The organism is Mycobacterium intracellulare ATCC 13950 (genome assembly GCF_000277125.1).
Lineage (GTDB): Bacteria > Actinomycetota > Actinomycetes > Mycobacteriales > Mycobacteriaceae > Mycobacterium > Mycobacterium intracellulare.
In genome coordinates this window covers 4850113-4906089 of record NC_016946.1, presented here as the reverse complement: position 1 = coordinate 4906089, position 55977 = coordinate 4850113, and the positions used below count along the sequence as shown (strand labels likewise).

55 protein-coding genes, 1 riboswitch and 1 other annotated feature (2 of these 57 cut by a window edge) are annotated in these 55977 nt (G+C 68.7%); of the genes, 35 read left to right on the top strand and 20 right to left on the bottom strand.

From position 1 onward, the window contains the following. The 9 genes from clpB to OCU_RS51850 form a co-directional block, all read left to right on the top strand. A protein-coding gene (gene clpB / locus OCU_RS47710) for an ATP-dependent chaperone ClpB (RefSeq protein ID WP_008261516.1) crosses the window boundary here: on the top strand, positions 1-2152 show its 3' portion. It extends 395 nt beyond the left edge of the window; 2152 of the gene's 2547 nt are visible here — the last part of the coding sequence; its start codon lies off the left edge, out of view; it ends in the stop codon at positions 2150-2152. 117 nt (positions 2153-2269) lie between these two features. After that, positions 2270-3553, top strand: a complete 1284-nt coding sequence (locus OCU_RS47705; RefSeq protein WP_009954035.1) for an acyl-CoA dehydrogenase family protein — start codon at positions 2270-2272, stop codon at positions 3551-3553. An 89-nt stretch (positions 3554-3642) separates the two neighbouring features. After that, positions 3643-4521, top strand: a complete 879-nt coding sequence (gene ttfA / locus OCU_RS47700) for a trehalose monomycolate transport factor TtfA (RefSeq protein WP_014385929.1) — start codon at positions 3643-3645, stop codon at positions 4519-4521. A 50-nt stretch (positions 4522-4571) separates the two neighbouring features. Beyond that, positions 4572-5345 carry an SDR family NAD(P)-dependent oxidoreductase gene (locus tag OCU_RS47695; RefSeq protein WP_026071156.1) on the top strand — a complete coding sequence of 258 codons (774 nt, stop codon included), beginning with the start codon at positions 4572-4574 and terminating at the stop codon, positions 5343-5345. Next, positions 5332-5871 carry an orotate phosphoribosyltransferase gene (gene pyrE, locus OCU_RS47690; protein ID WP_008261506.1) on the top strand — a complete coding sequence of 180 codons (540 nt, stop codon included), beginning with the start codon at positions 5332-5334 and terminating at the stop codon, positions 5869-5871. The genes OCU_RS47695 and pyrE overlap by 14 nt, the downstream gene beginning before the upstream one ends. Before the next feature lie 226 nt (positions 5872-6097). Further along, positions 6098-7000: a hypothetical protein gene (locus OCU_RS47685; RefSeq protein WP_009957189.1), complete on the top strand. Its 903-nt coding sequence runs from the start codon at positions 6098-6100 to the stop codon at positions 6998-7000. Then, positions 6997-7644 (top strand): TrmH family RNA methyltransferase, encoded by a 648-nt coding sequence (locus tag OCU_RS47680; RefSeq protein ID WP_014381302.1) that lies wholly within the window; start codon positions 6997-6999, stop codon positions 7642-7644. The genes OCU_RS47685 and OCU_RS47680 overlap by 4 nt, the downstream gene beginning before the upstream one ends. Before the next feature lie 152 nt (positions 7645-7796). After that, entirely contained in the window at positions 7797-8936 is a 1140-nt protein-coding gene (locus tag OCU_RS47675; RefSeq protein WP_009957191.1) for a glycoside hydrolase family 76 protein, read from the top strand. After that, complete coding sequence (locus OCU_RS51850; protein WP_009957192.1) at positions 8933-10282, top strand: 3-oxoacid CoA-transferase; 1350 nt, start codon at positions 8933-8935, stop codon at positions 10280-10282. The genes OCU_RS47675 and OCU_RS51850 overlap by 4 nt, the downstream gene beginning before the upstream one ends. A 15-nt stretch (positions 10283-10297) precedes the next feature. On the opposite strand, the gene OCU_RS47665 is transcribed toward OCU_RS51850, so the two are convergent. Then, a complete protein-coding gene (locus OCU_RS47665) occupies positions 10298-10990 on the bottom strand; it encodes a DedA family protein (RefSeq protein WP_009957193.1) in 693 nt (230 codons plus the stop codon). Between the two features lie 92 nt (positions 10991-11082). Between OCU_RS47665 and fbaA the strand changes: the two genes are divergently transcribed. Further along, complete coding sequence (fbaA, locus tag OCU_RS47660; RefSeq protein ID WP_009957194.1) at positions 11083-12114, top strand: class II fructose-bisphosphate aldolase; 1032 nt, start codon at positions 11083-11085, stop codon at positions 12112-12114. An 86-nt stretch (positions 12115-12200) separates the two neighbouring features. Here fbaA and OCU_RS47655 read toward each other — a convergent pair whose 3' ends face one another. Then, positions 12201-13082, bottom strand: a complete 882-nt coding sequence (locus tag OCU_RS47655) for an Rv0361 family membrane protein (RefSeq protein ID WP_009957195.1) — start codon at positions 13080-13082, stop codon at positions 12201-12203. Between the two features lie 123 nt (positions 13083-13205). Here OCU_RS47655 and OCU_RS47650 point away from each other — a divergent pair, with 123 nt between their 5' ends. Beyond that, positions 13206-13619: a DUF3151 domain-containing protein gene (locus OCU_RS47650; RefSeq protein WP_014381301.1), complete on the top strand. Its 414-nt coding sequence runs from the start codon at positions 13206-13208 to the stop codon at positions 13617-13619. 4 nt (positions 13620-13623) lie between these two features. Here the strand turns inward: OCU_RS47650 and OCU_RS47645 are convergent, their stop codons facing one another. From OCU_RS47645 to OCU_RS47635, 3 genes are read right to left on the bottom strand one after another with little or no spacing between them, the layout of a single operon-like run. Next, positions 13624-14520: a cation diffusion facilitator family transporter gene (locus OCU_RS47645; RefSeq protein ID WP_014381300.1), complete on the bottom strand. Its 897-nt coding sequence runs from the start codon at positions 14518-14520 to the stop codon at positions 13624-13626. Between the two features lie 40 nt (positions 14521-14560). Further along, entirely contained in the window at positions 14561-15343 is a 783-nt protein-coding gene (locus OCU_RS47640; protein ID WP_009957199.1) for a site-2 protease family protein, read from the bottom strand. 9 nt (positions 15344-15352) lie between these two features. Further along, the gene (locus OCU_RS47635; RefSeq protein WP_014381299.1) at positions 15353-16000 is read right to left on the bottom strand and encodes a hypothetical protein; all 648 of its coding nucleotides are present in this window, start codon (positions 15998-16000) and stop codon (positions 15353-15355) included. Between the two features lie 285 nt (positions 16001-16285). Between OCU_RS47635 and OCU_RS47630 the strand changes: the two genes are divergently transcribed. The 6 genes from OCU_RS47630 (at position 16286) to OCU_RS47605 (ending at position 22368) form a co-directional block, all read left to right on the top strand. After that, positions 16286-17200 carry a histidine phosphatase family protein gene (locus tag OCU_RS47630; RefSeq protein WP_026071157.1) on the top strand — a complete coding sequence of 305 codons (915 nt, stop codon included), beginning with the start codon at positions 16286-16288 and terminating at the stop codon, positions 17198-17200. A gap of 208 nt (positions 17201-17408) precedes the next feature. Next, on the top strand, positions 17409-18707 hold the full coding sequence (locus OCU_RS47625) for an adenylosuccinate synthase (protein ID WP_009956036.1): 1299 nt from the start codon (positions 17409-17411) through the stop codon (positions 18705-18707). Continuing rightward, entirely contained in the window at positions 18704-19351 is a 648-nt protein-coding gene (locus OCU_RS47620; protein WP_009956038.1) for a PaaI family thioesterase, read from the top strand. Before OCU_RS47625 ends, OCU_RS47620 begins: the two co-directional genes overlap by 4 nt. Positions 19352-19380: 29 nt before the next feature. After that, a complete protein-coding gene (purT, locus tag OCU_RS47615; protein ID WP_014381298.1) occupies positions 19381-20577 on the top strand; it encodes a formate-dependent phosphoribosylglycinamide formyltransferase in 1197 nt (398 codons plus the stop codon). A 116-nt stretch (positions 20578-20693) separates the two neighbouring features. Beyond that, a complete protein-coding gene (locus OCU_RS47610; RefSeq protein WP_008261475.1) occupies positions 20694-21134 on the top strand; it encodes a rhodanese-like domain-containing protein in 441 nt (146 codons plus the stop codon). A gap of 7 nt (positions 21135-21141) precedes the next feature. After that, positions 21142-22368 (top strand): O-succinylhomoserine sulfhydrylase, encoded by a 1227-nt coding sequence (locus OCU_RS47605; protein WP_009952489.1) that lies wholly within the window; start codon positions 21142-21144, stop codon positions 22366-22368. On the opposite strand, the gene OCU_RS47600 is transcribed toward OCU_RS47605, so the two are convergent. The 6 genes from OCU_RS47600 to OCU_RS47575 form a co-directional block, all read right to left on the bottom strand. Continuing rightward, entirely contained in the window at positions 22365-23759 is a 1395-nt protein-coding gene (locus OCU_RS47600; RefSeq protein WP_009952488.1) for an NAD(P)/FAD-dependent oxidoreductase, read from the bottom strand. The two genes, OCU_RS47605 and OCU_RS47600, sit on opposite strands and share 4 nt — an antisense overlap. An 809-nt stretch (positions 23760-24568) precedes the next feature. Further along, positions 24569-25195 carry a hypothetical protein gene (locus tag OCU_RS47595; protein ID WP_014381294.1) on the bottom strand — a complete coding sequence of 209 codons (627 nt, stop codon included), beginning with the start codon at positions 25193-25195 and terminating at the stop codon, positions 24569-24571. A 5-nt stretch (positions 25196-25200) separates the two neighbouring features. Beyond that, positions 25201-25872: a TetR/AcrR family transcriptional regulator gene (locus tag OCU_RS47590; RefSeq protein ID WP_009952485.1), complete on the bottom strand. Its 672-nt coding sequence runs from the start codon at positions 25870-25872 to the stop codon at positions 25201-25203. 9 nt (positions 25873-25881) lie between these two features. Next, positions 25882-27027 carry an acyl-CoA dehydrogenase family protein gene (locus OCU_RS47585; RefSeq protein ID WP_009952484.1) on the bottom strand — a complete coding sequence of 382 codons (1146 nt, stop codon included), beginning with the start codon at positions 27025-27027 and terminating at the stop codon, positions 25882-25884. After that, a complete protein-coding gene (locus OCU_RS47580) occupies positions 27027-28211 on the bottom strand; it encodes an acyl-CoA dehydrogenase (RefSeq protein ID WP_009952483.1) in 1185 nt (394 codons plus the stop codon). Before OCU_RS47580 ends, OCU_RS47585 begins: the two co-directional genes overlap by 1 nt. Before the next feature lie 16 nt (positions 28212-28227). Continuing rightward, positions 28228-28974, bottom strand: coding sequence for an SDR family NAD(P)-dependent oxidoreductase (locus OCU_RS47575; protein WP_014381293.1), 747 nt, complete (start codon positions 28972-28974; stop codon positions 28228-28230). A 70-nt stretch (positions 28975-29044) separates the two neighbouring features. On the opposite strand from OCU_RS47575, the gene OCU_RS47570 reads away from it, so the two are divergent. From OCU_RS47570 to OCU_RS47560, 3 genes are read left to right on the top strand one after another with little or no spacing between them, the layout of a single operon-like run. Continuing rightward, positions 29045-29416 (top strand): DUF3054 domain-containing protein, encoded by a 372-nt coding sequence (locus OCU_RS47570; RefSeq protein WP_008261460.1) that lies wholly within the window; start codon positions 29045-29047, stop codon positions 29414-29416. Between the two features lie 7 nt (positions 29417-29423). After that, positions 29424-30305, top strand: coding sequence for an SAM-dependent methyltransferase (locus OCU_RS47565; RefSeq protein WP_009952479.1), 882 nt, complete (start codon positions 29424-29426; stop codon positions 30303-30305). Between the two features lie 7 nt (positions 30306-30312). Further along, positions 30313-30816 (top strand): GNAT family N-acetyltransferase, encoded by a 504-nt coding sequence (locus OCU_RS47560; protein ID WP_029384028.1) that lies wholly within the window; start codon positions 30313-30315, stop codon positions 30814-30816. A gap of 119 nt (positions 30817-30935) precedes the next feature. On the opposite strand, the gene OCU_RS47555 is transcribed toward OCU_RS47560, so the two are convergent. Further along, the gene (locus tag OCU_RS47555) at positions 30936-31685 is read right to left on the bottom strand and encodes an MBL fold metallo-hydrolase (RefSeq protein ID WP_014381291.1); all 750 of its coding nucleotides are present in this window, start codon (positions 31683-31685) and stop codon (positions 30936-30938) included. 191 nt (positions 31686-31876) lie between these two features. Here OCU_RS47555 and fgd point away from each other — a divergent pair, with 191 nt between their 5' ends. The 3 genes from fgd to OCU_RS47540 are packed head-to-tail and all read left to right on the top strand — an operon-like array spanning position 31877 to position 36211. After that, a complete protein-coding gene (fgd, locus tag OCU_RS47550; RefSeq protein WP_008261452.1) occupies positions 31877-32887 on the top strand; it encodes a glucose-6-phosphate dehydrogenase (coenzyme-F420) in 1011 nt (336 codons plus the stop codon). 11 nt (positions 32888-32898) lie between these two features. Further along, on the top strand, positions 32899-35058 hold the full coding sequence (gene pta / locus OCU_RS47545) for a phosphate acetyltransferase (RefSeq protein WP_014381289.1): 2160 nt from the start codon (positions 32899-32901) through the stop codon (positions 35056-35058). Beyond that, on the top strand, positions 35048-36211 hold the full coding sequence (locus OCU_RS47540; RefSeq protein ID WP_014381288.1) for an acetate kinase: 1164 nt from the start codon (positions 35048-35050) through the stop codon (positions 36209-36211). Before pta ends, OCU_RS47540 begins: the two co-directional genes overlap by 11 nt. Positions 36212-36275: 64 nt before the next feature. Here OCU_RS47540 and OCU_RS47535 read toward each other — a convergent pair whose 3' ends face one another. After that, entirely contained in the window at positions 36276-37487 is a 1212-nt protein-coding gene (locus tag OCU_RS47535; protein ID WP_014381287.1) for an IS30 family transposase, read from the bottom strand. 64 nt (positions 37488-37551) lie between these two features. Here OCU_RS47535 and OCU_RS47525 point away from each other — a divergent pair. Continuing rightward, positions 37552-38792, top strand: a protein-coding gene (locus OCU_RS47525) for an IS3 family transposase (RefSeq protein ID WP_371286260.1) whose coding sequence is annotated in 2 segments (ribosomal slippage) — positions 37552-37836 and positions 37839-38792 — 1239 coding nt in all. Because the reading frame shifts where the segments join, the coding sequence is not laid out codon by codon here. Beyond that, positions 37827-37944 (top strand) — a sequence feature (AL1L pseudoknot). It overlaps the preceding gene by 118 nt. Positions 38793-38917: 125 nt before the next feature. On the opposite strand, the gene OCU_RS47520 is transcribed toward OCU_RS47525, so the two are convergent. The 4 genes from OCU_RS47520 to glnX all read right to left on the bottom strand — a co-directional run bounded on the left by OCU_RS47520 (position 38918) and on the right by glnX (position 44721). Beyond that, the gene (locus tag OCU_RS47520; RefSeq protein WP_036396584.1) at positions 38918-39781 is read right to left on the bottom strand and encodes an endonuclease domain-containing protein; all 864 of its coding nucleotides are present in this window, start codon (positions 39779-39781) and stop codon (positions 38918-38920) included. A 355-nt stretch (positions 39782-40136) separates the two neighbouring features. Continuing rightward, a complete protein-coding gene (locus tag OCU_RS47515; RefSeq protein WP_014381286.1) occupies positions 40137-42425 on the bottom strand; it encodes a serine/threonine-protein kinase PknG in 2289 nt (762 codons plus the stop codon). Beyond that, positions 42425-43402: a glutamate ABC transporter substrate-binding protein gene (locus OCU_RS47510; protein ID WP_009952605.1), complete on the bottom strand. Its 978-nt coding sequence runs from the start codon at positions 43400-43402 to the stop codon at positions 42425-42427. The genes OCU_RS47515 and OCU_RS47510 overlap by 1 nt, the downstream gene beginning before the upstream one ends. Next, positions 43402-44721 carry a protein kinase G-activating protein GlnX gene (gene glnX, locus OCU_RS47505; RefSeq protein ID WP_008261439.1) on the bottom strand — a complete coding sequence of 440 codons (1320 nt, stop codon included), beginning with the start codon at positions 44719-44721 and terminating at the stop codon, positions 43402-43404. Before glnX ends, OCU_RS47510 begins: the two co-directional genes overlap by 1 nt. A 153-nt stretch (positions 44722-44874) precedes the next feature. Between glnX and OCU_RS47500 the strand changes: the two genes are divergently transcribed. Continuing rightward, the gene (locus tag OCU_RS47500; protein ID WP_009952604.1) at positions 44875-45507 is read left to right on the top strand and encodes an NUDIX hydrolase; all 633 of its coding nucleotides are present in this window, start codon (positions 44875-44877) and stop codon (positions 45505-45507) included. Here OCU_RS47500 and thiE read toward each other — a convergent pair. Continuing rightward, complete coding sequence (gene thiE, locus OCU_RS47495; RefSeq protein WP_009952603.1) at positions 45479-46150, bottom strand: thiamine phosphate synthase; 672 nt, start codon at positions 46148-46150, stop codon at positions 45479-45481. The two genes, OCU_RS47500 and thiE, sit on opposite strands and share 29 nt — an antisense overlap. Positions 46151-46198: 48 nt before the next feature. Further along, positions 46199-46317, top strand: a riboswitch (TPP riboswitch). A gap of 1 nt (position 46318) precedes the next feature. Between thiE and thiO the strand changes: the two genes are divergently transcribed. The 4 genes from thiO to OCU_RS47475 are packed head-to-tail and all read left to right on the top strand — an operon-like array spanning position 46319 to position 49062. Further along, positions 46319-47338, top strand: a complete 1020-nt coding sequence (gene thiO / locus OCU_RS47490) for a glycine oxidase ThiO (RefSeq protein ID WP_026071161.1) — start codon at positions 46319-46321, stop codon at positions 47336-47338. After that, the gene (thiS, locus tag OCU_RS47485) at positions 47338-47547 is read left to right on the top strand and encodes a sulfur carrier protein ThiS (RefSeq protein ID WP_008261432.1); all 210 of its coding nucleotides are present in this window, start codon (positions 47338-47340) and stop codon (positions 47545-47547) included. The genes thiO and thiS overlap by 1 nt, the downstream gene beginning before the upstream one ends. Beyond that, a complete protein-coding gene (thiG, locus tag OCU_RS47480; RefSeq protein WP_014381284.1) occupies positions 47540-48298 on the top strand; it encodes a thiazole synthase in 759 nt (252 codons plus the stop codon). The genes thiS and thiG overlap by 8 nt, the downstream gene beginning before the upstream one ends. Continuing rightward, positions 48295-49062, top strand: coding sequence for an SGNH/GDSL hydrolase family protein (locus OCU_RS47475; protein ID WP_014381283.1), 768 nt, complete (start codon positions 48295-48297; stop codon positions 49060-49062). The genes thiG and OCU_RS47475 overlap by 4 nt, the downstream gene beginning before the upstream one ends. 3 nt (positions 49063-49065) lie before the next feature. Here the strand turns inward: OCU_RS47475 and OCU_RS47470 are convergent, their stop codons facing one another. Continuing rightward, entirely contained in the window at positions 49066-49587 is a 522-nt protein-coding gene (locus OCU_RS47470) for a hypothetical protein (RefSeq protein WP_014381282.1), read from the bottom strand. A 60-nt stretch (positions 49588-49647) separates the two neighbouring features. Further along, positions 49648-50178, bottom strand: a complete 531-nt coding sequence (locus OCU_RS47465; protein WP_008261424.1) for a hypothetical protein — start codon at positions 50176-50178, stop codon at positions 49648-49650. Between the two features lie 336 nt (positions 50179-50514). On the opposite strand from OCU_RS47465, the gene OCU_RS47460 reads away from it, so the two are divergent. The 6 genes from OCU_RS47460 to OCU_RS47435 form a co-directional block, all read left to right on the top strand. Then, positions 50515-50847, top strand: a complete 333-nt coding sequence (locus OCU_RS47460) for a CD225/dispanin family protein (RefSeq protein ID WP_008261422.1) — start codon at positions 50515-50517, stop codon at positions 50845-50847. A gap of 15 nt (positions 50848-50862) precedes the next feature. Further along, positions 50863-51288 (top strand): DUF2752 domain-containing protein, encoded by a 426-nt coding sequence (locus OCU_RS47455; RefSeq protein ID WP_026071162.1) that lies wholly within the window; start codon positions 50863-50865, stop codon positions 51286-51288. Positions 51289-51340: 52 nt separating this feature from the next. Further along, on the top strand, positions 51341-52825 hold the full coding sequence (locus tag OCU_RS47450) for a M28 family metallopeptidase (protein WP_014381279.1): 1485 nt from the start codon (positions 51341-51343) through the stop codon (positions 52823-52825). Beyond that, positions 52822-54294 carry a M28 family peptidase gene (locus OCU_RS47445; protein WP_009952593.1) on the top strand — a complete coding sequence of 491 codons (1473 nt, stop codon included), beginning with the start codon at positions 52822-52824 and terminating at the stop codon, positions 54292-54294. Before OCU_RS47450 ends, OCU_RS47445 begins: the two co-directional genes overlap by 4 nt. Before the next feature lie 211 nt (positions 54295-54505). Next, positions 54506-55489, top strand: coding sequence for an NAD-dependent epimerase/dehydratase family protein (locus OCU_RS47440; protein ID WP_014381278.1), 984 nt, complete (start codon positions 54506-54508; stop codon positions 55487-55489). Positions 55490-55634: 145 nt separating this feature from the next. Continuing rightward, positions 55635-55977, top strand: partial view of a hypothetical protein gene (locus tag OCU_RS47435; RefSeq protein WP_225331949.1) — the 5' portion only. The gene runs 692 nt beyond the window's last position; 343 of the gene's 1035 nt are visible here — the first part of the coding sequence; it begins with the start codon at positions 55635-55637; its stop codon lies beyond the right edge, outside the window.

The window sequence follows — 55977 nt, the reverse complement described above, 5'->3', positions numbered from 1 at the left end:
GCCGCAGGCGTTGCGGGAGGCGTTCGTCAAGGTCCGCGGCAGCGCCCGGGTCACCAGCGCCGACCCCGAGGCCACCTATCAGGCGCTGGAGAAGTACTCGACCGACCTGACCGCGCGCGCCCGCGAAGGCAAGCTCGACCCGGTTATCGGGCGTGACAACGAGATTCGCCGCGTCGTACAGGTGTTGAGCCGGCGCACCAAGAACAACCCGGTGCTGATCGGCGAGCCCGGCGTCGGCAAGACCGCGATCGTGGAGGGCCTGGCCCAGCGCATCGTCGCCGGCGACGTGCCGGAGAGCCTGCGCGACAAGACCGTCATCAGCCTGGACCTCGGCTCGATGGTCGCCGGCGCGAAGTATCGCGGCGAGTTCGAGGAACGCCTCAAGGCCGTCCTGGACGACATCAAGAACTCCGCCGGGCAGATCATCACCTTCATCGACGAGCTGCACACCATCGTCGGCGCCGGCGCGACCGGCGAGGGTGCGATGGACGCCGGCAACATGATCAAGCCGATGCTGGCCCGCGGCGAGCTGCGCCTGGTCGGCGCCACCACGCTCGACGAGTACCGCAAGTACATCGAGAAGGACGCCGCGCTGGAGCGCCGCTTCCAGCAGGTGCTGGTCGGGGAGCCGTCGGTGGAGGACACCGTCGGCATCCTGCGCGGACTCAAGGACCGCTACGAGGTGCACCACGGCGTGCGCATCACCGACTCGGCCCTGGTGGCCGCGGCGACGCTGTCCGACCGCTACATCACCGCGCGCTTCCTGCCGGACAAGGCCATCGACCTGGTCGACGAGGCCGCCAGCCGGCTGAAGATGGAGATCGACTCGCGGCCCGTCGAGATCGACGAGGTCGAGCGCCTGGTGCGCCGCCTCGAGATCGAGGAGATGGCGCTGGCCAAAGAAGAGGACGAGGCGTCCAAGGAGCGGCTGGAGAAGCTGCGCTCCGAGCTGGCCGACCAGAAGGAGAAGCTCGCCGAGCTCACCACGCGCTGGCAGAACGAGAAGAACGCGATCGACGTGGTGCGCGAGCTCAAGGAACAGCTCGAGGCGCTGCGCGGGGAGTCCGAGCGCGCCGAGCGCGACGGCGACCTGGCCAAGGCCGCCGAGCTGCGCTACGGCCGCATCCCCGAGGTCGAGAAGAAACTCGACGCCGCGCTTCCGCAGGCCGAGGCCCGCGAGAACGTGATGCTCAAGGAGGAGGTCGGCCCCGACGACATCGCCGACGTGGTGTCGGCGTGGACCGGCATCCCGGCCGGACGGATGCTCGAGGGCGAGACCGCCAAACTGCTGCGCATGGAAGACGAGCTGGGCAAGCGCGTCATCGGGCAGCGCAAGGCGGTGACGGCGGTGTCCGACGCAGTGCGGCGCGCCCGCGCAGGCGTCGCCGACCCCAACCGGCCGACCGGTTCGTTCATGTTCCTGGGCCCGACCGGTGTCGGTAAGACCGAGCTGGCCAAGGCGCTGGCGGAGTTCCTGTTCGACGACGAGCGCGCGATGGTCCGCATCGACATGAGCGAGTACGGCGAGAAGCACTCGGTGGCCCGGCTGGTCGGCGCCCCTCCCGGCTACATCGGCTACGACCAGGGCGGTCAGCTGACCGAGGCGGTGCGGCGGCGTCCGTACACGGTGATCCTGTTCGACGAGATCGAGAAGGCGCACCCGGACGTGTTCGACGTGCTGTTGCAGGTGCTCGACGAGGGCCGGCTCACCGACGGGCAGGGCCGCACGGTCGACTTCCGCAACACCATCCTGATCCTGACGTCCAACCTGGGCTCGGGTGGCACCGAGGAGCAGGTGATGGCCGCGGTGCGCTCGGCGTTCAAGCCGGAGTTCATCAACCGGCTCGATGACGTCATCGTCTTCGCCGGCCTGGAGCCCGGTGAGCTGGTGGCCATCGTCGACATCCAGCTGGCACAGCTGCAGAAGCGGCTGGCGCAGCGCCGCCTCACCCTCGAGGTGTCGCTGCCGGCCAAGCAGTGGCTGGCGCATCGGGGATTCGACCCGGTCTACGGCGCGCGGCCGCTGCGCCGGCTGGTGCAACAGGCCATCGGCGACCAGCTGGCCAAGCTGTTGCTGGCCGGCGACGTGCACGACGGCGACACCGTGCCGGTGAACGTCAGCCCCGACGGCGACTCCCTGATCCTGGGCTGAGCCGCGTTCGAACGTCGACTTGTTGTGGTTCTTTCCCCGGAAACCGCCCAACAAGTCGGCGTTCGGCGTTTGGACGCGCATTGGTAGCGTCCCACCGACGGCAGATCGGAGGCCAACATGGCGTGGGACTTCAGCACCGAGCCGGATTTCCAGGCGAAGCTCGACTGGGTCGAGGATTTTTGCCGCGAGGAGATCGAGCCGCTGGACTTCGTGTTCCCCTACGCGGTGCGCTCGCCCGATCCCCGGGTGAAGGCCTACGTGCGCGGTCTGCAGCAGCAGATCAAGGACCAGGGGCTGTGGGCGATCTTCCTCGACGAGGAGTTGGGTGGCCCCGGTTTCGGTCAGCTCAAGCTGGCGCTACTGAACGAGGTCATCGGCCGCTACTCGCAGGCCCCGCAGATGTTCGGCGCCGCCGCACCCGACACCGGCAACATGGAGATGCTCGCCGCGTTCGGCACCGAGGAGCAGAAGAAGCGGTGGCTTGAGCCGCTGCTCAACCAGGACATGTTCTCGGCGTATTCGATGACCGAGCCACAGGGCGGATCCGACCCCAGCCTGTTCAAGACCCACGCCGTGCGCGACGGCGACGAGTGGGTCATCAACGGCGAGAAGTGGTTCACCTCGGCGGGACGGGTGGCCGACATCCTCTTCGTGATGTGCACCAACGGCATGTTCGTCGTGCCGCGCCGCACCCCGGGCGTCGAGATCCAGCCGGAGCCGCGCAACCACAACCACATCATCTACAACGACGTCCGGGTTCCGCTCGACCACCTGCTCGGCCCCGAGGACGGCGCCAAGACGCTGGCCCAGCGTCGGCTCGGCGGCGGCCGCATCCACCACGCGATGCGCACCATCGCCCAGTGCCGGCTCGCGTTCGACATGATGTGCGAGCGGGCGCTGTCGCGGGAGTCGCACGGCAAGGTCATCGCGGAGCATCAGATGGTGCAGGAGAAGATCGCCGACTCCTACGCCGCGATCCGCATGCTGCGGCTGCTGGTGCTCGAAACGGCGTGGAAGATCGACAATTCCAGCACCAAGGAGGCCCGCACCGACATCGCGACGGTCAAGTTCACGATGGCCAAGGTGCTGCGCGACGTGTCGTACAACGCCCTGCACATCCTCGGGTCGCTCGGCACCACCGACCTGACGCCGCTGCAGGCGATGTATGCGAGCGCGCCGACGATGGGGCTGGCCGACGGCGCCGACGAGGTCCACAAGGCCACCGTCGCCCGGCGCCTGCTGCGCGACTACAGCCCGCAGCAGCATCCGTACTGGCCGACGGAGTACTTCCCGGCCAAGCGGGAGGCGGCGTGGGCGAAATTCGAGCCGAAGTTCCAGGCAGAACCCGAACTGCGGGCCGCGGCCGAGGACTCCAAGAAGTACTTCGCCCGCCGGCGCTGACGCCAGCCCGGGCCGCACTGCATCCTGTGATTGGGTTGTGACCTGGTCGCCTTCTGTGTTCCGGGCCAATAGCAGATACGCTGTTTTGGATGGTCCCCCTCTGGTTCACGCTCTCCGCGCTGTGCTTTGTCGGCGCGGGGGTGCTGCTGTACGTCGATGTCGACCGTCGGCGCGGACGCAGCAGGCGCCGTAAGTCGTGGGCGCGGTCGCACGGATTCGACTACGAGCGGGAATCGGCCGACATCCTCAAGCGCTGGAAGCGCGGCGTGATGTCGACGGTGGGTGACGTGACCGCGCAGAACGTGGTGCTGGGCCAGATCCGAGGCGAGGCGGTCTACATCTTCGACCTCGAAGAGGTCGCCACGGTGATCGCGCTGCACCGCAAGGTTGGCACCAACGTCGTGGTGGACCTGCGGCTCAAGGGGCTCAAAGAGCCACGGGAGAGCGACATTTGGCTGCTGGGCGCGATCGGGCCGCGGATGGTGTACTCCACCAACTTGGACGCCGCCCGCCGGGCCTGCGACCGCCGCATGGTCACCTTCGCCCACACCGCGCCGGATTCCGCCGAGATCATGTGGAACGAGCAGAACTGGACGCTGGTCGCCATGCCGATCACCAGCACCCGCACCGAGTGGGACGAGGGTCTGCGCACCGTGCGGCAGTTCAACGACCTGTTGCGAGTGCTGCCGCCGCTGCCGGAGGAGACCCCGCAGGAGTCCGGGGCACCGGCGGGACCGCGCAACGCGTCGCCGAGCCGCCCGTTGGCGCCGGCGGGCCGCGCCGAGTTGCCGCCCCGGCGCGCGCAGCAGGATGTGGCCGGCCTGCTCGGGCCCGACGCCGCGCCGGGCCGCCGCGCGGCCGAGCCGGTGCGCCGCGACCAGCCGCGACCGGAGCCGCGCCCCGATACGCTGCGCCGCCCGCCCCCGACCGGGCGCAACGGCCACCAGGCCACCAACTATCAGCGCTGACGGCGGGTAGCCGCGAGGCCGGTGGGGCCGCCGTCACTAGGATGGCGCTCATGCCCCGCCCCGTTGCCCTGATCACCGGGCCCACCTCCGGGATCGGCGCCGGGTACGCGCGACGCTTCGCCCGCGACGGCTACGACCTGGTGCTGGTCGCCCGCGACGCCGATCGGTTGAACCGGCTGGCGGACGAATTGAAGAGCACCGCAGGCGACGTCGAGGTTCTCCCCGCCGACTTGGGCGATGCGGCCGACCGGCAACGGGTGTCCGATCGCCTCGCCGCCGGAGTGCGCGTCCTGGTGAACAACGCCGGCTTCGCGACGTCCGGCGACTTCTGGTCCACCGACCCCGCCGTGCTGCAATCCCAGCTCGACGTCAACGTCACCGCGGTCATGCACCTGACCCGGGCGGCGCTGCCGGGCATGCTCGACGCGGGCGCCGGCACGGTCATCAACATCGCCAGCGTCGCCGGGCTGGTGCCCGGGCGGGGCTCGACGTATTCGGCGTCCAAGGCGTGGGTGATCTCGTTCAGCGAGGGGTTGTCCGTCGGGCTGCAGGGCACCGGGGTTTCGGTGCACGCCGTGTGTCCGGGCTACGTGCGCACCGAATTTCACGCCCGCGCCGGCATCGACATGTCCAAGTCGCCGTCGTTCATGTGGCTCGAGGTCGACGATGTGGTCAGCCAGAGCCTCGCCGACATCGCCCGCGGCAAGGTGATCAGCATCCCGGGTCTGCAGTACAAGGCGATCATCGCCGCCGAGCGGATGATCCCGCGGACCCTGATGCGGGCGGTCACCAAACGAGTCGGTGGTGGCCGTGGCCGAACCTGAGCGCGAGGAGCTGGCCGAACTGGTGCGCCGCCTGGCGGTGGTGCACGGCCGGGTCACGCTGTCGTCCGGCAAGGAGGCCGACTACTACGTCGACCTGCGCCGGGCGACCCTGCACCATCGTGCGTCGGCGCTGATCGGCAAGCTGATGCGCGAGCTGACCAGCGACTGGGACTACGCGGTGGTGGGCGGGCTGACCCTGGGCGCCGACCCGGTGGCCACCGCCATCATGCACGCGCCGGGCCGGCCCATCGACGCTTTCGTTGTGCGCAAGTCCGCCAAAGCCCATGGGCTGCAACGACTTATCGAAGGCTCCGAGGTCTCCGGGCAGCGGGTGCTGGTGGTCGAGGACACCAGCACCACCGGCAACTCGGCGCTCACCGCGGTGCGCGCCGTGCAGGACGCGGGCGGCGAGGTGCTGGGGGTGGCCACCGTGGTGGACCGCGCCACCGGCGCCGCCGAGGCCATCGAGGCCGAGGGGCTGCCGTACCGCAGCGTGCTGGGACTGGCCGAGCTGGGGCTGGGCTAGGTGCCGGCTTTTTCGATGCACCGATTGCCCCACCCGCCGCAGCGGTCCCTGGCCGGGGCGATGTGCGTGGTGCCCGCCTCCCAGCGACAACGGCGTCGAGGCGCGCAGGCGCCCGACTTGTCGCTCGGAGGTGGGCAATTCGCCACTCCCTTCCGGCGGGGACTGCTGTGCCGCATGTGGCCCGCGTGGCCGATGCGTTCTGGTCCGACCCCGGGGCGCTAATTCAATGCGGACCATCCTTGCGATCGCCGCGTGCCTGGCGCTCTGCCTGGCCGGCTGCTCATCGACCAACCCCGCCGCCGCGCCCTACGGGGCCCAGGGCGCGCGGCTCGGCGAATCGCTGGCGCTGCTGGGCTGGAACATGTCCGTGTCGAACCTGCGCTGGGATGGCGACTATGTGCTGGTGGACGTCGACGCGAGTCCCGCCTCGACCAAGGACCCGCACGCCAAACCCGAGGACATCCGCTTCGGCCTGTACGGCGCGCTGGCCCACCCCATGGAGGCCGACGGCCTGGGCAGCTGCGAGAACGCGAAGACCGGCGTGCACGACATTCGCGCGCCGCTGTCCGCGCCGCCCGACCGGCTCACCGGCACGGTTTGCCTTGGGCCGCTGAAGGATCGGAGTCAGGTCCGCGGCATCTACGGCTACTCGCCGCGCGACCGCATCCCGAACAGCTCGTCGGCCTATCCGGTCGCCTTCCCGGTCGGCCTCCTGCCGACCAACCCCAACGACAGCGGCGGGCTGGCGGTCAAGACCGCCAGCCTGACGGCGTGGCGGGCCGACGGCAAACCGGTGACCAAGGTGCAGCTGGGTGATCCGGGGGCGTTCACCGGCAACGGCTACATGCTGCTCGGGTTGGAGGCCACCGCCATCGCGGCCCGCTACCGCGACGAGTCCGCCAAGCGCGGCGGCCCGATGATGTTGCTGGCCTCGCCGACGCTGCCCGCCCCGGGACTCAACCCCGCCTGCGCGACCTACGGCTCGTCGGTGCTGATCCTGCCCGACGCGTCGCTGGACGCGGTGCACGTCAACGCCTCGCTATGCACCCAAGGAGAGATCAACGACGCGCTGCTCTACGCGACCCTGGCCATCGACGGCACGCACGCCGGGGTGTGGACCCAGCGATGAGCGGACCCGGGCCCACCGAATGGTCCGCGACCCCGCCCGCCGGTGTCGGGCCGTGGCCGGGCGAACCACCCGACGACCCGCGGTATGACCCGATCCTGTTGCGCGAGGGCGACACTCGCAACGTCGTCGACGCCTACCGGTACTGGACCCGGGAAGCCATCGTCGCCGACATCGACCGGCGACGGCATCCGCTGCACGTGGCGATCGAGAACTTCGGTCACGACGCCAACATCGGTTCGGTGGTGCGCACCGCCAACGCCTTCGCCGTGCACACCGTGCACATCGTGGGGCGGCGGCGGTGGAATCGCCGTGGCGCCATGGTGACCGACCGCTATCAGCGGCTGTGCCACCACGACAGCACCGCCGAGCTGTTCGACTTCGCGGCGGACGCCGGCCTGACCGTCGTCGCCGTCGACAACGTCCCGGGCGCGGCGCGGCTCGAGGAGACCGCGCTGCCGCGCGAGTGCCTGCTGGTGTTCGGTCAGGAGGGGCCCGGCATTACCGACGACACCCGCAGCGGCGCGACCCTGACGGTGTCGATCGCCCAGTTCGGCTCGACGCGCAGCATCAACGCCGGCGTCGCCGCGGGGATCGCCATGCACACCTGGGTGGAGCAGCACGCCGACCTGTCCCGCGCCTGGTGACACCCGCCGGGCGCGTTGAGTGTGAACCGGCGGCGTTGATTGTGCGCTGACGGCGGGCCAGCTCGGCGTGTCGCCGCCGCACATGCACACCGAAAGCCCTGCGTTCACACTCGACGCCGCGCGCTCACACGCATGGGGCAGGATCGGCAGGTATGGATCAGCTATGGGCCAACCGGGCGGCCAGCTGCGAAGCCGCTGTCACACAACGGCACCTGAAGCGGCTGTGGGGTCTACCCGCCACGCAGCTCGGGGTGGTGGCCTGGCCGGCGCAGCGCAAAGACCGGCTGTTCGGGACCTGGCACTACTGGTGGCAGGCGCATCTGCTGGACTGCCTCATCGACGCCCAGCAGCGTGATCCCCAGCCCCACCGGCACACCGAGATCAACCGGCAGGTCCGTTCGCACCGGCTGCGCAACAACTTCTCGTGGATCAACAACTACTACGACGACATGGCCTGGCTGGCGCTGGCGCTCGAACGTGCCGCGCGCATCGCCGGCGTCGAGCGCCGAAAAGCGTTGCCCAAGCTGGCGAACCAATTCCTGACGGCGTGGTCGCCCGAGGACGGCGGCGGCATCCCCTGGCGCAAGCAGGACAAGTTCTTCAACGCCCCCGCCAACGGCCCCGCGGGGATCTTCCTCGCCCGGTACGGCGATCACCTGAAACGTGCCGAGCAGATGGCGAATTGGATCGAGGCGACGCTCATCGACCCCGAGACGCACCTGGTGTTCGACGGCATCAAGGCGGGTTCGCTGGTGCGCGCGCAGTACACGTACTGCCAGGGCGTGGTGCTGGGGCTCGAGACCGAGCTGGCCGCCCGCGCCGGGGTGGAGGTGAGGGCCCGGCACGCCGCGCGGGTGCATCGGCTGGTCGCGGCGGTGCGCGAGCACATGGCCCCGGCGGGCGTGCTGGTCGGCACCGGCGGCGGCGACGGCGGCCTGTTCGCCGGTGTGACCGCCCGCTACCTGGCGCTGGTGGCGACCACGCTGCCGGGGGATTCGCCGGAGGACGCGATGGCCCGCGACACCGCCCGCCAGATCGTGCTGGCCAGCGGGAAGTCGGCGTGGGACTACCGCCAGACGGTGGACGGGCTGCCGGTGTTCGGCCCGTTCTGGGATCGCGACGCCCAGGTGCCCACCGCGGACGGCAAAGAGGCGGAGTTCGTCGAGGGCGCGGTGATGGCCTCCGAGGTCGCCGAGCGGGACCTGTCGGTGCAGCTGTCGGGGTGGATGCTCATGGAGGCCGCCTGTAACGTCTCCGCCGAATCGTCGCACGAGGACAGGAGCGCCCTGTGAAGAAAGTCCACCCCGACGCGGAGTCGGCGCTGCACGGCCTGCTGAAGGACGGCATCACCATCGCCGCCGGCGGCTTCGGCCTGTGCGGCATCCCGGAGAAGCTGATCCGGGCCCTGGTGGACAGCGGCATCAAGGATCTCACCATCGTCGGAAACAACGCCGGCGTAGACGATTTCGGCATGGGCCTGCTGCTCAAGGGCAGGCAGGTGAAGAAGGTGATCGCCTCCTATGTGGGGGAGAACAAGGAGTTCGAGCGGCAGGTGCTGGCCGGCGAGCTCGACCTCGCGCTCACGCCCCAGGGCACGCTGGCGGAGAAGCTGCGGGCCGGCGGCGCCGGCATACCCGGGTTCTACACGCGCACGGCCTACGGCACCAATCTCGCCGAGGGCAAGGACACCCGGGTCTTCGACGGTACGGAATACGTTCTGGAAGAAGGCATCCGGGCGGACGTGGCGCTCGTCAAGGCGTGGAAGGGCGACACGGCGGGCAACCTCGTCTACCGCAAGACGGCGCGCAACTTCAACCCCATGATCGCCACCTGCGCGGCGGTCACGGTGGCCGAGGTCGAGGAGCTGGTCGAGGTCGGCGAGCTGGATCCGGACCTGATCCACACCCCCGGCATCTACGTGGACCGCATCATCGAGGGCACCGGCTACGAGAAGCGCATCGAGTTCCGCACCACCAGCGGCGGCGCAGCGCTGAAGAACGACAGCCCTATTCGCGAGCTCATGGCCCAGCGCGCGGCCCGCGAATTGCGCGACGGCTACTACGTGAACCTGGGCATCGGCATCCCGACGTTGGTGGCCAACTTCATTCCCGACGACATCAACGTCACGCTGCAGTCGGAGAACGGCTTGCTCGGCATCGGGGCCTACCCGAGCGAGGACAGCGTGGACCCCGATCTCATCAACGCCGGCAAGCAGACCATCACGAGCCTGCCCGGCTCCAGCTTTTTCAGCAGCGCCGACTCCTTCGCGATGATCCGCGGCGGCCACATCGACCTGTCGATCCTGGGCGCGCTCGAGGTGGCCGAGAACGGCGACCTGGCCAACTGGATGGTGCCCGGCAAGATGGTCAAAGGGCCCGGCGGCGCAATGGATCTCGTGTCGGGTGTCAAGCGGGTGATCGTCGTCATGGACCACACCGCGAAAGACGGCAGCCCGAAAATCCTCAAGCAATGCACGTTGCCGCTGACCGGCAAGGGCGTCGTCGACATGATCATCACCAACCTGTGCGTCTTCGACGTCGAGCCGGGGCAGGGGCTGGTGCTCACGGAACTGCATCCCGGGGTGACGGTCGAGGACGTCCGCGCCAAGACCGGCTGCGATTTCACCGTCGCGGTCTGAGCCGCGCGCGGGCCGCTACTCGGAGGCCGGCAGCTTCTCGGGTTCCCTGTCGGCGGTCTCCGTCACGCGGCGGCGGCCCCGATAGCCGCGCCAGGCAGCGATGAACGCCGGGATCATCGACACGAACAGGATGGCGAGGATGATCTTTTCCAGGTTGTGGTGCACGAACGGCACGTTGCCCAAGAAGTAGCCCGCGAGGGTCGCGCCGCCGCCCCAGGCGATGCCGCCGACGATGTCGAACCCCAAGAACAGCGGATAGCGCATGTAGGACACCCCGGCGATCACCGGGACGAACGTCCGCACGAACGGCGCGAACCGGGCCAGGATGATCGCCCAGGGCCCGTACTTCTCGAAGAACGCGTGTGACTCGGTCACGTAGTGCTTCTTGAAGAACCGCGAGTCTTCCTTCTTGAACAGCGCGGGCCCGATCCGCCGCCCGATGAAATATCCGGTCTGATCGCCCAGGACCGCGACCGTGGCGACGCACGGCGCCAGCACCCAGATGCTGACCGGTGGGTGCGGATGCGCGGCCAGCAGACCGCCGGTGAACAGCAGCGACTCGCCGGGCAGCAACGGAAACAGCAGCCCGGTCTCGATGAAGACGATGACCAGGATCCCGGGCAGCACCGCCGACCCGAAGACGCCGTCGGCGCCCAACCAATACATCGGGTCGAGGATGGCGGGCAGGGCCGTCACGGCGGTACTCATGATCCATCAACATACCGGCCCGCGGTGAGCCGCCCGCCGACCTGGACGATACTGGGTGGACCCGGCCGCAGAAGGGGCAGAAGGGAGTTGCCATGCCCATCGCCACGCCCGAGGTCTACGCCGAGATGCTGCGCCGCGCCAAGGAGCACTCGTACGCCTTCCCCGCGATCAACTGCACCTCGTCGGAGACGGTGAACGCCGCCCTCAAGGGCTTCGCCGATGCCGGCAGCGACGGAATCATCCAATTCTCCACCGGCGGAGCCGAATTCGCGTCCGGCCTCGGAATCAAGGACATGGTCGCCGGGGCGGTGGCGCTGGCCGAGTTCACCCGATCCATCGCGGCCAGGTACCCGATCAACGTCGCGCTCCACACCGACCATTGCCCCCAGGACAAGCTCGACACCTACGTCCGCCCGCTGCTGTCGATCTCGGCCGAGCGGGTCAGCAGGGGCGGCGAGCCGTTGTTCGGATCACACATGTGGGACGGGTCGGCGGTGCCGATCGACGAGAACCTGGCGATCGCCCGGGAACTGCTCACCGAGGCGTCGGCCGCCAAGATCATCCTCGAGATCGAGATCGGCGTGGTGGGCGGGGAAGAGGACGGCGTCGCCAACGAGATCAACGACAAGCTCTACACCACGCCGGAGGACTTCGAGAAGACCATCGACGCGCTGGGCCACGGCGAGCACGGCAAGTATCTGCTGGCCGCCACGTTCGGCAACGTGCACGGCGTGTACAAGCCCGGCAACGTCAAGCTGCGCCCCGACATCCTGGCCCATGGCCAGAAGGTGGCGGCGGCCAAGCTCGGGTTGCCCGACGACACGAAACCGTTCGACTTCGTCTTTCACGGCGGCTCCGGATCCGAGAAGTCGGAGATCGAGGAGGCCCTGCGTTACGGCGTGGTGAAGATGAACGTCGACACCGACACGCAGTACGCGTTCACCCGCCCGATCGCCGGCCACATGTTCACCAACTACGACGGCGTGCTGAAGGTCGACGGCGACGTCGGGGCCAAGAAGGTCTACGACCCCCGCAGCTACCTCAAGAAGGCCGAGGCGTCGATGTCCGAGCGGGTGGTCCAGGCGTGCACGGACCTGCACTGCGCCGGAACGTCGATCGCCTGACCCCGTCGAGCGTCGACTTCTGCGGCTGAATCCGCCCCATTTCGCGCAACAACTCCACGTTCGGCGGGCAGGGGCGGGCTAGCGGGTCAGCCGCTGGCGGACTGGCAGATCTTCCACTGGTCGTCGCGGTACTGCAGGTCCAGGCTGCGGGTGGAGCGCACCTGCGGGTCGTAGGCCATGAACGTGGTGACGTTGGCCTCGGCGTGCTGGCCGTTGACGACGACCTGGTCGATGCTGGCGATCACCGGATACTGCTTGGCCGCCGAGACCCGCCGGTACGTTTCGTCCCAGGAACGTTCGTCGTAATCGGCGTAGCCGTCGCGGGTGGTGCCGCAGGTGATGGTGCGCAGCGTGGTCAGGTCGCCCCGCTGAATCGCGACGTCGAAGTTGCCGATGGTGTGCCGGACCTGGTCTTCCTGCGAGACGCCGGTGTGTTTGCCCCGGGTAAGCAGCACCGTGCCCAGGATCGCGATCGCCGCCAGCGCCAGCACGATCACGACGATCGCCAGTATCCACCCCCAGTTGAATTGCCTGGACGTGCGCAGCTTCCCGCCGAGCCGGGGTGGGATCGATTGCGGGACAGCGGCTTTGGGCGGGGCCCCGAACTGCGCGGTCCCGTCCTGTCCCGGCGTGGCGAAGACCTCGGTGGCGGGCTCCGGGGTGGTGGAGATGATCGTGGTCTCTTTCGCGTCAAACCCCGGGGCGGTGAAGCGACGCTCGCGCTGCGGTGCCTCCGGCACTTCCTGGGGACCGCTGCGCGGATCGGGTTTGTTGATCACCACGGTCTCGGTCTCGGCGTCGTTGGGGACCATGGGCACGCTCTCGGTGGCGTCGTCACCGGTCTCGAAGCCGGCTTCGGGGCCGGATTCGGCCCCCCACTCGTCGCTCGGATCGTTGCGAGACTCGCGTGGATCGAACCCGGGCCGGTTCGGCGGGCCGCCGCGGTCGGGCTCGGATGGGTTGGGCATGAGTACTACTGTCCTCCCGCTGTCGAGTGGGGTAGTTGCAGAGCTTAGCGACCGAGACCCCGGCCCGGGGCGATGGCCGAGGTGCGTCCTGCGGGCAAAACGGGCGAGCTGCAGAATAGAGCCATGACGCCGATGAAGGATCTGCTAGGGCCCGACCCGATCCTGCTGCCCGGGGACCCCGACACCGAGGCGGAACTGCTGGCCGGCGAGAAGCCGGGCATCGTCGCCGCCGCGCATCCGACGGCGTCGCTGGCCTGGGCGGCGCTGGCCGAGCAGGCGCTGGCCGACGACCAGGCCATTACCGCGTACGCGTACGCCCGCACCGGCTATCACCGCGGCCTGGACCAGCTGCGCCGGAACGGCTGGAAGGGTTTTGGCCCCGTCCCGTATTCGCACGAGCCCAACCGCGGCTTCCTGCGCTGTGTGGCCGCGCTGGCGCGCGCCGCCGACACGATCGGCGAAACCGACGAGTACGCACGGTGCCTGGACCTGCTCGACGACTGCGACCCCGAGGCGCGCAAAGCGCTTGGGCTGTAACGCCTTAAAAGCTTTCCGAGCAATCGGTGTCGTCGGGGCAGTCGATCTGAACGGTGGCGTGTTCCAGCCCGCGGGCCGATAGCACCGCCCGCGCGTCATGCAGGACCCGGGCGGGGTCCCCGGTGCTGGTCAGGTGCGCCGTGCACATGTCTTTGCCCGGCGACAGCGTCCACACGTGCAGGTCGTGCACCCCGGTCACGCCGTCGACGGCGCCGAGGGCGCTGCGCAGCTCCTCGACGTCGATGTGGGTCGGTGACGATTCGGAAAGGATCCGCAGCGCGTCGCGTGCGAGCGCGATCGCCCGGGGCAGCACCCAGAGCGCGACGAGCACGGCAACCACCACGTCGGCGTAGGGCCAGTGCGTCGTCACGGTGACCACGCCTGCGATCAGCACGCCCAGGCTGCCGACGGTGTCGGCGACGACCTCCATGTAGGCGCCCTTGACGGCCAGGCTCCCCGACGAGTGGGACCGCAGCAGCAGCGCGACGGCGAAGTTGGCGGCCAGCCCGGCCAGCGCGACGACGATCATCGGCACGCCCGGGACGGCGGGCGCCTCGCTGAGCCGCCGGACGGCCTCGTAGAGGATGAACGCCGCCACCCCGATCAGCAGGCCCGCGTTCGCGACGGCGGTGAATACCTCGGCGCGATGCCAGCCATACGTGCGGGCCGGCGACGAGCTGCCGCGGCGGGCCAGCGTGACGGCGGCGAGCCCCATGAACACGGCGACGACGTCGGTCAGCATGTGGCCGGCGTCGGCCAGGAGCGCGATCGAGTTGATCAGCAGTGAGGTGGCCAGTTCCACGACGAAGAACGCCGCCAGGATCGCCGCGGCGGTGACCATGCGCGGGATCAGCCGAGCGTCGTCCGTCTCGGCCGGGGTGTGGTTGTGGCCGGCGCCCATGTCCGGAAATATATGCGTGACGACGCATATATGGCAAGGGTCAGAACCAGCGGCTCCAGAAGCGGGTCAGCCCGTTGCCCCAGCTCACCAGCACGTCCGGCACGCCGGACAGGTCGAACAGCGACAACACGATCCCGAAGAACCAGTGGTTGAGCACGGGCGCCAGGAGCAGGAACAGCAGGATGACGAAGCCCCACTGCTTGGCCGGGGCCAGCGCGCGCTGCGTCTCGGGGTTCAGGTGCGGTTCCAGGGCGTCGTAGCCGTCCAGCCCGGGGATGGGCAGCAGGTTCAGCACGACGGCGGTGAGCTGAAGGAATCCCAGGAACGCCACCGCGGCCCACAGCACCACGTGCGTCGGGTCGAAGAACAACCGGATCAGCGCCAGCAACAGCGCCGCCAGCACCAGGTTGGCCGCCGGCCCGGCCAGGCTGACCAGCGTGCGACGGGCCGGCGTCATGAACCACGTCCGCACGTAGACCGCCGCCCCGGGCAGGCCGATCCCGCCCAGCGCGACGATCACCAACGGCAGCACGAGCGACAGCGCCGGATGGGCGTAGCGGCGGGGATCCAGCGTCAGGTACCCGCGCACGGCCGCGTCGTGGTCGCCGAACCGCCAGGCGGTGACCGCGTGCCCGAACTCGTGCAGGCACAGCGACACCAGCCAGCCGGCGATCACGAAGATGAACACCCCGACATAGGCGAGCGGCCGCGCGCTGTAGCCGGCCTGCCAGGCCAGTCCACCACCGACCGCCGTCAACCCGAGCAGGGCCAAAAAGATCGGGCTGGGCCGGACCGATTCGCGTTGGGGCGAGGGGAAGCTCACCGCACGAAACTATCGGACCAGCAGCCAGCCCTCGATGTTGCGGTAGAACGCCGAGCGGCGGCCGGGCCGGGGGGCGGGGACGCCGTCGCGCAGCACGACGACGCCCGTGCTGCCGAGCTGGGCCGCGCGGCCGGTGACCCACCGGCGCCAGCGCCCCTGGAGCGAGGCCCGCAGGCCGGGCATGGCCAGCGTCGGCTCGACGAGCACACCGGCGGCGTCGCCGTCGAACAACGTGGTGTCGTCGACGACCGCCTCGCCGTGGATCACCCGCTCGCCGTCCGGCGGCACCCAGGCGGCGCGCCCGACGACCACCGAGCCGGTCTCGTCGCGGATCAGCGTCACCCGTTGCGCGGAACCGCGGACGGCCCGGCGCGCCGCCCGGCGCCCAGCGGGCAGGCGATAGATCCGGGTCGCCCGGGTGCGCCGCCGCGGCACGTAGGCCACCTCGACGTCGAGCCGCTCCGCGCGCAGCAGCCGGGTCAGCACCGCCGCCAGGTCGGCGTCGGCGCCCACCACGACCAGGCGCGGGAAGGGGCCTATCGCGGCGTCGAGGTCGGGTTCGCCGGCGATGCGGTGGGCGCGCAACCCCCGCAACGGGCCGTAGGTCCGCCCGTGCGTGAACAGCAGGACCGCGGCGACCGGATCGTCTTGTGTCACAAGCTATCCAATCAAGCTGTTCCAATCTGTTTGACTTCCAACGACTCTGGCTCGATCAATGGGCCATAACGACACAGTCACAACATGGTGTCGGACTGCGAAAGTTGTTGCGGCGCCGCCTGGAAACACCCGGATACTTTACTCCTGCCACAGGGCCTACGTTGTGCGGAATCCCGCCAACGAGTGGCTGAGAGAACGGAGAACGACCATTCGCCGCCTCACCCCCATTTTCTCCGCCGTGCGGCCCGCGCCGCTCGGGTACGGCGCCGGCCCCGCCCGCCTCCGTTGCTGACGACGCACCTCGGTCGCCTTGGCGCCGTGCTGCTTTCGGCCGTCCTGCTGTGCCTCGCATCGGCGCGGGCGTCGGCCGACGAGTCGATCGTGATCGATTTGGTGCGCCACGGGCAGTCGGTGGCCAACGCCGCGAGGGTGATCGATACGGCGGTGCCCGGGGCCGCGCTCACCGCGCTTGGCCAACAACAGGCGCAGGACGTCGCCAATGTGCTCGCGGCGAAGGGCCCGGTCGCCGCGATCTTCGCGTCGCAGTTGATCAGGACGCAGCAGACCGCGGCGCCGTTGGCGGCGGCGCTGGGGATGAATGTGCAGGTGCTGCCCGGGCTCAACGAGATCGACGCGGGCATCTTCAACGGGATGCCGCAGTTCAGCCTGGCGGGGCTGGCGTACCTGCTGGCACCGGTCGCGTGGTTGCTCGGGCTGCGCGTCGTGCCGATGCTCGCGCCGGGCTCGGCCGACCCCAACGGGTACGAGTTCCACAGGCGTTTCAGCGGCGCGCTCCAGACGATGTCCGGCAACGCGGCGACGACCGCGAGCGGCTTCAACGACATGCTCGCAAGGATGTACGGCAGCGCGTTGGCCAACCCGGTCCGCGCGTCCGACGGCAGGATCAGAGAGGTCGCGTTCTCCAGCGAATTCGACATCGGCATCGGGACGATGACGACCGTCAGAAACCCCGAACAGTTGCTCCTGCTTTTCGACCCGCTGCCCAACACCGGCATCGTCGAGATCCAGGGCAATCCCCACGATGGCTGGACGCTGGTCAGCTGGAACGGGAAACCGGCGTGGCCCGGTTGGGCGGCCAAGCGATACGACCGTGACGCCAACGGCCTGTGCCTGATGCTGGACGCGCCGTCGCGCAACGGCGTGTGCGCGGCGAAGCCGCCGGTGGCGGCAAGCCCCTGAGCACCATGCGAGGCCCGACGTCTAGGATCGCCACGTGAGCGCGGCAAGCAAAGACGCGTGCAGCTACGCGCACGGTCACGACGCGGCCAACCGAGGCGCCGTCACCCGACGGCAGTGCGAGCCATCGGGCGATGTCGAAAACCGTTGCAGCGGTGCAAGATCTGGCGTTCTGCCAGCAGAACCACAGTAGGCAGGCGGGAGCAAACTCATGCCGGCAATCGTCCTGATCGGCGCCCAGTGGGGCGACGAGGGCAAAGGTAAGGCCACCGACCTGCTGGGTGGGCGGGTGCAGTGGGTGGTGCGCTACCAGGGTGGCAACAACGCCGGGCACACGGTCGTCTTGCCGACGGGGGAGAACTTCGCCCTGCACCTGATCCCGTCGGGCGTGCTCACGCCCGGCGTCACCAACGTCATCGGCAACGGTGTGGTGATCGACCCCGGCGTGCTGCTCGACGAGCTCAAAGGCCTCGAAGACCGCGGTGTCGACACCTCGAGGCTGCTGATCTCCGCCGACGCGCACCTGCTGTTGCCCTACCACGTGGCCATCGACAAGGTCACCGAGCGCTACATGGGCAACAAGAAGATCGGCACCACCGGCCGCGGCATCGGGCCCTGCTACCAGGACAAGATCGCCCGGATCGGAATCCGCGTCGCCGACGTGCTCGACCGGGAGGTGTTGACCCACAAGGTCGAGGCCGCGCTAGAGCTGAAGAACCAGATATTGGTCAAGATCTACAACCGCAAGGCGCTCGACCCGCACCAGGTGGTCGAGGCCCTGCTCGAGCAGGCGCAGGGTTTCGCGCACCGCATCGCCGATACCCGGCTGTTGCTCAACACCGCGCTGGAGTCCGGCGAAACCGTGTTGCTGGAGGGTTCGCAGGGCACCCTGCTCGACGTCGACCACGGCACGTATCCCTATGTGACGTCGTCGAATCCGACGGCGGGCGGGGCGGCGGTGGGTTCGGGGATCGGGCCGACGCGGATCACCGCGGTGCTGGGCATCCTCAAGGCCTACACCACCCGCGTGGGCTCCGGCCCGTTCCCCACCGAGTTGTTCGACGAGAACGGCGAATACCTGTCCAAGACCGGGGGCGAATTCGGCGTCACCACCGGGCGGCGCCGGCGATGCGGCTGGTTCGACGCCGTCATCGCCCGCTACGCCACCCGGGTCAACGGCATCACCGACTACTTCCTGACCAAGCTCGACGTGCTGTCCAGCCTGGAAACCGTTCCCGTGTGCGTCGGCTACCAGATCGACGGGGCACGCATCCACGAGATGCCGATGACCCAAAGCGATTTGCACCGCGCCGAGCCGATCTACGAGGAGCTGCCCGGCTGGTGGGAGGACATCTCGCACGCCCGCGAGTTCGACGACCTGCCCGCCAAGGCCCGTGACTACGTGCTTCGGCTCGAAGAGCTTGCGGGAGCACATGTTTCGTGCATCGGTGTGGGACCCGGGCGCGAACAGACCATCGTGCGCCGCGACGTCCTGGCGGCCCGCGCGTGACGGACCCGGAACCGAACCCGATCGACCTCGATCCCGAATACGAACACCACGGCGGCTTCCCGGAGTACGGGCCCGCCAGCCCCGGCCCCGGCTTCGCCCGGTTCGTCGCCTCGATGCGCCGGCTGCAGGACCTCGCCGTGTCGGCCGACCCGGGTGACGACGTCTGGGACGACGCCGCCGACCGGGTCGCGGCGCTGACCGAGCTGCTGGGGCCGTTTCAGGCCGAGGCCGAGGGCCAGGCGCCCGCGGGCCGCACCCCCGACCTGCCGGGCATGGGCAGCCTGCTGCTGCCGCCGTGGGTGCTGACGCGGTACGACCCCGAGGGCGTCGAAATGACCGGCCACTTCAGCCGCTTCCACGTCGGCGGCAACCACGCGGTGCACGGCGGCGTGCTGCCGCTGCTGTTCGACCACATGTTCGGCATGATCTCCCACGCCGCCAACCGGCCCATCAGCCGCACGGCCTTCCTGCACGTCGACTACCGCAAGGTGACCCCGATCGACGTGCCGCTGCTGGTGCGGGGCCGGGTCACCGGCACCGAGGGCCGCAAGGCGTTCGTCTCCGCCGAATTGGTCGACGAGGAGCAGACCGTGCTGGCCGAGGGCAACGGCCTGATGGTGCGGCTGCTTCCCGGCCAGCCCTAGCACTCGCCGAACCGACCTATCCTTGAGCCGTGACTGACGGCGTGACGGACGGACGCGACGACGAGACGACGGCGCTCGTCGTGCCCCCACCGGCCCCCACCGACGCGCGCCCGACGGTGCTGCTGCTGGGTTCCGGCGAGATCAGCCGGGAGCTGGCGATCGCCCTGGGACGCCTCGGGGCCCGGGTGATCGCCGCCGACCGGCACCCCCACGCGCCGGCGCACGGGGTCGCCGACCAGGCGCTGGTGCTCGACATGACCGACGCCGACGAGCTGGCGCAGGCGGTCGGGCGGCTGCAACCCACCCTCGTCGTCACCATCACCGACGCGGTCGCCACCGGGGCCCTCGACGCCCTCGACGGCGAGCTGGTGCCCAGCGCCCGCGCCATGCGGCTCACCGCCGACCGCGAAGGGCTGCGCCGGCTGGCCGCCGACGAGCTGGGGCTGCCCACCGCGCCGTTCTGGTTCGTCGGATCGCTGGGCGAACTCGAGGCGGTCGGCGCGCACGCCGGGTACCCGCTGCTGGTCAAGCCGGTGGCCGGGCCGACCGGGCAGCGGCAGTCGGTGGTGGCGCGCCGCGAGGACATCGAACCCGCCTGGCGCCGCGCGGTGGGCGACCAGTCCTCCGCCCGGGTGCTGGCCGAAACCGTGGTCGAGGTCGAGTTCTACGTGACCCTGCTGGCGGTGCGCAGCGAGGGCCCGTCGGGGCCGGCCATCGAATTCTGCTCACCCATCGGGCACCGCGGGTCCGACGGGCAGGTGCTGGAATCCTGGCAGCCCCAGAAGATGAGCGCGGCCGCGACGGACGCCGCGAGGTCGATCGCCGCGCGGATCGTCAAGGCGCTGGGCGGGCGCGGCGTGTTCGGGGTCGAATTGATGGTCAACGGCGACGAGGTGTACTTCGCCGACGTCACGTCGCGCCCGGCCGACAGCGCCTGGGTGACCCTGCGCAGCCAGCGACTTTCGGCGTTCGAGCTGCAGGCCCGCACCATCCTGGGCCTGCCGGTGGACACCATGATGGTGTCGCCGGCCGCCGCCCGGGTGGCGGGCCCGGCCGATCCCCATGACCCCGCCGCGTTGATCGGCGCGCTGAGCGTGCCGGAGAGCGACCTGCGCGTCTCCGGGAGCGGGTTCCGGGCGTTGGCGACCGCGCCGGAGGTGACGGCGGCCCGCGAGCGCGCCGGCCAGGCCGCCGAACGGCTGGCCGCCCCGGCGCCCCGCGGCTGAGCCCCGAGATGCGCGCGGCGCCGGTCTCGATACGATCGCAGGTCAGGTAGCGCCGCGCGGGGGGCAATCTCGCCGGGGTGGCTGACGATGCGTACGAAGGACGAGGGAATACGAGCATGAGCACAGAGCGCGGACACTCCTACGCGGGCGACATCTCGCCCCTGGAGGCATGGAAACTGCTCAGCGACAATCCGAACGCCGTGCTGGTCGACGTGCGCACCGACGCCGAATGGCGATTCGTCGGGGTGCCCGATCTGTCCAGCCTCGGCCGCGAGGTGCTGTTCCTAGAGTGGAATTCCTCCGACGGCAGGCCCAACGCGAACTTCGCCGACCAGCTGCGCGAGCAGGTGGCGCCGGCCGAAACCGACGCGGATCGCCCGGTGCTGTTTTTGTGTCGCTCCGGAAACCGCTCCATCGGCGCCGCCGAGGTGGCGACCCAGCTGGGCATCACGCCGGCCTACAACATCCTGGACGGCTTCGAGGGCCAGCTGGACGCCAACGGTCATCGCGGCGAGTCGGGCTGGCGGGCGATCGGATTGCCTTGGAAGCAAGGTTGATCCGGGCATGACGCCCGCCGATCACGACTCGGTTCGCACTCCCGCACCGTTGCCCGAAGGCGTCAGCCAGGCGACCATCGGCGTGCGCGGTGGGCTGCTGCGCTCGGGGTTCGACGAGACCGCCGAGGCGCTGTACCTGACGTCGGGCTACGTCTACGAAACCGCGGCGGTCGCCGAGCAGTCGTTCACCGGCGAGGTCGACCGCTTCGTCTACTCGCGGTACGGCAACCCGACCGTGACGATGTTCGAGGAGCGGCTGCGCCTGCTCGAAGGGGCACCGGCGGCGTTTGCCACCGCGAGCGGCATGGCGGCGGTGTTCACGTCACTGGGCGCGCTGCTGGGCGCGGGGGACCGGTTGGTCGCGTCGCGCAGCCTGTTCGGCTCGTGTTTCGTGGTGTGCAACGAGATCCTGCCGCGCTGGGGTGTCGAAACCGTCTTCGTCGACGGCGACGACCTGTCCCAGTGGGAACAGGCGTTGTCGGTGCCCACCACGGCGGTGTTCTTCGAAACGCCGTCGAATCCGATGCAGTCGCTGGTGGACATCGCCGCGGTGACCGAGCTGGCCCACGCCGCGGGCGCAAAGGTGGTGCTGGACAACGTTTTCGCCACACCGCTGCTGCAGCAGGGCGTTCCGCTCGGCGTCGACGTGGTGGTGTACTCGGGCACCAAGCACATCGACGGCCAGGGCCGGGTGCTGGGCGGGGCCATCCTCGGCGACAAGGAGTACATCGACGGCCCGGTGCAGAAACTGATGCGGCACACCGGCCCGGCGATGAGCGCGTTCAACGCCTGGGTGTTGCTGAAAGGTCTTGAGACGATGGCCATCCGGGTCGAGCACAGCAATTCCTCGGCGTACCGGATCGCCGAATTCCTCGAGACCCATCCGGCGGTGAGCTGGGTGCGCTACCCCTATCTGTCCTCACACCCGCAATACGACCTGGCCAAGCGCCAGATGTCGGGCGGCGGAACGGTGATCACCTTCGCGCTCGACTGCCCGGACAGCAGGGCCAAACAGCGGGCTTTCGAGGTGCTGGACAAGTTGACGCTGATCGACATCTCCAACAACCTCGGCGACGCCAAATCCCTTGTCACACATCCCGCGACCACCACTCACCGGGCGATGGGCCCGGAGGGCCGCGCGGCGATCGGGCTCGGCGACGGCGTGGTCCGCATCTCCGTCGGCCTCGAAGGCACCGACGACCTGATCGCCGACATCGATCGGGCTCTGAGCTAGCCGGCCGCCTTCTGCTCGGCCGTCTCGGCGCGCTCGGCGGCCGCGAGCGTGCCTTCGGCGGCCTGCTGCTCCACCCAGTTCACCAGCGGCCGGGCGTAGATCATCTGGCTGGTGATGGCCATCTGGCCGCGGGTGCGGCCCAGGAACGAGATCCCCCAGGCGAACATGGCGGCCAGTCGATTCCGGTGGCCGATGAGGTAGTACAGGTGCAGCACCAGCCACGCCAGCCAGGCGAAGAACCCGGCGAATTCCACCTTGCCGACCTGCGCGACGGCACTGTAGCGGGAGATGAGCGCCATGCTGCCCTTGTTCACGTACCGGAAGGGCTTGCGGTCGGCGGGATTGTCCTCACCCTTGAGCGCGTGCTTGATGACGGTGGCGGCGTATTTCGCGCCCTGGATCGCGCCCTGCGCCATCCCGGGCACGCCGGGCACCGACATCAGGTCGCCGACGACGAACACGTACGGGTGCCCCTTGACGGTGAGGTCGGGTTCGACGATCACCCTTCCGGCACGGTCGGTTTCGGTTCCGTCGGACTGTTCGGCGAGCATCGCGCCCAGCGAGCTGGCCTGCACCCCGGCCGCCCACACCTTGCACGCGCATTCGATGCGGCGCTCGCCGCCGTCCTTCTCCTTGATCGTGATGCCCATGTAGTCGACCGCGGTCACCATCGCGTTGAGCTGGACCTCGACGTCCATCTTTTCCAGCCGCCGCTGGGCCTTGAGGCCCAGCTTGGTGCCCATCGGCGGCAACACCGCGGGCGCCGCGTCGAGCAGGATGACGCGGCATTCGCTGGGGGTGATCGTCCGGAACGCGCCGGCCAGGGTGCGCTCGGCCAGCTGGACGATCTCGCCGGCCAGCTCGACGCCGGTGGGCCCGGCGCCGACCACCACGAAGGTCAGGCGGCGTTTGCGCTCGGCCGGGTCGGTGGCGACCTCGGCGGCCTCGAAGGCGCCGAGGATGCGGCCGCGCAGCTCGAGGGCGTCGTCGATGCTCTTCATCCCGGGCGCGAAGGCGGCGTACTCGTCGTGGCCGAAGTAGGACTGCTGTGCGCCGGCGGCCACGATCAGGCTGTCGTAGGGCGTCACCGTCTCCATGCCCATCAGGTGCGATGTGACCGTCTTGGCGGTGAGGTCGATGGCGGAGACTTCGCCCCACAGCACCCGGACGTTGCGCTGCCGGCGCAGGATCAGTCTGGTGGTCGGCGCGATGTCGCCTTCGGACAGGATGCCTGTGGCCACCTGATACAGCAGCGGCTGGAAGAGGTGCGTTGTCGTCTTCGAGATCACGGTGACCTCGACTTCGGTGCCCTTGGGGGCGCGTTTGAGCGCCTTTGCCGCGGTCAACCCGCCGAAACCGCTTCCGATGATGACCACACGATGGCGCGACATGCCTCCACCGTACGACGCCGCACCCACGAAAGGCGAGGCCGACGTGCGCGCGGATGCGCGGCGCGTCGGAGCCACCGGGCCAACAGCAGAAGTCGAAGAGGCCGAAAATGCGTGCGGCCAAGCCGATCTCGACGCCTCTACGGACGCCATAACCCGAAATAGCGTGTGTGGTAACGGATCCCGGCCGGGGCCGCGGCGCGCATCAGGGCATGCTGTGGCCCCGGCCGATCACCTTGTGCTCTTCGCTACGCGAAGCGTGATGTGAGTGAACGGGCCCCAATTGAGCTCGGGGTCCGTTCGGTTACCGCTATCCGGTGCAGGTCAAACCGGGTCCACAGTCGATAACGAGCGGAATCGTGCATGCCGAGGTCATTGGCGCTGCGAAAGCCAGCACCACGGCGACGACGATTTTGCTAGTACGACGTGACATTAGAACCCCCTACGTCTGGGAGACGACATTCTAAGGCCCGATGTCGGCGAGCTTACGTTGTCAATCGCTCGCAGATAAGCGATTTCGCGAATATTTCCGACGAATTCGTCAAACGGATGACCGACGAACCCAGCTCGGATCCATCCGCCTGGCCGCGAACGGAATTCAGCAAAATCCGGTGGCCCGGTGAATGGGAATTATCCTGCGCGGGGCCTATGTCGCGGCTATATTGGATCGCTATTTACCCGCCGCTCGCCGGCGTGGCTGCGCAAATTGGATATGAATTCAAATAGGTCCCGAGCTCGCGCCGCCCGACGCGCGGCGAAACCGTCGGGATGGCAATTTGTTTCAGCGACGGGTGGGAGGGCATCGCGGCCGCTCAGAACGGCCACGCGCTGGCGTCGCTCTTGTACTTGGCGTTGAGGTCGCTGCAGAAGTCGGCGGCGGTGCCGGCGAGCAGGATGTAATAGGTCTCGCCGCGGCGGCTGTCGTAGGACGTCGGCGTGGTCCAGCCGTTGTTGCACATGGCGGTTTCGCCGCCCGCGGCGGTCCTTCGCCAATTGGTCTTCACGCAGCCCACCAGGCCGTCGAGGCTCGGCGTCGCGCTCTTGGCCGCAACCAGCATCGCTCCGCCCCACTGCCCGTCGCTGCGCCGATAGGCGCGCGCCCCGAATCCCGAATTGTCGGTCTGGCACGCCAACGCCCGGCGCAGCAGCGAGAAGGGCCCCGCGAGTTGCGGGTTAGCGGCTCCCGCCGCGGACGTGATGAACTGCGCCGCGTCCGAGCCGTCGACCTCCTGCACGACGTTAGGATTGCCAAAGCTGAAGAGCTGCTGGGCGATTCCCTGCGCCGCCGCGGAGCCCGCGCCGATGATCGGCCCGCTGCCGCTGGACGCCATCGGGGGCAGCGCCGCGGCCGGATCGGCGCCCGCCGCGGGCACGCCGGCGGCGGCTCCCAGGGCCAACAAGGCGATCGTGCCGCGGACGCGGCGTGCGGTGACTCCCATGCCCCTCATTCCAGCACGTGCGCGTAGTCGACGCGGCGGTCGTCGGCGATCAATCCGCCCAGCACGTGGCCGATCTGCAACGCGATGTATTCGTCGAGGGTGTAGGTCGGCCCGAAGTGCCAGTGCTTGAGCGCCCAGCCATGGGCGAGCAGCATGATGTCGAACACGGTGAGGTCGACGTCGACCCCGCGGAAGACGCCCTGGGCGACGCCGGCCTCGATCACCGCGCGCAGCGGTGCGGCCGTGGCGATTTCGAGGTCCTTGATCTGGGTGCGGCCGGGCGCCCCGAGGGTTCGGCTCTCCCGGTAGGTCAGGACCACGCCGTCGAGGTTCTCGTCGACGATCTGGATGTAGCGTCGGACCCCCACGGTCAGCTGGTCCACGACGTCGTCGCCGGCGGCGGCGATGACCGGCGCCAGCTGATCGCGGAACGCGTCGAGGATGCGCACGATCGTGGCGAGCAGCAGGTCTTCCTTGCCGCCGAAGTATTTGTAGAGCAGGCCGACGCTGACCTCAGCCTCGGTGGCCAGGTCCTGCATGGACATCTGGTGAAACCCGGTCCTGCCCATGACTTTGACCGCGGCATCGAGCACCTGGCGGCGCCGCGAGCTGACGCGGGCGGCGCGCACCGCCTCCTCGGCGGGAAGGGCGCTGTAGTCGGCGACGTCGGTGGCCATCGGCTGTCCCTACAGGCCCAGGTCCTTGGCGATGATCGTCTTCATGATCTCGTTGGTGCCGCCGTAGATGGTTTGGATGCGGGCGTCGACGAACGCGCGCGCCACGCTGTACTCGCGCATGTAGCCGTACCCGCCGTGCAACTGCAGGCAGCGGTCGGCGGTGCGCACCTGCAGGTCGGTGGTCCACCATTTCAGCCGGGCGGCCCGGGCGGCCGTCAGCTCGCCCTCGAGGTGCTCGGCGAGGCAGTCGTCGAGATACGTTCGCGCGACGTCGATTTCGGTGGCCAACTCGGCGAGCACGAATTGGCTGTGCTGGAAGCTGGCGATCGGTGATCCAAAGGCCGTGCGATCGCGGACGTAGTCGAGGGTTGCGGCCAGGATCGTTTCCGCGGCGGCCACCGCCCCGACACCGAGCGCGAGCCGCTCCTGGGGCAGGTTCTTCATCAACTGATAGAAGCCGCGGCCCTCTGATTCGAGCAGGTTGTCCTTCGGCACCCGCATATCGGTGAAGGTGAGCTCGCTGGTGTCCTGGGCGTGCAGGCCGATCTTCTCCAGGTTGCGGCCGCGGGAAAAGCCCGGGGTGTCGGCGTCGACCACCAGAAGCGACAGTCCCTGATGGCGATCCGGCGAGGTGCGCACGGCGATGACGAACAGGTCCCCGACCTGACCGTTGGAGATGAACGTCTTGGCGCCGTTGACGACGTAGTCGTCGCCGTCTCGCACCGCGGTCGTGCGGATCCCGGCCAGATCGCTGCCGGTGCCGGGCTCGGTCATCCCGATGCCGAGCACGGTCTCGCCGGTGACCACGCCGGGCAGCCAGCGCTGTTGTTGCTCCGGGGTCGTCAAGTCGGTGAGATAGGGCAGCACCACGTCGTTTTGCAGCGTGAAGGCGATGGCCTCCGCGGCCGCCCCGGCCCGCTGCAACTCGTCGATCACGATCGCGTTGTAGCGGAAGTCGTCCACCCCCGGGCCGCCGAGATGCTCGGGCACCGAAAAGCCCAGCAGCCCAAGCTTGCCCGCCTCGATGAACAGCGAGCGGTCCCACTGGCCGTCGCGTTCCCAGCTCTCGTGGTTGGGCGCGACCGTCTGTCGCACGAAATCCCGTACCAGTTCCCGGAACTGGTGATGCTCGTGCGTGTAGGTCAACCGGCTCATCAGCGGAAGGCGTCGCTGCCGGTGAACGCCTGGCCGAGGACCAGCTGATGCATCTCCGGTGTGCCCTCGTAGGTCAGCACCGATTCCAGGTTGACCATGTGCCGGATCACGGGATACTCCAGCGATATCCCGTTGCCGCCCAGTATCGTTCGGGCGGTCCGGCAGATCTCGATCGCCTCCCGGGTGTTGTTCAGCTTGCCGAAGCTCACCTGCTCGGGACGCAGGCCCACGCTGTCCTTGAGGCGGCCGAGGTGCAGCGACAGCAGCTGGCCCTTGTGCAGTTCGACGGCCATGTCGACGAGTTTGGCCTGGGTCAACTGGAATCCGGCGATCGGGCGGCCGAACTGGGTGCGCTGCGTGGCGTAGTCGAGGGCCGCCTGCCAGGCCGAGCGCGCGGCTCCCATGGAGCCCCAGATGATTCCGTACCGGGCCTCGGACAGGCACGACAGCGGCCCGCGCAGCCCCTTGGCCTCGGGCAGCATCGCCTCGGCGGGCAGCCGCACGTCGTCGAGCACCAGCTCGCTGGTGATCGAGGCCCGCAACGACAGCTTGTGGTGAATGGTGTTGGCGCTGAAGCCCGCCGTCTTGGTGGGCACGATGAAACCGCGGACCCCGTTGTCGGTGTTGGCCCACACGACCGCGACGTCGGCCACCGAGCCGTTGGTGATCCACAACTTGCGGCCGGTGAGCACCCAGTCCGAACCATCCCGTCGCGCACGGGTTTTCATCGCGGCGGGGTCGGATCCGACGTCGGGCTCGGTCAGCCCGAAGCAGCCGAGCAGCTCGCCGGTGGCCATGCCCGGCAACCATTCCTGCTTCTGCTCCTCGGACCCGAAATTCCAAATCGCGAACATCGCCAGCGAGCCCTGCACCGAGACCATCGACCGAATGCCGGAGTCGGCGGCCTCGAGCTCGACGCAGGCCAGCCCGTAGTGCACGGCGGAGGCCCCGCCGCAGCCGTACCCGTCCAGGTGCATGCCCAGCAGCCCCAGCTGGCCGAACCCCTTGGCGAGTTCGCGGACCGGGAGGTCGCCGATCTCGAACCACTCCGCGACGTGGGGCAGGACGTGCTCGGCGCAGAATTCCCGGACGGTCTCGCGCACGGCGCGTTCGTCGTCGGACAGGGAGGCGTCCAGGCCGAGCGGGTCGTAGCGGTCGAAGGCGGGCGGCGTCTTGGTGCTCATAGGAGTCAGCCTGCCACTAGCCGGCCATCGTCAGGCCGCCGCTGACGCTGATCACCTGTCCGGTGATGAACGAGGCGGCTTCCGACGCGAAGAACAACACCGGCGCGGCGACCTCGTCGGGCCGGGCCAGGCGGCGGAACGGGATCGCCTTGACCAGCGCCTCCTTCAGCTTCTCGGGCTGCGCGTGAAACAGCGGCGTGTCGGTCGGTCCGGGGCACACGCAGTTCACCGTGATCTGGTGACGCGCCATCTCGCGGGCCAGCGACTTGGTCAGGGCGATCACCCCGCCCTTGGCGCCGGCGTAGATGCTCTCGCCCGCGCTGCCCACCCGGCCGGCGTCACTGGCCAGGTTGACCACGCGCCCGCCGCCGTGCGTCTCGATCATCCCCGGCAGGAACGCCGAGCAGACATGCACCGGCCCCAGGTAGTTGATCGCGACCACCTTCTGCGCGAATTCCGCCGTGGCATTGAGGAATTGGTCAGTGCGGTCCCATCCGGCGGCGTTGACGACGATGTTGGGCACCCCGAGGTCGGCGTTGATGCGATCCCGCAGCGCGTTGACTTGATCCGGGTCGGCCACGTCCACCGGCAGCGCGGTGATCTTGTCGGGGTGTTCCCCGGCGGTGGCCGAGGCCGCCGCCTCGTCGAGGTCCGCGGCCACCACGCGGTCGCCGCGGGCGGCGAATCCGAGCGCGATCGCCCTGCCGATGCCGGAACCGGCGCCGGTCACCACCGCGAGGCCATCAGGTGAATGGGTATTCATCGCTGACGAATCTAGGTTCACCGCGGCCGCCGGGTCAAGGATCGAGGCTCTGCCCCGGTAGTCTCGCTGCATGCTTAGGCTCCGGTGGCTGGGCTGGCTGGCCGTGGACGTCGTCGGCGTGCTGGTGTTCTGCGCCCTGGGGCGCCGCAGTCACGACGAAGGGCTCAACCTCACCGGCATCGCCACGACGGCGTGGCCGTTTCTCACCGGCACCGCGGTCGGTTGGCTGGCCGCACGCGGCTGGCGGCGGCCCACCGCGGTGGCGCCCACCGGGGTCGTCGTCTGGTTGTCCACCGTCGTCGTCGGCATGGTGCTGCGCAAGGCGACGTCTGCGGGCGTGGCCGCCAGTTTCGTCGTGGTGGCGACGGCGGTCACCGCGTTGTTGTTGCTGGGCTGGCGAGTGGCCGTGGGGCTTACCCTGCGGCGCCGCTCCGACGTCTGAGCGCGCGATGGCACCGACGGCCGATGTGGAGGTGACCGCGACGTTCGGGGCCGCCGCGCGGGCCGTGGCCACCGACAAGGGCCTGCTGAACGACCCGTTCGCCGAGCCGTTGTTGTGCGCGGTCGGGATCGACTACCTCACCCGGGCGATCAAGGACCACGCGTTCGCGGCCGACGACGGCGACGACGCGGCGATGACGGCGCTGATGGACGCGCTGGCGGCGCACACCCGCTTCGTCGACGAATTTTTGGCCGACGCGGGCCGGGCGGGCATTCGCCAGGTGGTGATCCTGGCGTCGGGCCTGGACAGCCGGGCCTACCGGCTGTGGTGGCCGCGGGGGACGACGGTCTACGAGATCGATCGGCCGCAGGTGCTCGACTTCAAGTCCGACGTGCTTCGGGGGCTGGACGCCACTTTGGCCACCAACCGATGCGCGGTCGGCATCGACCTGCGCGACGATTGGCCGGCGGCGTTGCGGCGGGTGGGTTTTGACGCCGCCCAGCCCACGGTGTGGGTCGCCGAGCAGTTGCTCGTCGGGTATCTGCCGCCCCAGGAGCAGAGCCGGTTGCTGCGCGGCGTCACCGCGGCGAGCGCCCTCGGCAGCCGGTTGGCCGCCGATCACATGCCCACCTGGAATCCGTTGCAGCTGGGGGCCGAACGCGCCTTCGTCGACGGCTGGCGGCGGCGCGGGCTCGACGTCGATCTGGCCAGCCTGACCTATCCGGGCGAATACCACTATGTCCCTGAGTATTTGGCGGACCACGGCTGGGAAACGCGCGGGCGTGACATCGCCGACTTGCTGCGCACCATGGGGCTGGGCAAGCGGCGGCGCACCGGGCGCGGCGACGCGGAGTTCATCCCGGAATATGTCACCGCGACACGCGTTTGAGTTTTCGATGATGCCGGAATCCATTCCGCCAGATGGCCGGTTGCGGTTCGTCTCGGCGACCCACGACGATCCGCTGGCCCAACCGCTGTTGGCCGAGTTGGCCGTCGAGTATGCGGAGCGCTACGGCGGCACGCCGAGCACGCATCTGTCCTGGCTGCCCGTGCCGGAGGCCGAGCTGGCGCCGCCGGACGGCGGGTTGTTGATCGGCGTCCTGCGCGGCGTGCCGGTGACCGGCGGCGCGTTTCGCCGCTACGACGCCCACACCGCCGAACTCAAGCGGATCTGGACCGACGCCGCCCATCGGCGCCGCGGCTATGCGCGGGCGTTGCTGGCCGCGCTGGAGGCCGAGACCCTGGCGCGCGGGTACCGGCGGCTCTACTTGATCACCGGCAATCGGCAGCCCGAGGCCGAGGCGCTCTACGACGCGACGGGCTATGCCCGGGTGGCGCCGGACCCGCTGCCGTCCTGGGGGCCGTTCATCCCGATCGCCTTCGAGAAGTGGCTGGCATAGCCGGCGCCGACGCCCAGACCGGGGCGATCGAGTTGACAACCGTCACAACGGATCTCAGGGCAATCAGGATCTTCACGGGGCCGGTGTGGTTTCCGTGGCGATGATCTGGCCCGAGGCCATCAACCGCCGGCCAGCGAGATGGCCCGGGCCGTCGCCTCGCGGATCGGGCCGCGCCACACGGCGCCGTGCCCCGGCAGCAACACCTCGGTGTCGAGCAGGGCCAACGCGTCCAGGCTGCGCAGCGAATTCTGCTGGCTTCGGCTGAACACCTCCGGCAGCAGCTGCGGCCCGTCGTGCTTGAGCAGGGGGTGGCCGGTGATCAGGGCGTCGCCGCTGACCAGGACCCCGTCGACCACGTACGAGCAGTGCCCGCTGGTGTGCCCCGGGGTGAAAACGGCCATCGGATGCCCGGGCAGGCCGGCGGCCACGTCAGCGGTCAGCGGTCGCGTCGACGGGATGCCGTCGCGGATCAGGCCGCCGCTGCGCACCACGTGCAACCCCCACGCCGCCCAGCGCGGCCGCCAAATGCGAACGGCGACATCGAAAACCGAGGCCTGCTCCAGGTATTCGCGCTTGGCGTGCCCCACCTCGTCGGCGTGGCAATACACGTCGGTGCCGTATTCGTTGGCGAACCAGATCGCCGAGCCCAGGTGGTCGATGTGGGCGTGGGTGAGCAGGATGGCACGCACGTCTCCGGCGTCGAAGCCCAGCTCGCGCAGCGACGCCAGCACGTCGGGGCGGTCCCCCGGATACCCAGCGTCGATCAGCATCACGCCGGTGTCGTCGGCAACGATCGTCCAGTTGACGGCGTCGCCCCGGGCGAGGTGCACCGTGTCGGTGACTTGAACAAGAGTTGGCGCCGGTCCCATGCCCGCGAGTGTAGGTCTGACGCGCGGCGTAGCCGGGCGCGGCGGGTCGCGACCGTCAGCACAGGAGCGATCGCAAGCGCGGCGTAGCCGGGCGCGGCGGGTCGCGACCATCAGCACAGGAGCGATCGCAAGCGCGGCGTTTCGCCGGGCGCGGCGGGTCGCGACCATCAGCACAGGAGTAGAAAGAACTCGTGGCTGAACTGAAACTCGGATACAAAGCGTCCGCCGAACAATTTGCACCGCGCGAGCTCGTCGAGCTTGCCGTCGCCGCCGAAGGTCACGGCATGGACAGCGCAACGGTCAGTGACCATTTCCAGCCGTGGCGGCACGAGGGCGGGCACGCGCCGTTCTCGCTGGCCTGGATGACCGCGGTCGGCGAACGCACGAAGCGGATCACGCTGGGCACCTCCGTGCTCACCCCGACCTTCCGCTACAACCCCGCCGTCATCGCGCAGGCCTTCGCCACCATGGCCTGCCTGTACCCGGACCGCATCTTCCTCGGGGTCGGCACCGGCGAGGCGCTGAACGAGATCGCCACGGGATACGAGGGCGACTGGCCAGAGTTCAAGGAGCGGTTCGCCAGGCTGCGCGAGTCGGTGCGGTTGATGCGCGAGCTGTGGCGCGGCGACCGCGTCGACTTCGACGGCGAGTACTACCGGCTCAAGGGCGCCTCGATCTACGACGTGCCCGAGGGCGGGGTCCCGATCTACGTCGCGGCCGGGGGCCCCGCGGTCGCCAAGTACGCGGGGCGCGCCGGCGACGGCTTCATCTGCACCTCCGGCAAGGGCGAGGAGCTCTACAAGGACAAGCTGATCCCCGCCGTCAAGGAGGGCGCCGCGATCAACGACCGCAACGTCGACGACATCGACAAGATGATCGAGATCAAGATCTCCTATGACCCCGATCCCAAACTGGCGCTGGAGAACACCCGGTTCTGGGCGCCCCTGTCGCTGACCGCCGAACAGAAGCACAGCATCGACGACCCGATCGAGATGGAGAAGGCCGCCGACGCGCTGCCGATCGAGCAGGTCGCCAAGCGCTGGATCGTGGCATCCGATCCCGACGAGGCGGTCGAAAAGGTCGGCCAGTACGTGAAGTGGGGCCTCAACCACCTGGTGTTCCACGCGCCCGGTCACGACCAGCGCCGGTTCCTGGACCTCTTCGAGAAGGACCTGGCGCCGCGGCTGCGGCGGCTGGCCTGAGGGGCGGACGAGTGGTCTCGGGCGCCGCAACGGCGATCTACATCGCCGCGCCCGAGCCGGAGACCGGAAAGTCGACGATCGCGCTGGGCCTCCTGCACCGGCTGACCGCGACGGTGGCGAAAGTCGGTGTGTTCCGGCCCATTACGCGTTCAGATGGCGGCGATCGCCAACGCGGCGAAGCCGGGCGCAGCGGGTCGCCGCAGGACCTGGAAAATCGCGACTACATCCTGGAACTGCTGCTGTCGCGCACCACGGCGGGCCTGTCGTACGAGCAATGCGTCGGCGTCACCTACCAGCAGCTGCACGCGGACGGCGACGCGGCGATCGCCGCCATCGTCGACGCCTACCACGCCGTCGCCGAGAAGTGCGACGTCGTGGTGATCGTCGGCAGCGATTATTCCGAACTCGGACAGGCGATTCGACCCGCGGAGCTTTCCACCAACGCGCGCATCGCGGTCAACCTCGGCGCGCCGCTGCTGCTGACGGTCAGCGGCAAGGGCCGCACCGCCGGTGAGGTGGCCGACGTCGTCAAGGTGTGCCTGGCCGAGCTGGACGCTCAGCACGCCCACACCGCGGCGGTGGTGGCCAACCGCTGCGAACCGGCCGAGCTGGACGCCATCCGGAAGAAGTTGGACGAGGCGCTGCGGCCGTCGTCCCTGCGCAGCTACGTCCTGCCCGACGAACCGCTGTTGTCGGCGCCGACGGTGGCCGAGCTTCAGAGCGCGGTGCGCGGGACGCCGGTCAGCGGCGAAGAGTCGCTGCGCGAACGCGAGGTCACCGGTGTGATGGTGGCCGGGATGACCGCCGACCACGTCCTGGAACGGCTGCGCGACGGCATGGCGGTCATCACCCCCGGCGACCGCTCGGACGTGGTGCTCGCCGTCGCGAGCGCCCATGCCGCGGAAGGGTTTCCGTCCCTGTCGTGCATCGTCCTCAACGGCGGCTTCGAGCTGCACCCGTCCATCGCGGCCCTGGTCGCCGGGCTGCGGCTGCGGCTGCCGATCGTCGCCACCGCGCTGGGCACCTACGACACCGCCAGCGCGGCGGCCACCGCCCGGGGCAGGGTCACGGCGGCGTCGCAACGCAAGATCGACACCGCGGTCGAGCTGATGGACGGCCACGTCGACATCACCGATCTGCTGGCGCAGCTTGCCATTCCGATCCCCACCGTGACCACGCCGCAGATGTTCATCCATCAGCTGACCCTGCAGGCGCGTTCGGATCGCAGGCACATCGTGCTGCCCGAGGGCGACGACGACCGCATCCTGCGCTCGGCCGGGCGGGTGCTGCAACGCCGCGTCGCCGACCTGACCATCCTCGGCGACGAGGCCCAAATCCGCCAGCGCGCGGGCGAACTCGGGGTGGACCTGGCCGACGTGACGGTGATCGATCCGCGCGCCAGCCGGCTGCGCGACGAGTTCGCCGACCAGTATGCGCAGTTGCGCAAGGCGAAGGGGGGCACCGTCGAGCAGGCCCGCGAGATCATGCGCGACACAACGTACTTCGGCACCATGATGGTGCACAACGGGATGGTCGACGGCATGGTGTCAGGCGCCGCCCACACCACCGCGCACACCGTGCGGCCCGCGTTCGAGATCATCAAGACCGTCCCGGACGTGTCCACCGTGTCCAGCATCTTCCTGATGTGCCTGCCCGATCGTGTCCTGGCCTACGGCGATTGCGCGATCATCCCCAATCCGACACCGGAGCAGCTGGCCGACATCGCAATCTCCTCGGCGCGCACCGCCGCACAATTCGGCATCGAACCGCGGGTCGCGATGCTGTCCTACTCGACCGGCGACTCCGGCTCCGGTGCCGACGTCGACAAGGTCAGAACGGCAACGCAATTGGTGCGAGAGCGCAACCCCGACCTGCCGGTGGAGGGCCCCATCCAGTACGACGCGGCGATCGAACCGTCGGTCGCGGCCACCAAGCTGCGCGACTCGCCGGTGGCCGGGCGCGCCACGGTGCTGATCTTCCCCGACCTCAACACCGGCAACAACACCTACAAGGCGGTCCAGCGCAGCGCCGGAGCCCTCGCCATCGGACCCGTGCTGCAGGGTCTGCGCAAGCCGGTGAACGACCTGTCGCGGGGCGCGCTGGTCGAGGACATCGTGAACACCGTTGCCATCACCGCGATTCAGGCACAAGGCGGCCCCGATGGGAAGTAGCAGCGCGCGCCTGGTGCTGGTGATCAACTCCGGCTCGTCGTCGGTGAAGTTTCAGCTGGTCGATCCCGATTCGGGCACGGCGCTCTCGACCGGCCTCGTGGAACGCATTGGCGAGGAGGGGTCTCCCGTCCCCGACCATGACGCCGCGCTGCGCCGCGCGTTCGACACGCTGGCCGACGACGGCATCGACCTCAAGACATGCGGCGTCGTCGCGGTCGGCCATCGAGTGGTGCACGGCGGCAACGCCTTCTACGAGCCCACCCCGCTGGACGACGCGGTGATCGCCCGGCTCGGCGAACTGTCAGACCTTGCGCCGCTGCACAACCCTCCCTCGCTCAAGGGAATCGAGGTCGCCCGGCGGCTGCTGCCCGACATTCCGCACATCGCGGTCTTCGACACCGGGTTCTTCCACGACCTGCCGCCCGCTGCCGCGACCTACGCCATCGACCGCGAGTTGGCGCAGCGGCATCAGATCCGCCGGTACGGGTTCCACGGCACCTCGCACCGCTACGTCAGCGAGCAGGCCGCCGCCTTCCTGGACAGGCCGCCCGGCGACTTGAAACAGATTGTGCTGCACCTGGGTAACGGCTGCTCGGCCTCGGCGATCGCCGGCACCCGGCCGATCGACACCTCGATGGGCCTCACACCGCTGGAGGGGCTGGTGATGGGCACCCGCAGCGGGGACATCGATCCCAGCGTCGTCAGCTACCTGTCCCACACCGCCGGGATGGGCGTCGACGACATCGAGACCATGCTCAACAAGCGATCCGGGGTGCTGGGCCTGTCCGGTGAGCGCGACTTCCGCCGGCTGCGAACGATGATCGAATCCGGTGACGAGTCAGCGCAATTGGCCTACAGCGTCTTCACGCATCGGCTGCGCAAGTACGTCGGCGCCTACCTGGCGGTGCTGGGGCACACCGACGTCATCAGCTTCACCGCGGGGATCGGCGAGAACGACGCGGCGGTGCGCCGCGACGCGGTCGCCGGCATGGAGGAGCTGGGCATCGTGCTCGACGAGCGCCGCAATCTCGGTGGCGGGAGGGGTGCGCGGCAGATCTCCGCCGACGATTCGCCGATCGCCGTCCTGGTGATCCCGACCAACGAAGAGCTCGCCATCGCCCGCGACTGCGTAAACGTGCTGGCGGGCTCCTAGCGGGCGTCGAGTGTGCATCCTGGGCTTTGATCGTGAACCGTCGGCGGCGACACGCCGGGTGGTTTCAAGGTTTGGTTGCAACAGTGGTTTGTGGCGGGTTTGACAGTAGCCGGTTGAGGACTTGGGCGGGGCTGTCCCAGCCGAAGCGTTTGCGTGGGCGTTCGTTGAGTTCAGCGGCGACTTCGGCGAGGTAGTCGGCCGAGTGCACGGATAAGTCGGTGCCTTTCGGAAAGTATTGGCGCAATAGGCCATTGGTGTTTTCGTTGCTGCCGCGCTGCCAGGGTGAGTGTGGATCGCAAAAGTAGATGTCGATGCCGGCGTCGATACTGATGCGGGCATGGCGCAACATTTCGTGGCCTTGGTCCCAGGTCAGCGAGCGCCGCAATGCCTGGGGCAGGGTTTTGATGGTGGCGATCATCGCATCAGCCACCGTCTCAGGGTCGCGACGGGCGGGCAGGTGCAGCAGTTGCACGAACCCGGTGGAACGTTCGACCAGGGTGCCGATCTGAGAGTGTTGATTTTTGCCCAGGATTAAGTCACCCTCCCAGTGCCCGGGCACCGCGCGGTCAGCGGCCTCAGCGGGCCGCTCACTGATGTTGACCATGCCCGGAATTCGGCCGCAGCCGCTACGGGCGCCGACTCTGGCCCGTGGCTTGCGCAATGCCCGCCCGGTCCGCAAACACTTAGTCAGCTCGCGGCGTAGCTCCCCGCGTCCTTGCACGTAGAGCGCCTTGTAGATGGTTTCGTGGGACACCTGCATCTCCGGGCGGTCGGAATACGTCGTGGCCAACATCCCGGCAATCTGCTCCGGGCTGTACTTCTTGACCAACCACGCTTGCACCTGATCACGCAACGCAGGGCAGCGACCCAGCTTGCCGATCTTGGGCCGGCGCGCTCGCTGCTCGCTGCGAAGCTGAGCAATCCGCGCCGAATAGCCCGATTTCGCATCCACGCCCGCTCGGCGGGCTCCGAAGCGGTAACGAGAACGATAACGGCCCACATACCCCCGCATGACGCCGTTGTTGGCGATCTCGCGCATGACTGTCGACGGGGCCCGGCCCAACCGGGCTGCCATCGAGCGAATCGATTCGCCCTGAGCGGCGCCGATCATGATCTGTTCACGCTCATCAGCCGACAACCGCGGCCGTTTCTGCCCCTGAGGGGCTAACCATCGCGGATTCACACCACCAAACCTGCGAAACCACTTGCCGCCGCACGTCGCCGACACGCCGACCGCAACCCCGGCGTCCTCCGAGGACACCCCGGACGCGATCAACTCCCAATACCGGCGTGAACTACCCCGGGTTTAGTTCCGATCCGTTATAGGAGGATTGGAAGCTATGCCCCGTCAGTATTCGCCGGAGTTTCGGCAGCGTGCGTTGCGGTTGTTGGACACTGTGATGGAAGCCTCGGAAGTGTCGGAGTTCGAGGCCATAAAGTCTGTGGCCAGCAAACTCAATATTTCGGAGGAGTCGGTGCGTCGGTGGCGACGCAAGGCCCAAGTCGATGCTGGTGAACGGCCGGGCATGACCAGCTCTGAGCATGCCGAGATCCGTAAGCTCAAGCGCGAGAACGCTGAACTGCGCAGGGCTAACGAGATTTTGAAGTCAGCGTCTGCGTTTTTTGCCGCGGAGTTCGACCGCCCCGCGACGAAATGATCGCCTACATCGATGCTCATCGCGATCAGTTCGGGGTCGAGCTCATCTGCCGAGTGCTGCGGGCAGCTATCCCCGGATTCCTCACCTCGCGGGGTTATCGGGCCGCGCGGACCCGACCACCGTCGGACCGGGAGATCCGCGATGAGCAGCTGATCGCCGACCTTGAGGCGGTGCACCGGCAGAATTACTCGGTGTATGGGGTCAAGAAGATGCACGCGGCGATGACACGGCGTGGTTGGCAGCTGGGCCGTGAACAAACCCGCCGGTTGATGCGCAAGGCCGGGTTGCGCGGCGCCCAGCGGGGCAAGCCGGTGTTCACCACGATCAGCGACCCGGCCGCGATCCGGCCGGCCGATCTGGTCAACCGCCAATTCCGGGCTGCTGCACCGAACCGGCTATGGGTCGCCGACATCACGTTCGTGCGGACCTGGCAGGGGTTCTGTTACACCGCGTTCGTCACTGATGCGTGCACGAAGAAGATCGTTGGCTGGGCGGTCTCGGCCACGATGCGCACCGAAGACCTCCCACTTCAAGCATTCAATCACGCTGTGTGGCAGTCGAATACCGATCTATCCGAGTTGGTTCATCATTCCGACCGCGGATCCCAGTACCTATCGCTGGCCTATACCGACCGGCTGGCTGAACTGGGGATCGCGCCCTCGGTCGGGTCGCGTGGCGATAGTTATGACAACGCCCTCGCTGAAGCGGTCAACGCCGCCTACAAGACCGAGCTCATCAACCGCGGCAAGCCCTGGCGGTGCATCGATGATGTCGAACTCTCGACCGCCGAATGGGTGGCCTGGTACAACCAGGAACGCCTGCACGAAGGCCTCGGCTACGTTCCACCCGCCGAGTACGAGGCCGCCCTCACCGGCACCTCACACCATGCGAGCCAGCCGACCCCGGCCCTCGCAACCGAGTAGGAACTAAACCTGGGGTAGTTCAGCGCTGCACCGACAACAACTGAGGCTGACCCGTCATCAACACCCCTAACTACGAAGTGTTGCAATCACCCCTTGAGCCCAAGCCGATAATCGACGCCGTAGGTTCACACCGAAAGCCCCAGGTTCACACTCGATTTCGCGAGCGCCTCGCGCACCCGGCGCAGGATGCTGGCCGGGCGATCCTCGGCGACCACCCGGACTATGGTCCAGCCCATCTCCTCGAGCATCTCCATGCGCCGGAGGTCTTTGACGAATTGGCGCCGGTCGGTGCGGTGGTGATCGCCGTCGTACTCGACAGCCACCAGCGATTCCTCCCAGCCCAGATCCAGGTAGGCGAACGGTAGGCCGTCGGCGCCCAGCACCGGGATCTGCGTCTGCGGCCGGGCCAGGCCGGCGTCGATGAGGAGCAGTCGCAGATAGCTCTCCCTGGGGGACTGAGCGCCGGGGTCGACCAGGTCGAGCGCGACCTCCAATCGCCGCACGCCGGGTGCGCGAGGATGCGCCGCCGCAACATCCAGCACGTCGTCGACCTTGAAACCCGTTGCCCGGGCGAGCGCGTCCAGCCTCACCACGGCCGAGCGCACCGCGCCGCGCCGTCCGATGTCGAAAGCGGTCCGCTCCGGAGTGGTGACGGCGAGCCCGTCGCGGGTCTGGGTCTCGCCGGCGCACAGCGTTTCCCGGCGTGTCAGCACGCCGCGGGGAGGATGAGTGTTGGTGTGTATCAGCTCGACCGGGACGTTGTCGGGGATCCACTGGGCGCCATGCAGCGCGGCCGCGGCGGCTCCGCCGATGACCGCCCTCCGCCCCGACCACAGCCAGGCCGCCCGAATGCGCAATTCGAGCGGCACCTCGGCATGCGTCGGCACGTAGACGTTCGGAAACACCGCTCGGTAGGACATCCGCAGCTGGTGGCGGCTGAGACTTCCCGACGCCAACTCCTCGCTGCCGATGAACGGCACTCGTCTCATGCCGCGAACGATTGCACGTCAACCACGGTCGGCGAGTGCGTCTGTGCACAGGGCGGGCCACGCGACGGCAAGCCGCCGGACGGGCTGACGCCGGGTCCGCGAGGCCCCGGCTAAATCGACTGTGAATCACCGACTTTGAGTGTGAACTCACGGCTTTCAGTGTGAACCCACGTCGGGGTTTGTCGGCGTGTCGCCGCCCAGGGTTCACACTGAACGCCCAGGATTCACACTCGACGGCGAAGGGCCGACGCGGGAAAGGCCGACGCGGGAAAGGCCGACGCGCGAAGGGCCGACGCGGGAAAGACCGACGCGGGAAAACCGCCAGGCGGCGCAAACCGGCAAACCCGCAAATACCTCAGAACGTGCTCGTGGGCCGCACCCGGTTGGCCATGTCCACCAGCTCGTAGCGGTGCCGCTGCGTGGGGGCGACGCGGGCCAGATTGCGCAGCGCCGCCTCGACGCCCAGCCGCAGCCCGTGCTCGGTGAACGGGAAGCCCAGGATGTGATTCGTGCTGGCCTTGTTGTCCTCCAACCAGTCCATCGCGCAGCCCAGCACCAGCGCGCGGATCTGCAACACGCGTGGTTCGGTGGGCGGCAGCGCCTCTACCCGCCGCGCCGCGTCCCGGATGTCCTCCTCGGTGATCTCGCTCTTGGACCGGCCGGACAGCAGCGTCACCGCACTCGTCAGGCGGGCGGTGGTGAAGTGCCGCGAGGTGGCCGGCACCTCGTCCAGCGTGCGCACCGCGGCGGCCCGATCACCTTCCGCGGACAGCGATCTGGCCAACCCGAAGGCCGCCGAGATCACGCCGTCGTTGGTCTTCCACACCGTCTCGTAATGCTTGTGCTCGTCGACGTCGCCGGCCAGCTCGGCGGTGGCGGCCAGCGCCAGCTTCGGTGCGAGCTCACCCGGGAACGTGTCCAGCACCTCGGTGAAATGTGTTGTGGCCGAATCGTAATCACCGGTGAGCAGGTCGGCCACGGCCTTGTACCAGACCAGCCGCCACTGCCAACCCACCCGCTCGGCCAGGTCCTCGAGCTTGCGGGTGGCCTTGGCGACGTCGCCGAGATCCAGCAGCGCGCGCACCTCCATCAGCGGTAGCTCGACCGACTCGGACAGCTCGGCGCCGTCGGCGTCCAGCGTCCCGTGCCGGGCCGCGCGCAACGAGTCCAGGGTCTGCACCGGCTGCGACAACACCGTCGCCTGCAGCACCGACGCGGCGACGTCGGCCGGATTGACCAGCGGCACTTGCAGTGCGGTGACGATTTCGCGGGCGGTCAGCTTCTCCGAATGGACCTGCCCGTCCAGGTAGACGTCGGTGTGCGCGACCAGCAGATCCACCCCGAACGTGGAGCGGCTGGGGGAGAAGATCGTCGACAGGCCGGGCCGCGGCACCCCGGTGTCGTGGGCCACCACCTCACGCAGCACGCCGATCAACTGCGCCGACATCTCCTCGGTGCTGGCGAACCGGCGACGTGGGTCGGGATCGGTGGCGCGACGCAGCAACCGGTGGAACGAGTCGTAGGTGGCCAGCACCGGGTCGTGCTCGGGCAGGCCGTCGACGTAGCGGCCGTTGCGGGTGCGCAGGTTGAGCGTGAGCGCCGCCAGCGTGCGGCCCACCGTGTAGATGTCGGTGGCGACCGTCGGGCCGGTGCGCACGATCTCGGGCGCCTGGAAACCCGGTGTGCCGTAAAGGTATCCGAACGAATTGATCCGCGACACCGCGCCCAGGTCGATGAGCTTGAGCTGCTCCTCGGTGAGCATGATGTTCTCCGGCTTCAGGTCGTTGTAGACCAGGCCGATGGAGTGCAGATAGCTCAGCGCGGGCAGGATTTCCAGCAGGTAGGCGATGGCCTCGGCGACCGGAAGTTTCTCGCCCTTCCCGTGCTTGAGCGACTGCCCGCCGACGTACTCCATGACGATGTAGCCGACCGGATTGCCGTGCTGGTCCTTGTGTTCGACGAAGTTGAAGATCTGCACGATCTGCGGGTGGACCACCTCGGCCAGGAACTGCCGTTCGGCCATCGCGATCGCCTGCGCCTCCGCGTCGCCGGAGTGGACGAGGCCTTTGAGCACGACCGGCCGGTCGTTGACGTTTTTGTCGACGGCCAGGTATACCCAGCCCAGCCCGCCGTGCGCGATGCACCCCTTGACCTCGTACTGGCCGGCGACGATGTCGCCGGGATTGAGTTGCGGCAGAAACGAATACGGGCTGCCGCAGGCCGGGCACCAGCCCTCCGACGTGCCCTTGCTCTTCTTGCTGGACCGGCCCACCGGCTTCCCGCAGTTCCAGCAGAAGCGCTTGGACTCGGGGACCACCGGGTTGGTCATCAGCGCTTCGCGGGGGTCGATGTCACGTCCCCGCGGGATCTCGACGAGTCCACCGCCGAGCTGTCGGACCGCGGGCAGCGCCCGCGTCGCCACCGTCATGCGGTCGCCGGTGTCGGTGTCCAGGGCGCCCAGCGCGATGTGCGGAAAGTCGTCGTCGTCATCGTCGAAGTCCGGTCGAAACAGCGCCTGCGTGGCCTGCAGTCGCCCCGTCGAGGCGCCGGTCTGGACCTCCGCCGGCTGGGTGCCGGGATTCACGTCTTCCACCGCTTCCGGGCCCGATTCCGGCTTCTCGGAGTGCTTGTCCGGCTCGGCCATCAGTCCAGATACCTCGGTGTGGGCGGGGCCGGCGCGGGGCCCAGCACGGTCAACCACTTGCGGTACAACGTGTTCCACGTGCCGTCGCGGCGGATCCTTTCCAGGGTCCCGTTGACGAACCGCACCAGGGGAGTGTTGTTCAGGTTGATGCCGATGCCGTAGGGCTGGGTGGCCATGTTGGGGCCGACGATGTGCAGGTAGGGGTCCTCTTCGACCAGCCCGGCCAGGATCGAGTCGTCGGTGCTCACGGCGTCGATCTCGCGCTGCTGCATCGCGACCAGGCAGTCGGCCCAGTTGACCACCGACACGATGACCGGGGGCGGGTCGATCTGCCGGATGCGGTGCAGCGAGGTGGTGCCCTTGGCCACGCAGACGCGTTTGCCCGACAGGTCGCTCACCTTGACGATCGACGAGTCGCGCGGGGCGAGGATGCGCTGGTTGGCGTCGAGGTAGACGGTGGAGAAGTTCACCAGCTTGCGCCGGTCGCAGGTGATGGTCATGGTCTTGACCACGATGTCGACCTCGCCGCGTTGCAGCGCGGTGACCCGCTCGTCCGACGACAGGATCCGGTACTCGACGTGGGACGGCGCGCCGAAGATGTCGCGGGCGATCTCGCCGGCCAGGTCGACGTCGAATCCGGTGATCTCGCCGGTGATCGGGTCGCGGAAGCTGAACAGGTTGCTGCCGATGTCGAGCCCGACGATCAGCCTGCCGCGCGCGCGGATGTCGGCGACCGCGGCGTCGGCCTCGGCCTTGGTGGGGAAGGGCCGCAGGCTGGCCGTCAGGTCGCAGTCCTGATTGGGGCCGTCGGGCGGTAGCGGCGGCTGCGGCGGCAGCTGTTCCATGCCGACCGGGGTGGGCGGCGGCAACGTCGGGACGCTGGCGACGTGCAGCGATTCCGTGTGCCCGCAACCCGCCAGCACGCAAACCGTGGCGGCCACGGTGCACGCCCGGCGCAGCAGGGGCAGGCGGATCATTATCGATACTCTTTCAGCCGCGGCCACAGGCCCAGAGCCACCGCGATGGCCGCCCCGAGGCTGAGCACCACGCCGCCCACCTGGGCGCCGGAGAGCCCGCTGCGCGCGTTGATGACGTCGTTGCGCAGGTGGATGCGGCCCTGGTCCATGGCCTTGACCAGCTCGTCTTCCAGCTTGTCGAACGCCGGGGTGGAATCCTCCTCGCTGCTGCCCAGCGCGACCTGGGTGGCGGCGCGGTAGTTCCCCACCGAGATGTACGAGCTGATCCGGTCATTGGCCTGACGCCAGCGCAGCAGCAGCTGGTCGGCGCCCTCGAGGTCCGGTTTGTCCACGGCGTCGCTGCGGGACATGTACTGGTCGAGCTGGCGGTGCATCGAGTCGATCCGCTGATAGAACGACTGCTTGCGCTTCTCCTCGTCCCCGCGGCGGATCAGCGACAGCGTCTCGTCGGCGCGCGCCTGCTGGGCGGTGATCGCGACGTTGGTGACGGTCTTGAGGGACTCCGCGGCGGTGTCCTTCGCGCTACGACTTGCCGTCGTAGAGATGGTTAGCGCAGTCCCGACCCACACCACCATGACGAGGATAGCGAGAGCGCCCACGACCAGGCCCGGGTTGATGCGGCGCCGGGTGCGCCGGGCCAGCCAGCGATGCGAGAAGGCGCCGAAGACGACGGTGGTGCCGACGACCATGATGACCGGCGCCGGAATCTGGGTCGACGCCGTGGTTTCGACGTCCACCCGCTCCGAGGTGGCCCGGTACAGCCGCGCCGCGTCGGGCAGGATCGTCGACTGCATCAGCCCCGATGCCTCCGACAGGTACGACGAACCGACCGGGTTGCCCGCCCGGTTGTTGGTTCGGGCGATCTCGATCAGGCCGGTATAGACGGCCAGCTGGGCGTTGATCCGGCCCAGCAGCTGCACCTGCGGCTCGTCGGTGAGCCCGCTGGAGGCCCTGGTCACGGCCACGGCCGCGTCGGTGATGGCCTGCTCGTAGCGCTGCCGCACGGGCGGCGGTTCGGCTTCGGCGATGAACGCCGTGGCCGCGGCGGCGTCGGCCACCGACAGCGTGGTGTAGAGCCGCCCGGCCGCGAACGACAGCGGCTCGGTGTGGTTGAGCACCGTGGTGAGCACCTGTTGCCGGTGGTTGATGGTGGTCGAGGTGGCGAAGGCGCTGATCCCGCCGAGGGCCGCCAGCACGATGCCGATGGTCAGGATGCGGCCCGGCGTCGTGGAGATGAACCACCAGCGGGGATGGGCTGGTTCGGCCGGTGACCGCGATCCCTGCGGCTCGGTCGACGGATGCGCCAGCTCAACCGTCACGTCTGATCAGCCCTCATCTCTTGGCCACTGGATTTCGCTGCACGGACCTCTATAAGCGAAGTCTAAGAGCATGTTCGGGTGGATGGGTGGAGGCCGACGCAATTGCCGACGCGCCGAAGACCGCCAAGAACCAAGTCTGCCTATCCTTGATCCGTGCAGGGCGACGGCGACGGTTGGGTGATCTCGGAGCGCGGCGCCCATTACTGGGGTCGGTACGGCGCCGCCGGTCTTTTGCTGCGCGCCCCGCAAGCCGACGGCACGCCCGCGGTGCTGCTGCAACATCGGGCGGTGTGGAGCCATCAGGGCGGGACCTGGGGGCTGCCGGGCGGGGCCCGGGACAGCCACGAGACGCCCGAGCAGACGGCGGTCCGCGAGGCGAACGAGGAGGCCGGGCTGCTCGTCGACCGGCTCGCCGTGCGCGCGACGCTGGTCACCGCCGAGGTCGCCGGGATCGGCGGCACGCGGTGGAGTTACACGACCGTCGTCGCCGACGCCGACGAGTTGTTGCACACCGTCCCGAACCGGGAGAGCGCGGAAATGCGGTGGGTGGCCGAGGACGAGGTGGCCGACCTGCCGCTGCATCCGGGCTTCGCGGCCAGCTGGCAACGGCTGCGCACCGCGCCGGCGCTGTTGCCGCTGGGCCACGGCGACGAACGCCGGCAGTATCTGCCCCGCACGATCGAGGTCGAGGCCGGCGTCTTCGTGTGGTGCATGCCGGGTGACGCCGACGAGGTTCCGTCGCAGCTGAGCCGACGGATCAGCTCGCTGCTGCCAGCGCCGAACTGAGCCGCCGGGCGGCCGCCCGCGGGTCGGACGCCGCGGTGATCGCTCGCACCACCACCACGCGGCGGGCGCCGGAGTCGAGCACCTCGGGCAGTCGCTGCGCGTCGATGCCGCCGATCGCGAACCACGGTTTGTCGGTCCCGAGCCCGGCGGCGGCGCGGACGAGTCCCAGGCCCGGCGCCGCGCGGTCCGGCTTGGTGGGCGTCGGCCAGCAGGGGCCGACGCAGAAGTAGTCCGCTTCGCTGACGGCCGCGGCGCCGGCCTGGTCGGCGCTGTGGCTGGAGAGCCCGAGCAGCACGTCCGGACCGACGATGTCGCGCGCGACGTCCAGCGGCAGGTCCCCCTGCCCGAGGTGCAGCACGTCGGCGCCTGCCGCGCGGGCGATGTCGGCGCGGTCGTTGACCGCGAACAGGGCGCCGTGCCGGCGGGCGGCGTCGGCCAGGATCTCGCAGGCGGCCAGTTCCTCGCGCGCCTCCAGCGGCCCGAACCGCTGCTCGCCGGCCGACCCCTTGTCGCGCAGCTGGATGATGTCCACGCCGCCGGCCAGGGCGGCGTCGGCGAACTCGGCCAGGTCGCCGCGCTCGCGGCGCGCGTCGGTGCACAGATACAGCCGCGCGGTGGCCAGGACGGAGAGTCGTCTATCCATGGGACGCTGCACACCGAGACGCTAGCGCGCTAGCGTGGAGCGCAGAGAATCACCAGACACGGGAGTCCCGGGAGCGGGGCTGAGAGTGGGCACAGCCGCGAGGACCTGCCCTTACCGTCACACCTGATCCGGATCATGCCGGCGAAGGGAGGCTCGACAATGACCGGGATGCCTTCGGGCCCACCGCTGGGGTCGCTGGCCGTCATCGGCGGCGGCGTCATCGGGCTGGCGGTGGCGCGCCGCGCCGCCCAGGCCGGCTGGTCGGTGCGGGTGCACCGCAGCGGGGAGCGGGGCGCATCCTGGGTCGCCGGCGGCATGCTGGCCCCGCACAGCGAGGGCTGGCCGGGAGAAGAGCGATTGCTGCGGCTGGGCCTGGAATCCCTGCGGTTGTGGCGCGACGGCGGTTTCCTCGACGGCCTGCCGGCCGGAGTGGTCACCGCCCGCGAGTCGCTGGTGGTGGCCGTCGACCGCGCCGACGCCGCCGACCTGCGCACCGTGGCGGACTGGCTGTCCGCTCAGGGACACCCCGTGGTCTGGGAGTCGGCCGCCCGCGACGTGGAACCCCTACTCGCGCAGGGCATCCGGCACGGCTTTCGGGCGCCCACGGAGCTGGCCGTGGACAACCGGGCGGTGCTCGACGCGCTCGAGGCGGAGTGCGAGCGTCTCGGGGTGCGGTGGGCGCCGCCGGTGCACGACCTGTCGGCGGTCGAGGCCGACGCGGTGGTGATCGCCAACGGCATCGACGCGCCGGCGTTGTGGCCCGGGCTGCCGGTGCGCCCGGTCAAGGGTGAGGTGCTGCGACTGCGGTGGCGCAAAGGTTGTATGCCGTTGCCGCGTCGGGTGATTCGCGCCCGGGTGCACGGCCGGCAGGTCTACCTGGTGCCGCGCGCGGACGGCGTGGTGGTCGGCGCGACCCAATACGAGCACGGGCGCGACACCGCCCCGGTCGTCTCGGGGGTGCGTGACCTCCTCGACGACGCCTGCGCGGTGCTGCCGGCGCTCGGTGAATACGAGCTAGCCGAGTGCGGGGCCGGGCTGCGCCCGATGACACCCGACAATCTGCCGTTGGTGCATCGCCTGGACGCGCGCACGCTGGTCGCCGCCGGCCACGGCCGGTCGGGGTTCCTGCTGGCGCCCTGGACGGCAGAACAGATCGTTTCCGAACTGGCACCGGTGGGAGCACACTAATGATCATCCTGGTGAACGAGAAAGAGGTCGACGTCGACGCGCACACCACGGTGTCGGCGCTGCTCGATTCCCTGGGCTTCCCGGACCGCGGCGTCGCCGTGGCGATGGACGACGCGGTGCTGCCGCGATCACGATGGGCGACAGAGCTTTCGGAGCTTCCCGGCGCTCCCGTGCGTCTCGAAGTGGTGACGGCGGTGCAAGGTGGCTGACTCGAAACTGACCATCGCGGACCGCAGCTTCGCCTCGCGGCTCATCATGGGGACCGGGGGAGCGAGCAACCTGGCGGTGCTGGAAGAGGCGCTCGTCGCGTCGGGCACGGAACTGACCACCGTCGCGATTCGCCGGGTCGACGCCGAGGGTGGCACCGGGTTGCTCGATCTGCTCAACCGGCTCGGAATCACGCCGCTGCCCAACACCGCGGGATGCCGCGGCGCCGCCGAGGCGGTGCTCACCGCGCAGCTGGCGCGCGAGGCGTTGAACACCAACTGGATCAAGCTCGAGGTGATCGCCGACGAGCGAACGCTGCTGCCCGACGCGGTCGAATTGGTACGCGCGGCAGAGCAATTGGTCGACGACGGGTTCGTCGTGCTGCCCTACACAAACGATGATCCCGTGCTTGCGCGCCGGCTGGAGGACGCCGGATGCGCGGCCGTCATGCCGCTGGGATCGCCGATCGGGACCGGGCTGGGCATCACCAATCCGCACAACATCGAGATGATCGTCGCCGGGGCCCACGTCCCGGTGGTGCTCGACGCCGGCATCGGCACCGCCAGCGACGCCGCGCTGGCCATGGAATTGGGTTGCGACGCAGTGCTGTTGGCCTCCGCGGTGACCCGGGCCGCCGACCCCGCCGCGATGGCCGCCGCGATGTCGGCCGCCGTCACCGCCGGCTATCTGGCCCGGCGCGCCGGGCGGATCCCGAAGCGGTTCTGGGCGGAGGCCTCGAGCCCCCAACGATGAAACGCTATGTCGCGCTGGGCAGTTCGATGGCCGCCGGTCCCGGTATCCGGCCGCGCGCCGCGGGTGCCCCGCGCTGGTCGGGCCGGTCCGCCCGCAACTATGCCCACCTGATCGCCCGGCGATACGGCTACGACCTTGTCGACGTCACCTTTTCCGGTGCGACCACCGCGAACGTGCTCGCCGAGCGTCAACGCGGCGCGCCGGCGCAAGTCGACGCCCTGGACGGTTCGGAGGGTCTGGTCACCATCACCATCGGCGGCAACGACGTCGGCTACGTACCGCTGTTGATGGCGGCCGCACTGCCGCGCCCGCTGCGGCGCGTGCCGCTGTTGGGCGACCGCATCCGCGAACTGCTCGATCCCGACGCGCGAGATCGGGCCCTCGACGCGGTGTTCGAATCGCTGTGCGCGGTGGGCCGCGCGGTGCGTCAACGATCCGCAGGGGCGCGGATCTTCTTCGTCGACTACCTGACGATGCTGCCGCCCGCGGGCATGCCTGCCCCACCGCTGTCGCCCGCGGACGCCGACCTGGGCCGGCACGTGGCCGCCACGCTGGAAAGGATGACTGCCGACGCCGCCGCGGCGACCGGCTGCGGAATCGTCCACGCCGCCGCGGCCAGCCGCGAGCACCACGCCTGGTCGGCGGAGCCGTGGACGACGCTGCCGGCGCGCTACGGTGTTCCGCTACCGGGTCGCCCCGCACCGTTGCACCCGAATCCCGCCGGTATGTGCGCGGTAGCGGATTTGATTGCAGCTCAGCTGTAAACGTCAGCCGTTCGTGCGCCACCACTGGTAGAGCGCGTTGACGTCGGCGTTGGCCGCGGTCAGGTGACCCAGCACGTTCTTGGCGTCGGTGGTCCAGGTCAACGTCGCGTAGTTCTTGTAGGTGCCGCAGGCGATCTGGCCGCCGGTCTGACCGTTCTGCTTCCACGTTCCCGGCGACTGCCCGGCGTCCCCGCACGCGGCCAGCGACACATCCTTGATGGTGGAACTGAAGGCGGAGCCCAGGTTCGTGCTGTTGGAGAAGAGCGCGTAGACGCCGGAGCCGGGTCCGCCGGAGTCGGGGCTCTGCCCGCAAAGCAGTTCGGCCAGTTCGCCGGTTTCGGTCAGCTCCTGCGGCTTGCAGTTGTTCAGGCCGTAGCCCTTCGACAGCGAAGCCGCCAGCGTGTTCATGTCCGTGGCGCTACCGGTGTTGGGTTCGGCGACCGCGGTGGCGCTGCCCGCGAGGACCAAACCGCCCGTGAAAGCTGCGGCCGACGCGACGCGCAGCGCGGTGATCAGATGTGACATTTTGACTCCCTGCGGTTGTGGGTGGTTGATGCAGAAACCCCTTGCCCCCCAAGAAGATTGTCAACCGTTGGCGCGCCACCACTGGTAGAGCGCGTTGACGTCGGTGTTGGACGCACGCAGGTAGCTCAGCGTGTTTTTCGCGTCCGTCGTCCAGATGATCTCGGCGGCGTTTTGGTATGTGCCGCACGCCGCCTGCCCGGCGTTGGCGGCCGAACCGTCCTTGTGCCAACTGGACGGCGACTGGTTGGCGTCCCCGCACGGCGTCAGGACGTCCTCCTTGATGGTGGCCCGAAACGCGGTGGCCAGGTTCTCGGCGCTGGTGAACAGGACGTACTTGGCCTGTGCCGGTCCTTTCGGATCGGGGCTTTGTCCGCACGTGAGTACGGCCAGTTGCCTGCCGCGGTCGATGTTCTGGGCGGTGCAGTTGTTCAAGCCGTAGCCCTTCGAGAGCGTGGCCGCGAGCGTGTTGATGTCCGACGAGTTGCCGGTGCCGGCGGGGTCGGCGGCCGCCGTGACGCCGCCCGCTAACGCGAAACCGGCCGTGAGCGCCATTGCCATCGCCGTCTTCAGCGCGTTGCTGAAATCAGACATGAATGGCTCCTTAACGGCCGTTGCTAACACGGATAGTAGGGCTATGTCGTGGTAATGCAACACGTTCCGGCGGCAATTGTCTGTGTGGGCATTAGTTCGGGGCGTCGCCCGCAAAGCCCCAGGGCAACGGACCGCAGGGGCATTTCGACGCGTCGAATATCGAATGACGTTGAGGCCGGGCGACAATCGGGTCTTCGGGCCGATGCGCCGACGCCGCCGATGCGCCGCGGTCGTCGTTGCGCGGATCGGATTTTTTCATTGCTAGTGCCGACGCGACGCCGAGCGGGTATGGTTAGCACCGCTTTACGCCAGCTAACTTCTCTGAGTGGAGAATCCATGACACAACCGCCGCCCCCGCCGCCGCCTCCCGGTTACCCGCCGCAGCAGCCGGCCGCCCAAGCGCCGAACAACTATCTGGTGTGGTCGATTCTGGTGACCCTGTTCTGCTGCCTTCCGTTCGGGATCGTGGCGATCGTCAAATCCAGCCAGGTCAACGGGTTGTGGGCGCAGGGCCGCTACGCCGAGGCGCAGGCATCGGCCGAGAGCGCCAAGAAATGGGCGATCTGGTCGGCGGCGATCGGCGTCGTCGTCGGCATCATCTACGTCATCTTGATGTCGGTCGGCGCGCTGAACACGAACACGAACGCGGCGCTCGCCGCGATGTTCTGAGCCCGGATCTCGATGTTGGTGACCCGCCGGGGGGCGGCGCACGCGGGCCTGGGTGCACCACTAGTGGTGGCCGCATCCACGACGTTGATGTGCGCCGCCATCTGGGCGGGTGACCCGACCACCCCGAACGGCCCGCTGCCGGTATGCCCCACCAAGGCGTTGTTGGGGATCGACTGTCCCGGTTGCGGCAGCCTGCGCATGCTGTATTCCCTCATGCACGGCAATGTGTTGGCGGCCGCCAGGTTCAACGCTCTGGGCCTGGCGGCGGTCGTGCTGCTGGTGTGGGCGTACCTGGCCTGGACCTACGGACACGTGGTGGGCCGGCGGGTCCGCAGTTGGCAACACCGCCGCTGGGCCGCCGCGGTGACACTGTCATTGGTGCTGGCGTGGTTCGTGGTGCGCAACATTCCCTTCGCCCCCTTCACTGCGCTGTATGTCTGATCCCGACGTGTCCTGATCCCGCCCGCTCGGACCGCGGTCTAACCTGGGCGCGATGGTGAACAAACTCGCGACGTTGCCGGCGGCGCTCGCCGTGATCGCCCTGACCGCATTCTCGACCGGTTGCTCCCACCGGTCCGGCTCGGAGCAAACGACGGGTGCGGCCGAGTTCGCGTCCGGGCTGAAGGGCAAGGTGACGACCGACGCCATGATGGCCCACCTGTCCAAGCTGCAAGACATCGCCAACGCAAACAACGGCACCAGGGCGGTGGGGACCCCCGGCTACGAAGCCAGTGTCGACTATGTGGTTAATACCTTGCGCGACAGCGGTTTTGATGTGCAGACGCCCGAGTTCTCGGCGCGAGTGTTCCATGCCGAGAAGCCGGAGCTGACCGTCGGCGGCAGGCCGGTGGAGGCGCGCGCGCTGGACTTCAGCCTGGGAACCCCACCGGGCGGGGTGAGCGGGCCGCTGGTCGCCGCGCCGGCGAACAGCTTGGGCTGTGCGGCCGCCGACTACGGCGATCTGCCGGTGCGGGGCGCGGTGGTGGTCGTCGATCGCGGCACCTGCCCGTTCGCTCAGAAGGAAGACGCCGCGGCGCAGCGCGGGGCCGTGGCGATGATCATCGCCGACAACGTCGACGAAGAACAGATGGGCGGCACGCTCGGGCCGACCACCGAGGTGAAGATCCCGGTGCTCAGCGTGACGAAATCCACCGGGGTGCAGCTGCGCGGCCAGCCGGGGCCGACCACGATCAAGCTCGATGCCAGCGCGCAAAGCTTCAAGGCCCGCAACGTGATCGCACAGACCAAGACCGGTTCGGACGCCAACGTGGTGATGGCGGGGGCGCACCTGGACAGCGTGCCCGAGGGGCCGGGGATCAACGACAACGGATCGGGAGTGGCGGCGGTGCTGGAAACCGCTGTGCGGCTGGGCAGTTCGCCGCCGGTGCACAACAAGCTGCGATTCGGCTTCTGGGGTGCGGAGGAACTCGGGCTCATCGGGTCGCGGAACTACGTCGAGTCGCTGGACCTGGCCGCGCTCAAAAACATTGCGCTCTACCTCAACTTCGACATGCTGGCATCGCCGAACCCCGGCTATTTCACCTACGACGGGGACCAATCGCTGCCCATGGACGCCCGCGGCAAGCCCGTGGTCCCCGAAGGCTCGGCCGGCATCGAGCGCACGCTGGTCGCTTACCTGAAGTCGGCCGGCAAGACCGCGCAGGACACCTCCTTCGACGGCCGGTCCGACTACGACGGATTCACCCTGGCGGGCATCCCCGCCGGCGGCCTGTTCTCCGGCGCCGAGGGGAAGATGTCCGCGGACCAGGCCAAGCTGTGGGGCGGGACGGCCGACCAACCGTTCGACCCCAACTACCACCAAAAAGGCGACACCCTCGACCACATCGACCGCACCGCGCTGGGAATCAACGGCGGCGGGGTTGCCTACGCGCTCGGGTTCTACGCACAGGACCTCAGCGGACACAACGGGGTCCCGGCGATGGAAGACCGCGTCCGGCACGTCCTCGCCAAGTCATGAATCCCCGCTGGGGTGCAACGCTGTTGCTGATCGCGGCGCTCGTGGCCGGGTGTTCGTCGACGCGGCCCGCCCCGCACGCCGCGACACCCGACCTCGGGCACGGCCTCGCCAAAAAGATCACCGTCGAGGGCATGGTCACCCACCTGCGCGCCCTGCAGGACATCGCCAACGCCAACGGCGGCAACCGCGCGGACGGCACGCCGGGCTTCAACGCCAGCGTGGACTACGTCGCCAAAGCGCTGCGCGACAAGGGGTTTGACGTGCAGACGCCGCAGTTCGACCGGTTGTACACCGTGTCGATGGGTAAGCCGTCGCTGACCGTCGCGGGCCGCACCTATCCCGTCGACCAGGCCTCGCTGCTGGTCCAAACGCCGCCCGGCGGCCTGACGGGGCAACCGATCCGGCCGGCACAGCCATCGGGTTGCGCCGCCCACGACTACCCGGCCGCGATGCCCAAGGGCGCGATCGCCGTCGTCGACGACACCCGCTGCTCGGTCGTCGACAAGCAGAACGCCGCGCTGGCCAAGGGGGCGAGCGGGCTCATCGTGCTGAGCGCCCCCACCGGGCGAGGGGCGCCGCCCACGTTGTTCAGTCCCGGTTATTTCAAGCAGCTGACCGTGCCGGTTGCCGTCGTCAACCAGTACGGCGCCTCCGCGCTGACCGGTGTGACCGCACCGATCCGCCTGGTGCTCGACGCCGTCAACACCAAGATCACCTCCCGAAATGTCGTGGCACAGACCAAGACCGGTTCTCCGCACGACGTCGTCGTGGTGGGTGCGCAGCTCGACGGTTCACGCGCCGGACCCGGCATCAACGACGACGGCTCCGGGGTGGCCGCGGTGCTCGAGACGGCGCGTCAACTGGGACCGCTGGCCCCGGTGAACAACGCCGTGCGGTTCGTGTTCTGGGGCGCCGAAGCCGAGGGGCTGAACGGGGTCATGGATTACGTGTTCGGCATGGACCGTGATCAGCTCAACGACATCGCGCTCTATCTGAACTTCACCATGCTGGGCTCGCCCAACGCGGGCTTCTTCACCGACGACGGCGATCAATCCGGCCCGCCCGGACCCGGAGTCTTCGCCGCGGACGTCCCCGAAGGCTCGGCGGGCATCGAGCGCACGCTGGCCGGCTATCTGAACCTGGCCGGCAAGCGTCCCGCGGACATGCCGCTGAATTCCCGGGCCGACTACCACCCCTTCATGGTCGCGGGCGTGCCGATCGGCGGACTGACGACCGGTTCCTCCCAGACGAAGACCACCGTGCAGGCGCGCTTGTGGGGCGGCCAGGCCGGCGCGCCGTTCGACCCGAACTTCCAGAGCCCGCGCGACACCGTCGACAACATCAACCGGGAAGCCTTGGGGCTCATGGGTTCTGGCGTCGGTTTCGCGGTCGGCAGCTACGCCGAGTCCATCGGCGGGGTCAACGGCGTGCCGTCACACGACAAGAGGCATCGCGCCCGAATGCCGTAGGGGCGTTTTGTCGGACACTGCAAAATAATCCCTGCGCCAAGCGCTATATCGCTCGCGGGAGTTTAGCAGGCGTCCGCGATCCCAGCAGCAGAATCATCGAACTCCTTTCCTGAGAACATAAGAGCTTCCACTATCAAGCCGGATCGCCCACCGAGCCCGCGCGTATCGATTAAGCTCTCGCCCTACCAGTAGCAGGCGAGGGACGAACCAGATGGAAATACTTGTCACGGGGGGCGCAGGCTTTCAGGGAAGTCATCTATGCGAGTCGCTACTGGCCGACGGGCATTGGGTCACCGTCCTGAATACGTCGTCGAAGAGCGCGAACCGAAACACCAATGACTTTCGTTCGCACCCGCGAGCGGCCTTTATCTCCGGCTCGGTGACCGACGGCGAAACTGTCCATCGCGCGGTGCGGGAGCACCACGTCGTTTTTCATCTGGCCGCCAATATCAACGTGGACCAGTCTTTGGGTGATCCAGAGAGCTTTCTCGAAACCAACGTCATGGGTACCTACCGCGTGCTCGAGGCGGTAAGGCGCTATAAGAACCGGTTGATCTACGTGTCAACCTGCGAAGTGTACGGCGACGGACACAATCTGCGGGACGGCGAGCTTCTCGACGAGACAGCTGAGCTCAAACCGAACAGCCCCTACGGCGCCTCCAAGGCGGCGGCGGATCGGTTGTGCTACTCCTACTACCGCTCCTATGGGCTTGACGTCACGATCGTTCGGCCATTCAACATCTTCGGGGTGCGCCAGAAAACCGGGCGCTTCGGTGCGCTGATTCCACGACTCGTCCGGCAGGCCATCAACGGCGAAAACCTGACGATCTTCGGCGACGGTTCGGCATCGCGCGACTACCTGTACGTCAGCGATATCGTGCGCGCATACACCCTGGTATTGGAAAACAGCGCGCTTCGTGGACGGGCGATCAATTTCGCGAGCGGCATAAACACACGGGTGAAAGACATCGTCGAATATGTCGCCGGAAAGTTCGACGCCAAAATCGAACGTCGCGAAGCACGCGCCGGCGAAGTCGCTCGTTTCCCCGCCAACATCGACTTCGCGAAAAGCCTCGGATTCAAGCCTGAAGTCGGTATCTGGGAAGGCATCGACCGCTACATCCAATGGGCCAAGGATCAGCCACAATACTCCTACCAACAAGACGGGGTCAGCGGCGTCTTGTCGCCCCTATGAGTCCGGCGATTACCGATCTTTCAAAAAGTGCATCTTGCCCAGCACATCGCCGTTAGGCTGGTGAAAGCTTCCATCCCACAAATGGCTCGGTGTTACGTGTTCGCGGAGCAAGGACCTTGAAGTGAACAGTCCGGCTGAAGTGTCGATGCGTGGCGGCGAGTTTGATGGTGAGTTTTTGACGTCGCTGCGCCAGGAGGTCGACGCGTGGAGTGCGCATGACGCGCTGGCGCAGCTGGTTGCGATGTTCGGTGGAGTTCTCCCGCGGCACGCCAACCTGGCAGCCCGGTTGGCCGCCCTGGACGAGTTCAGTGAGGTATGGGATTACCGGGGCCGTGCGAGGGCGCGTCGGGGCGGACAGCAGGTGCGGTGCCAAGACGCCGACGGCGGGGCGCGGTGGATGATCCCGCGCCTGGACCTGCCGGACCGGCAACTCGACACGATCACGACGCTGGCGCAACAGCTTGGCCTTACCGACGAATCACGGCGCA

Excerpts from the sequence above, each read along its gene's own strand:
- OCU_RS47705 (WP_009954035.1), top strand. The coding sequence starts at position 2,270 with ATGGCGTGGGACTTCAGCACCGAGCCGGATTTCCAGGCGAAGCTCGAC.
- ttfA (WP_014385929.1), top strand. The coding sequence starts at position 3,643 with ATGGTCCCCCTCTGGTTCACGCTCTCCGCGCTGTGCTTTGTCGGCGCG.
- OCU_RS47695 (WP_026071156.1), top strand. The coding sequence starts at position 4,572 with ATGCCCCGCCCCGTTGCCCTGATCACCGGGCCCACCTCCGGGATCGGC.
- OCU_RS47685 (WP_009957189.1), top strand. The coding sequence starts at position 6,098 with ATGCGGACCATCCTTGCGATCGCCGCGTGCCTGGCGCTCTGCCTGGCC.
- OCU_RS47680 (WP_014381302.1), top strand. The coding sequence starts at position 6,997 with ATGAGCGGACCCGGGCCCACCGAATGGTCCGCGACCCCGCCCGCCGGT.
- OCU_RS47675 (WP_009957191.1), top strand. The coding sequence starts at position 7,797 with ATGGATCAGCTATGGGCCAACCGGGCGGCCAGCTGCGAAGCCGCTGTC.
- OCU_RS47665 (WP_009957193.1), bottom strand. The coding sequence starts at position 10,990 with ATGAGTACCGCCGTGACGGCCCTGCCCGCCATCCTCGACCCGATGTAT.
- fbaA (WP_009957194.1), top strand. The coding sequence starts at position 11,083 with ATGCCCATCGCCACGCCCGAGGTCTACGCCGAGATGCTGCGCCGCGCC.
- OCU_RS47655 (WP_009957195.1), bottom strand. The coding sequence starts at position 13,082 with ATGCCCAACCCATCCGAGCCCGACCGCGGCGGCCCGCCGAACCGGCCC.
- OCU_RS47650 (WP_014381301.1), top strand. The coding sequence starts at position 13,206 with ATGACGCCGATGAAGGATCTGCTAGGGCCCGACCCGATCCTGCTGCCC.
- OCU_RS47645 (WP_014381300.1), bottom strand. The coding sequence starts at position 14,520 with ATGGGCGCCGGCCACAACCACACCCCGGCCGAGACGGACGACGCTCGG.
- OCU_RS47625 (WP_009956036.1), top strand. The coding sequence starts at position 17,409 with ATGCCGGCAATCGTCCTGATCGGCGCCCAGTGGGGCGACGAGGGCAAA.
- OCU_RS47610 (WP_008261475.1), top strand. The coding sequence starts at position 20,694 with ATGAGCACAGAGCGCGGACACTCCTACGCGGGCGACATCTCGCCCCTG.
- OCU_RS47605 (WP_009952489.1), top strand. The coding sequence starts at position 21,142 with ATGACGCCCGCCGATCACGACTCGGTTCGCACTCCCGCACCGTTGCCC.
- OCU_RS47600 (WP_009952488.1), bottom strand. The coding sequence starts at position 23,759 with ATGTCGCGCCATCGTGTGGTCATCATCGGAAGCGGTTTCGGCGGGTTG.
- OCU_RS47595 (WP_014381294.1), bottom strand. The coding sequence starts at position 25,195 with ATGGGAGTCACCGCACGCCGCGTCCGCGGCACGATCGCCTTGTTGGCC.
- OCU_RS47590 (WP_009952485.1), bottom strand. The coding sequence starts at position 25,872 with ATGGCCACCGACGTCGCCGACTACAGCGCCCTTCCCGCCGAGGAGGCG.
- OCU_RS47585 (WP_009952484.1), bottom strand. The coding sequence starts at position 27,027 with ATGAGCCGGTTGACCTACACGCACGAGCATCACCAGTTCCGGGAACTG.
- OCU_RS47580 (WP_009952483.1), bottom strand. The coding sequence starts at position 28,211 with ATGAGCACCAAGACGCCGCCCGCCTTCGACCGCTACGACCCGCTCGGC.
- OCU_RS47575 (WP_014381293.1), bottom strand. The coding sequence starts at position 28,974 with ATGAATACCCATTCACCTGATGGCCTCGCGGTGGTGACCGGCGCCGGT.
- OCU_RS47570 (WP_008261460.1), top strand. The coding sequence starts at position 29,045 with ATGCTTAGGCTCCGGTGGCTGGGCTGGCTGGCCGTGGACGTCGTCGGC.
- OCU_RS47565 (WP_009952479.1), top strand. The coding sequence starts at position 29,424 with ATGGCACCGACGGCCGATGTGGAGGTGACCGCGACGTTCGGGGCCGCC.
- OCU_RS47560 (WP_029384028.1), top strand. The coding sequence starts at position 30,313 with ATGATGCCGGAATCCATTCCGCCAGATGGCCGGTTGCGGTTCGTCTCG.
- OCU_RS47555 (WP_014381291.1), bottom strand. The coding sequence starts at position 31,685 with ATGGGACCGGCGCCAACTCTTGTTCAAGTCACCGACACGGTGCACCTC.
- OCU_RS47540 (WP_014381288.1), top strand. The coding sequence starts at position 35,048 with ATGGGAAGTAGCAGCGCGCGCCTGGTGCTGGTGATCAACTCCGGCTCG.
- OCU_RS47520 (WP_036396584.1), bottom strand. The coding sequence starts at position 39,781 with ATGAGACGAGTGCCGTTCATCGGCAGCGAGGAGTTGGCGTCGGGAAGT.
- OCU_RS47515 (WP_014381286.1), bottom strand. The coding sequence starts at position 42,425 with ATGGCCGAGCCGGACAAGCACTCCGAGAAGCCGGAATCGGGCCCGGAA.
- OCU_RS47510 (WP_009952605.1), bottom strand. The coding sequence starts at position 43,402 with ATGATCCGCCTGCCCCTGCTGCGCCGGGCGTGCACCGTGGCCGCCACG.
- thiE (WP_009952603.1), bottom strand. The coding sequence starts at position 46,150 with ATGGATAGACGACTCTCCGTCCTGGCCACCGCGCGGCTGTATCTGTGC.
- thiO (WP_026071161.1), top strand. The coding sequence starts at position 46,319 with ATGCCTTCGGGCCCACCGCTGGGGTCGCTGGCCGTCATCGGCGGCGGC.
- thiS (WP_008261432.1), top strand. The coding sequence starts at position 47,338 with ATGATCATCCTGGTGAACGAGAAAGAGGTCGACGTCGACGCGCACACC.
- OCU_RS47475 (WP_014381283.1), top strand. The coding sequence starts at position 48,295 with ATGAAACGCTATGTCGCGCTGGGCAGTTCGATGGCCGCCGGTCCCGGT.
- OCU_RS47470 (WP_014381282.1), bottom strand. The coding sequence starts at position 49,587 with ATGTCACATCTGATCACCGCGCTGCGCGTCGCGTCGGCCGCAGCTTTC.
- OCU_RS47465 (WP_008261424.1), bottom strand. The coding sequence starts at position 50,178 with ATGTCTGATTTCAGCAACGCGCTGAAGACGGCGATGGCAATGGCGCTC.
- OCU_RS47460 (WP_008261422.1), top strand. The coding sequence starts at position 50,515 with ATGACACAACCGCCGCCCCCGCCGCCGCCTCCCGGTTACCCGCCGCAG.
- OCU_RS47450 (WP_014381279.1), top strand. The coding sequence starts at position 51,341 with ATGGTGAACAAACTCGCGACGTTGCCGGCGGCGCTCGCCGTGATCGCC.
- OCU_RS47445 (WP_009952593.1), top strand. The coding sequence starts at position 52,822 with ATGAATCCCCGCTGGGGTGCAACGCTGTTGCTGATCGCGGCGCTCGTG.
- OCU_RS47440 (WP_014381278.1), top strand. The coding sequence starts at position 54,506 with ATGGAAATACTTGTCACGGGGGGCGCAGGCTTTCAGGGAAGTCATCTA.